This is a genomic window from Bacillus stratosphericus (genome assembly GCF_020524495.1).
Lineage (GTDB): Bacteria > Bacillota > Bacilli > Bacillales > Bacillaceae > Bacillus > Bacillus stratosphericus_B.
On sequence record NZ_JAIVLB010000011.1, the window covers coordinates 1 to 55,373 of the forward strand.

Consider the following 55,373-nt stretch of genomic DNA (forward strand, 5'->3'; position numbering starts at 1 on the left):
ATTCTTAGCGCCCTTGTTCGGATAGAAGTATACGGCTGCCAGTGCGCTTTGAAGTTGCGTGACGGCAGTGCCGCGAGCGCCTTGACGGATTATGCCCGTAGGTACCGTTAGTTTTTTAGCCGACTTTTTAGGCGTGCTTGTTTTCGCCGGTTTAGTCGCTGTGCCTTTGTTGGTTGCCGTTTTGCTCCCGTTTAGTGCTGCGAGTTCCTTTGCGATAGCCGCTTTCACTGCGCCCCATCTGCCTTCGGCTAACACGCGGTGGGGACAATGTTTTCCGCTCCAATCTTCGTGTTTCTTGACGCGATCAACGCCCCATCCGCGCTCTTTTAGAAGCTGCGCAATAAATTTGATCGCCAATGCTTCCGCCTTTTTATAACGTTCGCCGCCGGATTTTGAATAGCATACCTCAACGCCAATTGACGTTCTGTTTCCGCTGTTTGCGCCGCTTCCGTCTCCACAATGCCATGCGTTTCTGTTTGTTTCGATCCCTTGAATAATTTCTTTATCGTCGACTGCGTAATGGAACGATACTGTTGCGTTGTTATTTCGCATATAACTAATTTCATTTTTAGCAGGCGCATCATTCGCCGTATTATGGAACGTAATATATTTCGCGTTCATTGAATACGGGCATTTAATTGATTTTTTCGCTGAAGATACGAGCATTTTACGTACTTTAATCGTCATATAATCGTCTCCCTTTTCCGTTTTTATTTATTTAAAAAGCGCAATACCTAGCGATAGTAGAAGTCCCACCACCGTAAGCATCACGCCCCATACCCACTTCGTATTTGCGCGCATATCTAAAATATCTGCGCGGTTTTCTTTCGCCAGAGCCAGCGCCTGGTCCGCTTTCTCGTCCGCTTGGTTTGCTTTTGTTTTAACATCGTTGAAATAATCGACCTTGGTATCGATACGAACGAGCCACTCGCGAATATCCGAAATCTTTTCGTTTAATTCGTTGTTGCTCGGCTCCACCATCTATCCGTCTCTCCTTCCAAAATAAAAAGTCGCTTATACCTCGTCGGCTGGCGGCTTATCTGCTTCGTATTTATCTCCCGTTATTTCTTCGTATTGTTCCGGCGTAATTCTTCCGGCTGCCACTACGTCATGGGCACGTTTCCTTGACCAAAGACTCTCATCGTAAAATCCGTTAATAATCGAAAACCAATCAATCGACATTCTACATACCTCCTAACGCGATAAGATAGTAAAGGTCAGCGATTTGTTGTTTCATGACTTCGGTTTCTGTCGGCTGCGGCTTCGGTTGTAAATCTTCTATATATTCCTCCGTCGCCGATTCACTCCACGTTTTCTTTTTCTCGCTATACTTCGGAAGGTAAAGACCCTCTCGCGGCTGAACATCCGTAAAGCCCGCCGGAATCTCTTCTCCTTCGGCGACCTTCGAATCACCACCAAACACGTAAATAAACTTATCATCGTATTGATAAATTGGTTTCAACGGTTCACTCCTCCTTTGCTTTAAACACGCAATTCACCACAATGAACTCTACATTACTTGTGGTATCTTGTATGATAAATCTGCCATCTGGAAGGATAAGCTGCCTACTAAACTGCGGTCCCTTAAATCCTCCGGTACTTGAAGCTATGCCGACATTATAAATAGGGAAAGGCGGCTCACATCCTGCTGGTAACATAAACGCAGGGACTTCACCCAATGTTCCACCTGCGATAGCTCCGGTGACATGTACAATTCCCATTGCATCCTTTGCTACTCGTACTCGGTAATCATTATTGATCTCGGATTTATACAATTTCCATCCGTTAACTAATGTAGGATATTCCCATTTGGTATTAGCGTCGGTATCGGTAAGCACACGTTTCCAGCCTTTGAAAACTCCATCGGTATGAACAGTCCCGAACCAATGTGTATTGTCATAGCTTCGACTCACATGAAGGTTTGATCTTGTACCTGCTCTTTCAACATCAATGTTGAACCATGATGTATCGTTGGTTGTCGGCATGTTTGTAAGATACTGTCCTGCTGCGTAATATCGACCAGGTGGTAAAGATAAGACATCCGTCCCATTCAATACTGTTGGGAGCGGCTTGCGATCACCCGAGTCTTGAGTGATTTTATACAGTTGTCCATTGTTCCATTTATCTTTCTCAGCTGCTGTCGGAAGCTGCGTCCAAGTAATCGATATTTGATCGGAATTGTAGTAGAAATAATACGCATTACCTGCTGTATCGATTGCAAGTCCTGTACCAATGTTAGCTTGACCTACAGATTGAATACCTCGCAATGCGGAATTGTTAGGTGCGGGTGAATCCTCAATACCTGGTTGAGCATAAAAGGTACAAGTTCCTTTGTCTTTAATCGCATCGAATATTGTTGAGCCAACTGGCACATTAATGAGCTGCATGCCATTATCGGCGGTAATCTTATATAACTGCGATTCATTCCATTTTTTCTTTTCTGCTACAGACGCATGCGGATTCGCATCGTCCATATGATCATTAATCTGTTCTAACAGTCCAGAATCATTTTCAAGTAATACTTCGACCATGTCATTGAACAAATTAGCATGGGCTTTGTCATTCACCTCAAAAGGTTTTGGTTCTTTTATTTCCATTTAGTTTTCACTCCTTTGCTTTGAAGCTTGAATCGATCTCTTGTAGCTGCTCTAAAGTAAGCAACCTTCGCTTACACCCTTCTTTTAAATCAGCAATTGAGCAATCACCTAATTTCACTGCTTGTTTGACCAATTCAGGGGTCACCCATTTAAAATATAATGCCATTACCCAATAATTCATGATTCACGCTCTCCTTTATATAAAAGGATCTCATTTTTTAGCGCTTTTAGTTCGTTTGTTAGATGATCACATTGATGTTCAAGCTGTTTTCTCATTAGCTTTTCTTTGGCTACTTCTTGTGCAAGATAATCTAGCAGAAGAGGTGGTTGATACCTTGGATTGATTTGGGATTCCTTACACCATTCTTTCAATTCTTCTGCCGTTGGCTTTGGCACATCTAGATGCCACTCGTTGATATACGAACCGTCTCCGTCATTTCTAAGTTCAAAGTCTTTTTGCGGATCCGCATCGGGGTATTTATACTTAATGGCTTCATATAAAATCATAGAATCCTCCTATACTCTCGAGAAATTTCTGCCGCCTACTTCTGTAATATCAAAATAGTTGTACCAGCCTGAATTATCTGATACATAATGACTAACGTCTCCGTCATATCCTACATACATGTAAATTTCTAAATAATCCCCTTTATTAGCCGGTACATTCGCAGCACCATAAAGTCCCATACTAAAGCTCAACACATCAGAGGGGCTTGTCGGACTTTGTCTTTGATGTGCAATATTTTTATAACTTCTTCCATTTAAATAGATCGATAATTCAAAGTTTGCGTATCGTTGAAAGCTTTCAATATACACACCTGCATTCACTGAATACATTCCGTTTTCAGGGCAGATGAAGCGATTACTTTTGATATCAAAATTGTTATGACTGTCTTTTATCTTTCTATTAAAAAGGATTTTTTGATACTCTCCCTTGGTTAATAACTGCTTCCCAGTTGTACCTATATTAGCATGACAGAACCCAGAGAGTTTATGCCAGTCGGTCCAACCCGATCCAGTCCACCAATGACGGCACCACGTACCTGTGCTATCAAAATAACTGCCTGCTTCGTTTCCAGTCCCATAGTAATATTGAACAAATCGAAAGTTACTATATTTTTCATTTTTCACAAAGCCAAATCTCGTAGGATATCCAGTATCATTCGCTTGTCCAATATCCATGAACGTAATGCCAATTGGATATTCCTCTCCGCTGACTGATGCATCTTGAATGGCTTGATCGCCTGTTAGCTTAAATAAGCTCTCATTGGTGATTCCTTGTATCTGTCAACTGAGCGCATTGTCATTCTCTACAAGTGTGTCGACCATCCGGTTAAATAAGTTGGCATGTGCTTTGTCAGAGGTTTCAAACGGTAAAGGTGTTTTGATGTCCACTTCTTTTCCCCTCCATTAATAAATATCATCAATCTCAAAAACAAATTCGATGTCGCCGTCTTTTTGTTTATCTGTCATGGTGCGGATGGCGGTGAATTTTCCGGCTTCGTCGACAAGGGCTAGTTCATTGATGACTTCTCCTGCTAGTTCTCCTTCTGCGATGGTGCAGGTGTAGCGGATTTTTGCTGGTTCCATGAAGGTAAATGAATCAATATCTTTTTGGATCAGCTCTTTTTTGAGTGTTTGTTCAGTGCCGTCTAGTGAGATCGGTTTCCCATCCTTCGTCCCGCCATTTCCGAACGCCATTTTGACGACTTTTGTGAGTTTTGTTCCTTCTGCTCTTGCCTTTGCCATTTGTTGACGTGCATACAGTGTTGTTACGGTTAATTGATCTGCCATTGTAATCCTCCTTATAGCTCTATTTTTTTAGAAGTTGCTGCTAGCATTTTTGATCCATCAAGCGAAACGGATCCATCGAGAATCCAGTAATGATCCTTGATCAGTAAGCTGCCGCCCTGTTCATTTTGAACATATACTGGCAAGCGAAATGTCATCCTCTTTTTGGTATGATGAGGCAGCTGCTGCTTTGACCGCAACATCAGAGCTGCTCCTTGCTTCGTTTCATTCGCTGCCCCAGTCATGACATAATTCATGCGGTATGTTGTTTCCTTTTCTTGTTGAAACGGCATTCTCATCTTCAACGAATGTCGAAAGCGAGCAGGAACATCCGTTGTGTCTCTTGTCCCGCTGAGGTAGAACGCACCATTTAATACAAATTCACCGTTCAGTAAAATCGGGATATGATCGAAAAAACCCACTCTGCTTCGCAGTGTGAGCCGCTGGTGATGATGATTTTTTTCATAAACATCGGTATGATGAATGGCGGTGAAAGTATAAGCCAAGTGCGCCGGCTTTAATGTTTCAAGTATGTCTACAATATATCTAGTGTTTTGTAGGTCATCTAGGTTCACACGTAAAGCAAAATGATAGCGATTGGATGTCAGACGAATGATGGCACTTGGATTCTTGAGAAATTGATTTACAGATTTCTCTAATGAGAGATACGTGATCGGCGGAATGTTCGACATCATATTGAGTAAGCGTGCCCTGCGTAGTTCAATTGAATCATCTGATTCCCGTTGCACCTTAAACATTCTTTCCCACCTATTCAATCCCCACGTCGCTGTTAAAGGGAAGAACTGATCCGTTACGTCAAAAATGGATTCGTCCAATTGCTCGAACTCTGATGCCTCTGTCTTTATTAAATGATCCACTTCATAAATCTTCGTAAAATATGGCGGCAAGTAGTTTTTCATTTCATTCTGTTTGCTCAATAACCTTCACCTGCCTAAGACGCGGTATCTCAATGTCCTGTAATACTAAGTTTTTCGACTCCCCATTCAATAACACATTTGCATAATCTGACACACTTTCTGAATGGTACAGAATGTCATTTAAGGCGGACATTCGAATCGTACTTTTTTCAAATGCGATTGATTTTAACAGCGCTTTTACCTTTTCTTCTATTTCTTTTTGCGCTCCTTCAAGTGTCCAGTCCATTTGAAGTTCGACTGCGACTTCTATGTCGATATCCAGCCACTTGGCGCTTTCTACGGTTGCTTTTGAACCAATAGGAGCTTGTCCTTCCCCTTCCCCTGGCACAGGATCAATATACTCCTGTACCCTGTTGACAAGAAGATCTGATGCAACATCTAAATTGCCGTCTGTGATGACAATTTTGACCGTTCCCTCTCCATTCCAAAGCGGGAACACTTTCGCTCTGCCAACACCGGTTACTTCCTCTGCCCATTTTTTGTAATGTGCTCTGTTGGCACTGACAGCCTCTCGCCTTGCACGTATGAGATATCGATCATATAAAGAAGCGTCATCTTCTTCCTCTTGCCCTGGAATCACCAATTCTTTCATGATAATCGATTCAAGTCCCGGGATCGTATCAAGTGATAGCAGCGGCTGACCTGTTAATTGACCATTGCCGTCTTTACCAGGTGTCTCGCATTCCAGCGTGCCATCCTTCGAATATTGAAAATATACGTCTTCAATAAAAAAACGTGAGCCTGCTGGGATGTTTACGTTCTCTGGTTGAATGGTTGCTGACCAAACTGCTTTGGTGGCCGGCTTTCTTTCAATCCCTACTTCAGCAGCTCGCCGATCTAAGAATTCTCCCTGTGCTGTATCAGCAAAGACAAGCTCAAATACTTGATCAAGCCAAATATAGGACTGAGCCAGTTCAGCGGCAGCAGGTGCTAAGGCATTCCAAATCACGCTGTTTTCTCTTTTATCCATGTCATCTGGCAGTCTGTCCAGCATTCTTTCCATCAATGCTTCATATGTTTGCTCCTCAAACATGGCCCTCCATCACCTCCTCTATTTCTAATGTGCCCTCATCTGTGACGATGGCTAGTTTGACATGAAACGTGTCATTTTGCTTCGTGACCTCTATCTCTTCAATATGATCAATCCGCTCATCAGCGATCAATGCCTCTTCTAGCAACCTTGGAATCTCCATTTCTTTGTATTCATCCGTTGCTTCTGTGTCCGTCAATAGCTCCTGGATTTCAGTGCCAATGTCGTGGCTGTAGATAGGATGTGCATACCGCTCAGTTCGCAATGTCATATAAATGAATTGCCGGATTGCCTCAATGCCTGAAATGGTTTCGTTTGTCAGCCGGCCATTTTCAAAATCTATGCGATACGTCGTCGAGGTTTCCACCTCTTCGTCTTCTTCCGTTTCCTCAATTTCTTCCTCTGGTGAAAGTGCCACGTCCATCACCTCCCTTACAATTTGTCGATGATGTAGAAGGACTGTCCCCCTGCCATTGCCAACACCATGATGCTGTCTCCCGCTTTTAGTTCATCTTCCTCACCCTTATTCAAGCGCTTCGGCCAAATAAGTAGTTCTTCTGGAATGACCAGCTTACTATTTTCGTTTAATCGGATATTGAGAGGAGAAACCGCCTTGACTTCTCCAATAACCAGATCAATTGGAGAGGCTGCGTCTACTGCATTGACAGCCAGCCGTTTAATTGCTTCACTTAATCTCACGCTTGATCACCCTTTGGCATGGTATTTTTCTCCACGACGTCAATTGTCATGGTATGTTTCATCCCCTTGAATTCATGTTTGTCTTGATCAATCCAGTAGGTTTTTTTCACATTGATTTCAGGGATTTTTAGATAGATTGGAAGACCGCTCTGCAGTTCAGGAATTCCTAGAGCTTGTATACTTTTCACTTCTTGTTTGACGCCTTTCTTTTCTGCTAACCGTACTTTGGCTCTTTTTTGAAGCTGCGGCTGGTTAATTTGACCTGTTACCGTCTCAACATGCTGTAAAATGCCGTATTTATTTTGACCTACTTTATCCTGTTCGATTACCACAATATCTGATTTGCTGCCCTTTTTCTTATTCTTCCCGTGTTCATCTACAGACGTGCGCATCTTTACACGTGTTGCTGTCTCTTCAATGGAGGTGCTGTATTGATAATCGATAAGATTGACGCCTGATTCAATGACCCATACGTCCTCTGGATCCGGCCATGCTCTCAGTCCCATCTTGCCTTTAGCAGAATAAATTTGATAGTTTCTGCCGGTTTGCCGCTTCGTTTCTTTCAATGCTTTCAGAATAATGTCATACAAACTCGTATCATTTTTAAAGACCAGTGATTTCATGACATGTCCAGTATTTGCTACGGAGGTCATTGGAATTTGAAAGTCGGTCCCAATCCGTTTCAAGATTTGATCTGCTCTTTGATTTGAAAAAACATATACATCTTGGTTTTTCACTAAATATTGGAGCATATCGTATGCGGTAAAGGTCAGCTTCCCTTCAACGGGTGTCCGGGAAAAAACAATGCCTCTGAACAGCTCTTTTCCTTTCCATTTAAAAAGAACCGTGTCCCCTTCTGAGACACGGTAGTATGTTTGACTGCCTTGCTTTGTGATAATATTTGCCTGAATAGAGCGAGGGGCTTGATACCTTTGCCCCTGAAGTGTCAAACTCTCAGTGACAAGCTCATACATGGTGCCGCTTCTGATGGCAAAAAGCTCAATCAATGTCAGCCCCCCTATTGTGGTATTTTTAGTTTTTGTCCAGGAAAAATCCAATGTCCCGGCTGTTTAATATTGCGTTTACTTCGTTTAATCATTGCTGCTTTATTGGCATTCCAAATACGCCGCCATTTTGTACTGTCACCATAGAACCTTCCTGAAATGGCCCACAATGTATCGCCCTTTTTAACGGTGTACACTTTTGGTGGTGTTTTTGAGCTTCTTTTCTTTTTGGTTTGTTTCGTTTTTTTCTTTCGCTTGATTTTTCTAGGGGAAGCTGTTTTGTACTCCTTTAATTCGACCGTAAACTCACGATCACCAATGTCATAAGACCCTTCCTTATAGGTGAAGCTTTCAATGCTGCACGTCATGTTGATCTTTGTCCCTGTAACAATCAATCGCACGGACTTTTTCGAACGCATCATTCGTTCAATTTTCGCTATCGCATTCTCTGGTGATGGAATGTTTTTATATTCAGCAATAGGCGAATATTTCTTAGGAAATAATGATGTAAATGACATTTGTTTAGCAGATGGTACATCAATAAAGGTCAGTTCTCCAAATGAAGCAACCTTCACTGTTTCATTTTGTACGTTATTTGTGATCTCGAGTTCAGACGGAAGGACAGGGAATCGCAATTTGTCCTTCCCTTGGGAAATCCACAATTGATACACTGACTTACCCATCAATCACGACTCCCTTCGTTCCTGTATGAAGATCTACTTCCAGTTCGTCTACGAGCATTTGTCTCATTTTTTCGACAAACGATTGTTGATCTTGTCCATTATGGAAATGCTGATCCCCATTGAATTGAATGGTGATTTGTTTCGTACCCGATGATGTAGAACTGCTAGCTGACTGAGCTGAGGTCACTTGCTGCATCTGTGATTCTGGTAAAGAAGCAGCTGCACTTGTTGGATCATATACTTGCATCCCAAGCGCCTTGGCTGCCTGTGTTAATAAATACCTGCCGCGAATACCTCTTTCTTCTGGAATAATCCATTCGCGTTTGTTTCCTTCACCGACTCTAGCTACCTGCTCCTCGGTAATCAGTCCACCATTTGCATAGCCTTTATAAGGGCCCCCTCTTCTCATACTCCGTAATCCCGGCGTATTGAAGACTGTTCCATATCTGCCCTTAATGTAGTTAATGGCTGCTACAGCATTATGAATTGGGTTCCAAATATCATTCATGCCCTTGCCTTTATTTGAGTTAAATGTTGGTCCAATGGTTTGCATTAATCCTTTAGAAGGCGTTCCCTTCTTGGCATTGGAATCCCATAAGTTGATTGCTCTCGGATTTCCATTTGATTCATGTTGCGCGATCGTCATGAGACCAGGGAGCCAGTTCATTGATGTGCCAGTTGCCATTAGAGCTGCCATGAGCCATTGCTGAACACTGAGACCAGAAGCCCCCATCCCGCTGAAGGCTCCAATTAATGAACCAGCTTGATTCTCAGCAAACTTTTTCACATCAACTGAGTCCAGCCCTTTGACGACACCAATTGATGCAAATTTTCCGAGGCTCATCATGACACGTGAAGGAGAATGAATGTCTAATTCTTCTCTAAAGGCTTGTTCCACTTTCTTGGCCATTTCTTTAGCTGCTTGCGTGACTTCGCTTCCTTTTGAGCGCATACCGCTATTGAAGGCTTCGATCATTCCTGAACCCCATCCTGGTGATTCTTGTTTGGCTTGCAGGAATGGTTGTTTGACGTGTTGGTCTACGTATTGGCTTGTGCCAGTAGATGTCATGTTTTGACCTGAAGCAAAGCCAGCAACAGTTTGTGAACCATAAACCGAAGAAGCTGCTTGAATTTGATTAAATGGTTGGTCAATATTGGCTTGTTTCCACTGATTAAGAGAAATTTTATTACTATTCATCCCCTTCTCAAAATCAGAAGTAAATTCTTTTCCATAACTAACGCCACTTTCGGAGTTGTTCATTGATATTGAACCTCTTCCAGATAAAGAAACAGCTGAGGTTACGTCTGTCCTCTGCTTAGCTGAGACATTCGATGAAGCCAGATTACTAGCGCTTTTTGGCACAACATTCATCCCAAGGTGAGTTGCTGCTTGAGCAAGTAACATCTTCCCTCGACCTCTATTGTTTTCCGTTGGAATAACAAACTCCTTGCCCGCTTCCCCTATCCAAGAAAGCATAGGTTTAGTAATATACCCCCCAGTAGCTTTATGACCAACCTGATTTAAACCGGTTTTCTCTTCGCCTTTACCTATGAAAAATTCTATTACTCCGCCGCCTATTTCTTTTGCTTTATCTACTATTCTACCAATAAAACCAAACATTTTTTCCCACGTTTCTGTTAGTTCCTCAGCATGTTTCTTTAATGGCTCAAAGACATTTTTATTGAACCAATCACTCACTGTTTCCCAAACACCTTTGATCGTTTCCCAAACTGATTTAAACGTTTCCCAAACAAATTTTATTGCTGGTTCTGCATATTTTTGATACGGCTGCCATACGTTTTCATCAAACCAAGTAGAGAGTTTTTCCCACGTAGTTTTAATCCAGTTCCATGTATTTTGAAACAAATTCCACACAAAAGTAATGGCTGGCAATGCATATGTTTTAAACGGTGTCCAAACATATTCATTAAACCATTCAGAAAATGCACTCCATGTTTCTTGAATCCAGTTCCACGTTTCAACAAGTTTGTTCCATACCCAGCCAATTGCTTCTATCGCATATTGACCGAATGGGTCCCAAACATTTGTTAAAAACCATTCAGAGAAAACACCCCATGTTTCTTGAATCCAGTTCCACGTTTCAACAAGCTTGTTCCATACCCAGCCAATTGCTTCTATCGCATATTGACCGAATGGGTCCCAAACATTTGTTAAAAACCATTCAGAGAATATACCCCATGTTTCCTGAATCCAGTTCCATGTGTCAACAAGTTTATTCCACACCCAACCAATTGCTTCTATCGCATATTGGCCAAATGGTTCCCAAACATAATCCATGAACCATTTTGATGCTACTGCCCAAACATTTTTGATAATTGTCCATGCAACATCAAATACGCCAACTACAAAATTGATAATCGGGACTGAAAAATTATAAATAGGCAGCCAAACTTTTTCCATGAACCAAGAAGAAAGTTGTCCCCATTTTTCAGTGATCCAATTCCATGTCTCACCGAAGAATGTTGTAATAGGAGTTAATACATTATTATTGATCCATCCTGAAACTTTGTTCCAAGTATCTTTAATCCAATTAACTGCATTTTCAGCACCTTTGACAATGTCATCCCATTTTTTCTTCAAGGTTCCGTCATCAAACATCTTTCCGACCCATTTTCCTAAACCTTCACCTAAAATGCTTCCTAAAATTCCGCCGATTGCTGTTCCAATACCTGGTGCAATCATTGTCCCTATCGCGGCACCACCCATACCACCAGCAATGCCCCCGCCGAATCCTCCTACTTTTTCACCTACATTTTCTTTTGTTGTGCCAATTAATTCTGTTGCACTAAGTAAAGGCCCAAGTATGGGTACTTTTTTTAATAACTTACCTGCACCTTTACCTAAATTTTTAAATGTATCTCCTAAGCCTTTTAGCTTATCAGTATCTTTGAATATCCCAGCGAGACCAGCTATAGCCATAACACCTGGAATTTTTTTGGTTAAACTGCCTAATTTAGTTGGAGATTTTTTATTCTTTTCAACCCTCGTAGTTCCAGTTGGATTATTCGGTTTGTTTTTCGGACCATTTCTATTATCTGTTTGGGTAGTTCCAGTTGGATTTAAACCTTTTGCACAACAAGAACAGCAGCTTATTTTAAATAAACCTTTTCCGTTTTGCGTTTGGTCTGAGTTCTGATTACCCAACTGACCTGGTGAAGTATTATTATTAGACCCATCCGAGTTATTTGAAGGGTTTTTCGGACCAAGGATCAAATCTAATCCTTTGTTAAACCATTTATCTAGATACTCTTCAGGATTGATTTTAATTTTCTCACGAATTCGTCCGATTACTTCTTGCTTGTATTCGTCTATTTTCGTTTCAATCCAAGGTAACGCCTTCTCATCCCAAAATTTCCTAGGGCTTAATTTTTCCTTCAATTTATCTGAGACGTCACCTGCATATTTTTCAATTTCCTTTAGCGCCTTGTTTCCCAAATTCCCCAGCCAGCTTTGTTTGTTTTCATTCTTTTTCATAGCGGCTGCTGCATTTGAATCCTTTTTTGTTTTCTTTTCTTTAACAATCGACTCTGCCTTATCTCGTTTTTTCAACTTACTCTTGGCATTGTCTTGAACAGATACTCTGATTTCGTGTTTAGACATCGTTAAGCTTTTTAGTGTCTTTTTTATTCGTTGAATAGCAGCGGTGGCTTGATCAATTATGTTTACTCTCATATAGTACGTTCTGTTCATGAGCTGAAGGATTGATTTTTTGATCGATGATACTTTACCTGACAATTGGTCATTTAGTTTAAACGTTAGCAGAAGTGGACTTGTTCCTGTTTTTTTCAAGCGATCGATGCTCGACCTAATGAAATCGAGTCCCTTTGCTTGAATGGAAATGACCATATGATTTGGTATCATGTTCAACTGATTTGTTAATGATTTTAGATCACGATAGATTCCCTGATCTAGCCTCATTAATAATACTGAAAACTTTCGAATCGATAAATTGAAGTTTCTTAGCTTCTTTTCATCCATTTCCATGCTAATTTTAATCGGTTTTCTAAATGGTTTGAGCTGCTTCTCAAACGTTTGAAACCGTTTTTGAATGCGTAAAAGCTTCTTCGACACTCGGTCTTCTAATTCAAATCGTGCAGTGAGTTTCGCCAGTTTATTTCCCTCCTTTCTTTGCTTCTTTTTCTAGCATGTCGAGTTTGTAGCTGATGAGTCCAAATAGGAACGCTTTGAATTGTCTTGGTGCTTCGTATAAATCAAGGAGTTCTGATGGGGAATAGTGAAGCTCGTGCATGGCGTAATATAAAAACACGGCTTCTTTATCCCCATCTTTTATTAGTTTTTTGCTGCATCTTCTAAATCTTCAATTTCGTCTTCAAATCCGTTGATTTCGATGGCTTTGTTTAACCAGTTTGCGTATTCACCGCCGACAGACAAAACACGTTTTGCTACTTCAACTGGATCTTGTGTGCTGTAGGCTTCTCTTAATTCCTTTGAACGGAAATCTGGGTAAATAGTAGATTCGATCGCAATCCGTGCATAGAAGCGCTGGCTGTCTAAGTCTTTCACGCGCCCTCTGCCTTTGACATTTTTGAACGTTGTGTTTTCTTTTTCCAGCTCATCAATGCGTTCAGTGGTAATTGCTTTGAAGACAAAAGGGATGACATTTCCTTTTTTATCAACAAAACGCTTGGAAATCGGTACTTTGACTTCTTCCGCTTCTACTGTTTGTCCTGGCATAAAAAATGAAAGATCAAATGTTTGTTTTTCGCTCATGTTTAAAAACTCCCTTTGATTTGTTTTTTGAATGCAAAAAAGCACATCCATTTTTTGAATGTGCTTTCCAATCTTTTCATGTATAATATAAATCGTACAATTGGACGGCTTGCTCAAGGGTGTCTGGCTCATCCCCGATAGGAAGGGGGTGATGCTCATGTCAACATTTCAAGCGCTTATGTTAATGCTTGCATTCGGGTCATTTATCATTACCCTGTTGACGTATATAGACAAAAAATAGACTCCCCTTGAGCTGTGGAAGGTTAAAGGGAAGTCTACCTAAAGAACCTATTCGATAAGCCAGCCCCTTGAAGGGCCTTATTGTACATTGCCAGGATGTTGACGCATCCTGGCTTCTTTTTATTCTATGCAAATTTCTTTGCATGTAAACATAATTTTGTGTTCTCGGAATGCTTTGCGCATTCTCTTTGCATTATAGCATACCCGTGACTAAATGAAAAATCACGTATTGTTTCGTCATTCTTCGTGCTTTTTGTGAGAAATTAGAATGTATCTTTCAATTTCTGAGGCAGATCAAAGTCCTCGAATGTGAAAGGAACTTCCTCTTCAAGCGCCTCTGAATCGACATCCAGTCCAGCAATTTTTGCTGAATCAAAGTTGACATCAAATAATGTTACACGCTCTGTGCCTCGGCCTGATGATTTATCATCAAGCACAGCTTGAAGAGTGAAATAAGGATCTTCCCCTTTTTTCACATAGTTAAGCATGAGTTGTACGAAACGTGACGTGACTTTATAGAACGTTGCCGTTCCTGTTCCGTTTGCTCCTGTTGTTTTATGACCAGTCATTCGGCGGCCCATGACGTTGACTTCGGATTTGTTTTTCTCTACGTTTGCTTCGAAGGTTTTGATAAATGCAAGCTCCTCACCTTCTAAGAAAAGACGACCTTCTTTACCTGAAATAGTATTTTGCGCTTTAAAAGCCATCTTACTTCACCTCCACATTGAAATAGAATTTTTCTGCTGCATCTACTGGTTGAACAGCTAAATCGATGATAAATCCATCACGATCTTCATTGAGACCAATCACGATATCTGTTTCTGAGTTAAAGCCTGTAATGCCACTTCCATCTTGTAGTTGTGTGAGATACTGTGTAATCAGTGTTTTCACAAGCTGAATACCATCATCTGATGCTGGAATGTCATTGCCATTGGCTTTGCGTAATTTAATCAAATTTTTCAATTCAAACGTTAAATCATTGTTGATCGCATCAAGCACACGAATGATTTTGTTTTTCGCCATTTGCTGGTTCTTTTCAGTCGTGAAGCTTGTTAAGGAGTTAATATCTTTTTCTACGCTCACAGTACGGTCTCGCGCATCAAAGGTGAAAAGAAACTCCCCTTGTGATAATCGGTATTCTACTTGATCATTATCAATGCGTTCTAATGTATCTACTGCTCCATCGTATTCAACAAAGGTAAGTGACTGATTGAAGTTCGCTCCTGCACTTGCACCTGCGACCCATGCTGTTGTTAGAGCAGGCGTCAATTCTGTTCCATCTTCTAAAACAACACCACTTGTGACATTGATGATTCCCTCTTGGTCAGCTGCATAATTGGCGACAACCCCTTGCACCTTACGTCCTTGCTTATCGCGTAAACGCTCAATAAATGAGGCAAAGGTTGCTTTTAATTGCTCACTATTATCTACTGGAAGAGCAATCACATCAAAGTATTCTGTTTCTGCTGCTTCTAGGAAAGCTGTGTAATCTGCGACACTTGCCACACCATTTTTACCGCCGCTTAGTGCCTCGCCAGCTGTAATGACTGCTTCACCTTCGCCAGAAAATTGAACATATTTGTTTTTGACAAGATCTTTGACATCCGTGACAACCTGCTTATCGACCATATCTGTTCCAAGATAGGTGATGACGTCACGTTTTGTGCTATCCAGTACATTTTCTGCGACTTGTATGGTAATCTCATTTCCTTTTATGCCGCCATAATTTGCTGTAACCACAAAATTTTCTGCGATTTCGGCTTTGGCCGTCTCTCCTTCATTTAAGCGATAAAGTAAGACCGTTTGCGCTTTTTTCTTCGCTTCACGGAAAAGAAGGAGTGACTTATCATCAATGTTGAGCCCGACTTTCTTATTTAAGTCTTCCATATTGGAAACCGAAATAAAGGTTTTTGGTTCTCCCCAGCTCATCACAAGAGGAAGTGCCACTGTACCTCGATCTCCTAAAGTAATTCTCTGCTCTGCTGTTGTTTTAAAATTAAAGTAAATGCCAGGACGCTTTTTCTCTGTACCTGGTGTAAAAGTGCCTCCGTTCATCCTTTAAACCTCCTTGGACAAAAAAGCATCAATATGCTTCTTTGCTTCTGTTTTTGTAATTGGTTGATGCTTGATATAAAAAAGAGCACCTTCAAGAATTTCTGGTTTTACCCCAAAAAGATCCTTACTGTGCTCTTTTAAGGCTTCAAATGAAAAGCCAAATTCTTTTTCTTCGCCAGCTGTTTGATCGAGCTGTACTTTTTTAGTCTTGCTCACGTTTGATCACCCCATCTGAAAAGTTGATATCTTCTAGGCTTGGCTGTTTGTCTCGGTTGTACCAATAGCAGCTATCCCACGTCAGGACAATCGCTGCTACACCTTGATCTATGATTCTTGTTTCCACTCTTTTTATGCGGACATAATCATCAAGCACCTCTCCCTGTTCACTGATCATCTGAATGATTTGACGATCAGCAAGCAATGCATCGGCGACAGTTTCTGCTGCATCATGTGCTTTCTCAGTATCAATATGAAACACTTTCACTTGTAGCGAATAAGATTTCATAAAGGTAGACACTGTATCTGGACCACTGATGACTGTCACTGGCGGCACATAAACGGATGGAACTTGAAAGCGCTCTGGCAAAAGACGATCATACATTGTCACAGGAAAGTGTGTGTATATATAATGCATGATTGCCCCGACTTCTTGATTCATTCCATCACCTCCCAAAATGTCGATCGATCCAGCTTTGAAGCTTTCGATCAAGCGAATGTTCAAACATTTGTTCATAGAGCATGACAGCATGATCCCAGTAACCATTTCCATCAATCCATTGAGATGCCAGCATCATCCCTGTACTTGCATTCGGATCATATTCAAAGCGGCCGCCAGTCCACCTGCCAGGCACCCATCTTCGCTCTCCACTTGAAGAAACGGCATGTCCATCATTGACGTAAGAGGCATATTCAAGCTGCGTTCCAACTTCAAGCGTGAGACCGCCTCGTGTGATAAGAAAATAATTCTCCTTGTCACCTTTTTGAAAGGAGCTTAGAAGCCGGCTTGTATCTACAGCTTTTTCCTTGATTAATTCATCCTGAATCATGTCTAAAAGCTGTAAGCCCAACTCCTGTAACCAATCTTGATACTCCGCCTTTAAGCCACCACTCGCCTTCTTGAGCTGGGAAAGCAGCCGGTCAAGTCCATCAATTTTCATAGATTTTCCTTTCTGACAGCCATCACTTCAATGTGATGATTTTTCACCATTTTAGGGTGCTGTAACTTAAGCGAGACCCCGTTCCATACCATTTTGTCATGCAGGCGAATATCACTTGCTAAAGGAAAATGGACAAGATAGGACTGATAAATCACTGTATTCGGTTCTTCTTGCATGAGTGACTGGTTTTTTTCGATAACATAGCAAGCCAGACCTCTCAAGCTTGGAGTATCAGGATAAGAGAGTGTCATTTGCCAATCCTCTGCTGGAATACCAAATTTCCCGCAGACAGCCTCCTCGTTTTCCAGGTGAAAAAGATCACAGTTATCCGTTAATAGAGAATGATAGCTCATAATGATCTCACCTTTAAATTGGCACTGCCGCCAGTTAGCGATGGTTCAATGTAATCAACTAGCAGGGCATACACATGTGGTCTGCCTTTTAGATGATTTGCTGCCTTCGCATATGAATAATCGCCCATTTTTTCTGATGTAAATCCTTTCATCATGGATTCATCATCATTCAGCATGGCGAAATACTGGGCCATTTTTAATATGGCGATTCTTGCTTTTTCGGGGAGGGGCTGATATTTTTCGTTCGTAAAATCGTGACCTACAATCTGAAATACCGCAGCTTCTGCTTCGATAATATCTGCTGTCAGTCTTTCTACAGATCGATTTTTCACACGATCAAATACAGAATAGGCTTGTACTTCCTCAGCAGAAATAATCATGGTCTGCCGTCTCCTACTCTTTCACTTTCATCACTTTTGCTACAGCATCCTCTTCCTCAAATTTGCTGTCGAGCTTCGCTGTTAGGACAATTATAAACTTACGGCTGCGAATATCTTTTTCTACTTCAATGCGAATATTGCGTGAAAAACCTATAATAATATTTTTAGGATGTGTCAGTAAAATATCTGATACGTCTGTTCCCGCTTCGTCATATGGCTGCATATTGGCAAGCCCTTTGACCGGGACTCCAAATGCGGAAGAAAGTCCGCCTTGAATTGCCGCATCTCCGAGGCCTGTTTGACGGTTTGCTACTTGATCCTTCCACTCGACCTCTAGACTTGGAGATGTGTAGAAACGGAAATCCTGAGGAACACGTAAATATTTTGATGGCATCGCTTTATAGGCTTGCTTGAACATCTGGCGGCTAATTTCCGCTCCATTTGCATCAAAAACATGAGATACCGCCTGTTTTCTTACGCCATCTATTTGAGCTAAAAACGGATCTGATGATGTCGTATCACCATTAACGATCAGCTCTTCAATATCTACCGCCGCTCGTTCCGCCAGCATTTGCATAATGGTCTGCTGAATTCCGTCTTTTTCAATATTGTTTTCAATGCTGTCGTAGGTCATATGGATCTCTGCAATGACCTCTTTCGCATTTAGCTGGACAGTGCTTGTCGAAGGGACAACGCGGTCTTTTGCATCAAGCGCTTTTCCTTCTTCTGCTGGGCGCAAAATACGCTGGCCAAAGCCGATTTTTTCGATTTTTTGTGAATCACTTTCCATCGGAATGATGCGTGCATCATTTAAAACGGTTGGTGTGTTTTGCATCATTCTAATGAATGTATTAGATTGGGTTGCGTTCATGAGACCGCCGGTTTTTAGACTGGCAAGTGTCATTTCAGCCTTGCGAATCAACTCTTGATTTCTCACACTTTTTCCTCCTTATTTAGGCTTATAGTAAGCCATCCCAAATGGGCTTTGTACTGTCATTTTGTGTATCGTGGATTGTTTGTTTTGAAATGCCCCGCGCTTTTTCAAGCATGTGAATCCGCTCTGAAATAGGCAAAATTTGCTGCTCCAGCACTTGCTGAATCCCTAATTTTTCTCTGCTGGCTGATTTCTCTAATAAAGAGAGCTGATCACGAATCGGCGCAACCACTTGCTCCAACACTTTTTGGACAGGCTCTTCCCCTAGTAGATCTGTTTCCTGTTTTTCCGCTTGCTGTAGAACATTTTCAATGGCCATTTTTGCTTTTTCGAGCTCGCGTACTTGATCCATCGTCAGTACGGCATCTTGTTTTAGAACGGATGCTGGTCTTTCGCCAATCGTTTGAAGGACATTATTTGTCTTCAAAACGTCCTGCATAATTGGAATCAATTGTTCAAGCGCAGCTCTTACGCTAGACTCATCACCATCACTCGACTGTAATGTTTCCAGGAGATGGTCTAAAACACTCCAAAATTGTTGTGACATGTTTGCACCTTCCTCTTTCAAAAAGAAATTTTTCAGCAAAGAAAAAAGCCCTCTCTCATTCGTCTCTTGAGGTGAGAGCTGATCGTGTTCTTCTATTTCAACGATGTCCGCCGTCCCAGCCATTGAGTAGCCAGTAATGTGGCCTTGCTGAATTTGATCCCAAATATCTTGTGAAGCCTTTGTCACAAGTACCCAAGATCCTTTTTGAATCAGTTCCCCTCCTACTTCAAAATCCGCTGGGGCAATGTATGATTCAACGACTTCGCCAACACCATCTTGAAAATTATGCTGCTTGTCAATGTGACGGGCATCCTTCATAAAGCCATGTGCCGCCCTTTCAATTTCCTTGGCGGACATAAAATCTTGGTGTGCATCGGGTGTATTCGGTTCATACACGACACCATACACAAGACGATGAGCATCTTCTGCCTTTGTCAGGACATTAACTTCCTTTTGAAAGTCAGGCTGCCGTTTTGCCTTTATCAAAAAGAATTTCTTTTGGTTTGCTGCCCTGTCCACATAGGAAACATGCGTAATTTTTGCGTTTTTTAATTCTCTTGGCATATGTTCACCCCCTTTCAAAAAAGCTCAAGAACTTCTGTTTATTCCTCCAGCTGTTTCAGCTCAGTTTGAGACGGTTCATCAGCTGCTTTCATTCGGCTTTCTAAAGGTCGATGATAGAGTTCCTCCGGCCATTCCTCTAACGTTTTTCCAAGAATGCGTCCCGCCAGATCTCGTAAATCGTTTGGAGACACTGCCCCAGCCTGAATAAAAGGCGTAAGGACCTTCGCAATCTCTAATGGATCTCTAAAGTCAGGACCATTTAATAGCAAGCGGACATGCCATATATCAAGATCCGGCAGGAAAAGGGTATTCAGTTTCCCTGTAATGAGATGCCGCTCGGGCTGAAATACCTGCTCCTCTGTTATTTTACGCGCAGTATCTGCCGTGGCTTTGTTATAATCTTGAGACTCACCTGTGTAAATAGGCGGCAGGCGAAAAGCGGAACGGATTTTGTTTCTAGTCTTTTCATCGTATTCTAAAAAGAGCGCATCCTCTTGCAAGATCTCCGCTAAGGATTTAAAGTTCACTTTAACATTTGATACATCTTCTTCGCCTGTTAATCCTTTTTCAGTTGGGAGACCTTCTACTTCAAGCAATAAAAACTTATGCGCATGATCAGTGCCTTCAATATCGTCCATATAATCCTGAAGCTGCTGATAAGAAGCCTCTGACAGCATTCCATTTTCGACAACGATGGCACCAGGTACATGCCTTCCCTGCTTAAAATAAAGATAGTTCAGCTCTTCTGCCTTACGTGCTCCGTACATATTAACAATATTGCCAATCCATCGGGGAATCCCATACGTTCCACTGCCGATTTTAAAATGAATCACTTCTGTTGCTCTCAGCGGCTCTGGCGTGGTGTCATCATATTTGCCTGTTTCACAATTTAAAATGCGCGGATCACCATACTCCTTGAAAAAGACTTTCTTTTCATTCATGATCTGCACATATTGACGGAATCGTTTCTTTCGATTCATCGTCTTCAATTCGCCATTTTCTGTGTGTTTGAAATCGATGTCGACTGGCTCACTAAGCTTGCAAATCCGAATATGGAGCGCATCCAAATACTCAATGCCTGCCGGCTTTCCTTGCCCATCCCGCAGCACCTCTAAAAAGCCATTCCCCGTTTTCTCTCGGTCTTCGAGTACATAGCCAAGAATCACGTCGGCAGACTCGTCATAGTTCATGTATTTCGTAAACTCTTCAAGTCTTGTCCATTCCTTCTCTGCGATCTTCTTTTTTCCCGGTTTCACACCTTCTGCATTAAAGTCAAAGGCGTATTCTACTCCAAAACCAAAGCCTAAAATGTTTGTTTTATAGGCATCAATGCATTGCTGAAGAATGGTCGAATATTCTGCCATGCTTTTTAATTCATTGATATGATAGGGCGGGGGAACAATGTTATCTTTTTCGTAGGAAAATTCATCTTCATACATTTGTTTTGTGTGATCAGACATGTTTGCCTTCATAATCGTTGCTTTCAATTGTTTCATTGTATGGACCTCCTCTCTCTGTTTGGACGGACACGGTTCGAAGCGGTATATTTCAAATCCGTCACCTCATAATCATCCAGCGCATACCAAATGGCTGATAATGTGTGCGGGTCGATTTGAAATTCATCTTCCTCTAAGCGGCCGTCCTTATCTGCCTTATAGGTCAGTGATTGAAGTTCATAGATGGTATAAGGGCAAGCATCGGAACAAATGATTTTCTTAAACCGTTTGATTTTCTTTGTATATTGCAGGCGTGAGCCCTGAAACTTATGCGCTGCCACCATTTGAAATCCGCGCTGCCGAAAATAGTGAATGGTTTTAGGCTCTGCTGCGTCTGCCTTAATGAGTTCCTTTGATTCTACAAACTCTTTTAGGTCAACGGCTGTTTCATTATCTGTTTTTCCGCGGTCGTAATATTCCCAATAAATATATAAGTACTTTTTTTCATGATCGACGGCTAATCGAATTAACGCATTATAGGATTCAACAAATCCAAAATCCATGCCCGCTCGTTTCAGCGGTCTGTCAATCTGCTGAATCGCTTCTAATACGTCAGCATGATCTCTCACATAAAATTGAGGAAAAACCTTTGTGCCATTGATTCCGAAATATCCCTTCCTCGCAATTCGATAAAGGTCTGGGTCGTATTCTTTCAGCTCATCCAGCTGCTTCACATAGCTTTTAGGAAGAAATAAGTTATCTTCTGCTGTTGAGTGGTGATAGTACGTATCCTTGATGACAATGGTTCGCTTTTTGTATAAGGTCTCGTCATCAAGAACAAATCGCTTCAGCTGCTCATCTCGAAAGAAATGTCTGTACGTCCAATTATCCTGACCAACAGGGTTGGTCGATAACATCATATAAAGAGATAATGTCGGGTGCCTCAGCCTTCCAAGCAGTTCTTTAAAACCTTCATAAGAAACCTCAGAACACTCCTCAATCCAAATGATCGAAATATTGTTGATCGACTTCAGCTTCTCAGGCTTGTCCAGCCCTTTAAATAAGATGCTGCTGCCGTTTCGAAAGGTGAGTGCAAGCGGCGAACTGCGGCATTTCACAACATGATCGATGCCAAGGTCGCTGACGATTTCTTGCAATAGAGAAAATGTCGACTCTCGGTGCGTATCATACACCTCTCGAATGACAAGTGCTGTCCGCTTTTCCTCCAGCAGCTTTAAGATCAGTTTCAGCGCAATATGATAGCTTTTGGAGGAGCCATAGCCGCCTACTAAAAATTGAAACTTTTGATCCCAATCGAATAGAAAGTGTTCAAAGTGAGGGTTGACTTCTTTTTCAATCAACGGCGTCATGAGTTGTCCTCTTTTCGCTTAATCATGATGTGAAGGTCTTCCTCTTTTTCCTCACGCACTGCTTTTTTTGTTTTTTCGATCGTCAGTTCAATTTGCTTCAGCCTTAATCTTCGTTCGTCTTTCGCATGAGCGAGCTCTTCAAACTGTTTAATAAGACGTCTGAGCTCTCCCATTGCACGAGATTGGGCATTTAAAAAAGTGGCATGCCGGTCCCATGAAAATTGAAACGAAAATTCTTCTGACGTGATTTCTGGTTCTGGATGAATACCTTCTATTGTTTCTTCCTCTAATGAAGAAGGTATGTACGTCGCCTTTTTCAGCTCTTTGATCATGTCATCTCGATCTGCTACATGCATGATTCGCTGCGCCCGAATAATGGCTGCGTATTGAATTTGAATTTGATCCCAGATTAAATCAAGTGATGTGCGCCCGCCCATTTTCTCCATGATTTCAATCGTTTCATCCGAAAGAAATTGATTGAAAATCGAGTGCGCCTGCTTTGACGATTTTTTTTGTCTTTGCCAACCGTATCGCCTTTTCCATGATTTGACGGTATGGATCGAGACGTTGTAATGATCAGCTAGTTGCTGGTACGTCATCCCTTTCATATAATCCTGCTTTGCTTGCATCCGTTTATCTTTCATTTACATTCACCTGCCGCCTCCTTTTAGTTCGAATGATTCCCTAAAAAGGAATCCATTTGTGTAGGGCTACGGTCTTTCTATCTGTAGGTGGCAAATGTAAGACAAGCTCTGAATGATTCATTTTCTAAAGAAAAAACGCCTATTCAGCAGCTTTGAATAGGCGTTCTTGTACTTTTTTGGACATTTTGGTCCGAGCTCTTTCCATATGTTTTTGGACAGTTCCTTTCTTTACATCTAGCATAATCGCAATCTCGCTAAATGAAAGTCCCTGCGTTGTGTGCATAAAGAATACATCCTTCTCTCGATCTGTTAAAACGGACAAAGCCTCGTCAACTCGTCTTTTGTCCCGCTCACTTACCTCTCTTTCTTTCTCTTGAATAAGGGTGTATTCATGTGATAAGGCCTCTAATACTTCTGGATTTGCAAGGATGGTACGCTGATAAACAGAACGTCTGTCTAATCCCCTGCGTGCGCCTGGCTCTCTGCCGATTTGAAGCCAGTCCACAACGTATTCTAAATCGCTTACCATACTGGCGATCATTTTTTTATCATGCTTATCTTGATCTGACAGCTGCTTGTCTTCTTTTTCTCTATATGGTTCATATCGTTTTCTAGCGTCCTTTAATGCTCGTTTGTATTCGATGAGTAAGTCTTGCATGTGTGCGCTCTCCCTTTTTTAGAAAATAAAAAACGGACACCAATCAGCCCCTTTAAGTAGGGTCTTGATCAGTGTCCGCAGGCTTTCCGTCTTGGACTTATTATGTTGTGATTTAGTCATCAGGCTAGCTGATTTTAAAACCAATCTCGTGATCCACTCTTGCAAAATGCCCCTTTGCTGTTTGAATAATGGTTTTTCCATGCTCAGGTACATCCATCATATAGGCCGTTCCTACATTTCCATCTAACACAATGATTTGAATCTTTCCTTTTTCCATTTCACCGACAAATGTCTGGTTTTTTTGAATCATTAGTTGTTTTGGCTCGTTCATATGCTTGTCTCCTTTTTTGGTGATGACCTCATGCTGTCACCGACAGTATTTAAAATGACTTCCACTCTTGGGCGCATGCTATAAAACTGAGAAACTCTTAAATCCACAATCTGTAGAGGTGCTTCATCGGTAATGGTGCAAAGTGCTTCTAGAATGTGTTGTAACTTGACTGGAGGATGCTTATGTTGCGATCTCCCGTCATCCTTCGCCCACTGCCTGATGTCTTGTTCGTTTTTACTCGCTTTGAGCAAACATTTCATGAATGTAATGACCTTCTTCAATCGGTTCATGTGGTTCTGATCTCCTTCTTCTTTTTTCATCAGCGGCTTGCGCTACCATGAGGGTCATATATGTGTTCTTCTCTTTTGCTGTCGGGAAAACAAATATCGGTTCCCTTTGATAAAAGTTAATCCAGCCTCCAGCTTGTACTAAGCAAAGCTGCGCTTCTTTTCCGCAATCAAACTTCAACTGATGTCTCATCATCAGATCCCTCCTCACTGTCGCCGTCTTCTACTTGATAACCATATCGCTTGATCTCATAAGGCCAGTAACTTTTTGGATATCCAAAATCATTGATTTGTGTCACCATCGGATGTTCAATATTCATTCTGTTTGTCTCCCCTTTTTTAAGAGCGGTCTTCTTTTAAAGAATTACTCTTTTTGTGTAACTTTTGGCCAAAAAAACTCTTGAACACTGATATTTAACAAATCTGCAATCTACTTTGCTATGTCTAGCTGGGCTTCGTTCGGCCCATTTCTTCATAGTCACTCGTGTACTTATATGCAAGTTTTTTCACCATATAAGTTTTTGTTTTTCCTTGTAAGATTCATTCTTCTGGTGAATTTTCAAGTTTCATCTTTCCTATTACTCGATATGTGTAAGTTATGTTCATTATAATAATATACACGAAACGAGTAAGTCAATCATATTTTTATTCTTTTTGTGTATTTATTTATCTTTTCCGTGTAATTCATGATAAAATTTACACATAATATGAAAAAAGGTGTTTCCAATGGATAATTTGACTGGAAAGATTTTAACTGAATTAAGAGAGAAGCATGGATGGAGTAAGTCAACCGTTGCTAAAAAACTTGGGTTAAAGGCGATGTCTACCTATGCGAACTGGGAATATGGATTGAGAAAGCCCGATGGTGAAATGATTGTAAAAATCGCAGAGTTATACGGGGTCTCAACAGATTACCTCCTCACAGGTAAAAACAAAGGCGTCACTGATGACGATCTTGCAGACGATCCTGATTTGCAAATTGCGTTTAAAGCTGCCTCCGACTTTTCCGAAGAAGCCCGAAGACAAACCATCGATTTTATTAACTACATTAGAGAGAAAGAGAAACAAAAAGGCCGTCAGTTAAAACAGCCAGACAGCGAATAAGGAAAACTGGCTAAGTGCCTGCTCTTTCATGATCTTTTTCAAAAGCATCACATTGCTGGGTATAAGCCCAGCTTTTTTATGCCTCTTTTCCCCCTAAAATGAGAATGACATATAAACAAAAAATCATGTGTTTTTTGATCTCCTTGCATCTCTTTCGTTAATATGTGACAATTTTAACCATAAATACTTTTTTTCACTTATTCTTATTGACATATAATTCTATTATTATTAATATATGTATATACTAAAAAAAGGAGTGTTCACAATGAAAAATTTAATGAAAGCCTGTACATTGTCTTTAGCTGCTTTAGGTGCTCTTACATTCTTCCAATCTGAAGGTGCTCATGCAGCTGCACAGCCTAAAGAATCAGTTATCGCAAAAGCTCCTATTATGAACAAAGTGATCACTGTGAACCGTACGCTTTCTGTAGGTTCTTCAATCGCTGTCTCTCTTCCAGCAAATCAAATTTCTGTATCTGGGTCAACGTATGCCATTCAATTAGATCAAACTGCTCCAAACTTCACTTGGATTCGTGCCGTACAACGCGGTTCTGTGACTGTTTCTTACTATAATTCGCAGGGTGAGCTTGTCATAAATTATATTACTGTTCGTTAATATCCATCTTTACATATCAAAAGGCGATGAACATGAAGTCATCGCCTTTTGGTGTTTTTGCTAATGAATTGATTACCATGCAAGAGGTTTAGACATTCTTGAAGCAGACGACGGGGAATTGTTACTATTCTGCACGCACCTATTAAGTAAGATTTCATTTTTTTCAAAAAAAAGTAAAGTTAAATATGATCTTTAATGTCAAAAGGGGGTATTGTCCGGTTGAGAGATATACAATGCTGACCAAAAACCATTGTTAAAATGGCGTTTGCGCTCAGAGCACTTGATGCAGATTCGATCCCAGTCTACTTTCTTCATGCAATCGAAGGAAACCTCTTGAACATCAAGAACGAACACACCCGATAAAAGCGTTAAAGGTGTTGGCACTGAGCGATTCATTAATCTAACAAAAGAAATTCGGGTATCTGGGGAAGAGAGTTTAATTTACGGACGCTGCAGCCGCTAGCCCTTTATGCGGCAAACTCTATTTTTGTAGTCGATTATTTAACAACAAAATGTCAACAAGTCCAAGCCGATCATCACCTCATTGAAGATGTAGGTTTTGAAATAGAGGAATGTGCACTATAGCAAAAAGTCTGCCGATGGCTCGGCAGACTTTTGACATGAGATTAGAATCTTTTACTGAATTTGACAGTACCGCTACCTTCTTCACGGTCAAATCTTCCAATAAATATCCAGTTAATATAGCCGACGTCACCATTGTTGACAAACGTGCCATCTTCAATATCAAAGTAATACCATCATAGACGACATTGTTCAGTCCACTAAAGTCATGGTATTGACTTAAGTTTTGTACAACAACATGATGGTTTTGACCTGCTTCAGAATAGAGGGACAGAACCATTGAAGTAGCGATCACAGTACTGACGAAAAATTCACTTTTTCCCTCATTACTTCTAACTCCTCCTTAAATCTACTACCCTTTCTTTTGTCTCTTAAACACTAATTTATGAAAAAACTTTATTTCCTACAAATTAAGAGGGGTTTTACTGTTTAAAAAAGGCATAACAACAAAGAAACTCTCTTTCAAAAGAGTATTTTACATAAACAGGATAAATAAAATCAGACCTAGGATGATTCGGTATATCGCAAAAGGCACAAGTTTGATTTTATTGATCAGTTTTAGGAAGAATCGAACAACAAAGAGAGCCACAATAAACGCACTCACAAAGCCGACGATAAAGAATGGAAGCATATCTGTCGTTAAGTATTGGGCATTTTTTACAAGTGTTAAGGAACTTGCCCCTGCCATTATCGGCATGGCCATGATAAACGTAAAGTCAGCCGCAGCTCGGTGATTAAGACCTAGAATAACACCACCTGCAATAGTAGAACCTGAGCGGGAGAAGCCAGGCCATAATGCCAAACATTGAAACAGCCCGATATAAAGTGCCTGTCTGTACGTCATGTTATCCACAGAGCTTGTTTCTGATTTATGTTTATTGATCCAGTCAGCGACAAGCATCAGCACTGCCCCTAAAATCAATCCGACAGCAACCGTTTTGACATCAAACAAATATTTATCAATATAATCTTCAAATAAGAATCCTAAAATGACGGCTGGGACGAGTCCAACAGCAATTTGAGCAATGGTCAGCTTATGTCCGCTGCGCTTTTGTTCTTCTGTGATATTTTTCTTTAAGCCTAACAAGTTCAAAATACGATCTTTAAACACGATCATTACCGCTAGAATAGAGCCTAATTGGATCACGACTTTAAATGTATTTGCCGCTTCTGGCGTAATAATTTCCTTCGATTTTAACCAAAGATCATCAACAATGATCATGTGTCCTGTAGACGAGACAGGTGCATACTCTGTTAACCCTTCGACAATTCCTAAAATCAGTGCCACGAATAAATCCCATAGATTCATGATATTCTTTCCTTTCAATTCTGATCTTTTGAACATGTCAAACATCTATGTCCACATAAAGACAAGCTTCCTTTTTCGAAAGCTCGTCTTTATGATACTATATTTTTTTAAAAAAAGATTATGACATCAAACCTTCTCTTCTTTATACAAATTGGATCGCATTTTGAACCAATTAAACAAGTGGGTCGTGATGACTTTCAAAACGGCATACGTCGGAATAGCGACAATGACACCAACCAAGCTGAACAATTTAGCCGCTGTTAAAAGAACAAAAATGATGGTAATCGGGTGAATTTGAAGATTTTTCCCCATGACTTGCGGCGAAATAAATTTCCCCTCAATCAACTGAACAACTGTCCAAACAATAATCAGTTTCAACAGCATCACTGGTGACGTGACAAGCGCAATCACAATTGCTGGTGTAATGGCAATTGTTGGACCAAGGTAAGGCACTACACTTGTACATGCCGCAATAATGGCTAGCAGCAAGGCATAGTCTAACCCGATAATCATATATCCAATTAAAAGAAGAAAACCGATACAGAAGCTGACTATAATCTGTCCACGAATATATGAGCTCAGGCGATGGTTCATTTCGTGAAGCACGATATGTGTATGATCTCTTAGCTTATAAGGAATAAATTTCAAAAAATAGTCTGGCAATTTTTTGCCGTCTTTTAATAGATAAAACAGAATAAAAGGAACTGTGATGATCGAGATGATAATTTCTGTCAGTGCACCTAGGAAAGTCCCTACACCGGTAAAGGTGCTTTCCAAAATCTTCGTCGCTTGACTTGACGCTTTACTGACCAATTCCGATACGTTAAAGTTCATCGTATTCTGCACTTGATTAATAAAGTTGCTCCCTGTTAATTGTCTAATCTGATCTTCTACCGTATCGACATATTTCGGAAAGTTATGAAACAGGCTCATGGTTTGTGCCTGTAAAAAAGGAATAATGGCCACAATGGTTATTGTAATAATCCCAATAATGACAATATATAAAAGCAAAATCGAATAGATCCGCTTAACTCTAAATCTCTCTAACAAGTTGACAATCGGATTTAATAAATAATACACAACCCCCGTTAAAATAATCGGTAAGGCAATGGTTTTGATGAGTACAATGAGCGGTGTGAAGATAAAAGATGCTTTCGTGAAAACAAGGATGTTCAACCCTATTAATAGCAGGATGAGTAAAAAGAGAACAAACTTGTTATCAAGAAAAAATTTTCTAAATTGACTGCTCCACATTTGCATAGAATTCATATCGTTCCTCCAAACACGGGCTATTATATTAATAAATTGTACACTACTTGATCATGATATGGTGATCATTGTTTTAGCTTTTTTTCCAAACCATATCATCAGAATCGGCTGTACAATCAGCCTTATCCATAGCACTGCTTGTTCTGTGCTCTCTTGACCTGAAAATGGAATCCCTTCTCTCCCTTCTTTCTGAGTATTACCCGAATGAAGGAAGAAACTACCCGCTTTTCGTACATTTAAATACTTTATGTAAGACGCATCAGCCTAGATAAAGGTTTCATCCGCTTTTCAATAAAAACAATATTCCTTCATCCAAACGCTTTCAAAGCATGTATAATCAGAGAAAGCAGAAGAAGGGATTGACATGATTCGATTTGCTGTCATCGGAACGAACTGGATTACAGATCGATTCTTACAGGCCGGAGAGGGAATTTCAGATTTTACTTGTACAGCCTTCTATTCTCGATCCACTGAAAAGGGACAGGCATTTGTCGAAAAATACGGAATTGAAACGGTCTTACAAACTTACATTAAATAGAATATAGTGACGCGTTTGATTCAGTATATACCATAGTTCTAAATCTTCAAATCATCACTGACAAACGCAATGACCTTTTTATCTGATAATCGCATAACATCTCTCCTTTTCTTCCGATTACCTCTATTGTACGAGATCATCTCTTAAAAAGAAAAGCGGTTCCCCTTGAGGAGAACCACTTTCACAATTATTGATTGATCTTGAATTTTTTAATTAAATCACGCAGCTCTTCAGCCATTTGGGAAAGAGTCGTAGAAGAGGAACTAATCTCTTCCATTGATGCATGCTGCTCTTCAGCAGATGCCGCTATATCTTGAATACTTGCTGAACTCTCTCTAGACACATCTGCAATTTCATTTACTGCTTTAGAAATTTGCTCTGATCCTTTTGAAAGCTCGCATACCGTTGTATTCATTTCATTCATTCTCGTTGCGATTTCCGCTGTTTGATGGTTAATTTGTGAGAAGCTTTCTTTCGTTTGATCTGTAATAGAAAGACCATTTTTCACTTCTTCATTCACAGATTTGAACATGCTTTGAGACATTTCAATTTCAGATACAATTTCTTTCACGAGCTTTTCAATCTCTTTTGCTGAATCCGATGATTGAACTGCAAGTTTACGTACTTCCTCTGCTACAACCGAGAAGCCTCTACCTGACTCGCCTGCACGTGCTGCTTCGATGGCTGCATTTAGTGCAAGTAAATTCGTTTGATCAGCAATGCCGTTAATAACGCCTAAGATGTTTGTGATATCTTTTGATTTATGTTCTAGTCCGTTGATCACACCTTCAGCCTCTTTCACTGAATGATCAATTGTTTTCATTTGACCAACTGTTTGCTCTACAAGCTGTCCACCTGTTTCTGCTACTGTTTTTGATTGAGCAGATGAAACTGTGATGACATCAGAGGTTTGAGCGACTTCATTTAGACCTTCGTTCATTTGTTTCAAATGCTTTGCGCTTTGCTCGACCATTTCACGTTGATTTTCGTTACCGTTCGAGAATGTTTCAATGGATGATGTAATATGTTCTGTTGCTTTTGTTGTTTGACCTGCACTTGCCGTCAGTTCTTCAGACGATGACGCCACGTTCTCAACAGATGTCTGTACAGCTTGAATGACATCTCTCAGTGACTCACTCATTTCATTAAAGCTTGTGCCGAGCTGGCCAATTTCATCTTTTGACCGGACATCAATTTTTTCTGTTAAATCTCCCTCGCTGATCTTCTTCGAAGAGGAGACAAGCATAAAAAGTGGTTTTGTAATTGAACGAATGATAAAGAAGATGAGAATACCGCCAATGATGAGGGTGCCAACCAAAATAATAGCGGCCATGTTATAGACAGGCTGTGCGGCAGCTTTTACTTCACTTACAAACATCGTACCGACAATCTTCCAGCCAGTCGCCTTGTTTGTAGTAAACTCCATTTGTTTTTCTTTTCCTTCAAACATATAACTCATGGATCCTTGATCTTGTGAATAGAGCTTTTCTAACCATTCACCAGATAATTTTGTGCCAGCTTTTTTCGTTGGATGGGCAACATAGGTACGATCGAGACTTCCAATAAATGCATAGCCTTTTTTACCAATGTTAATACTATTTGATTCTTTCACTAGATTCGCAATATCTAGGTTCATCGCGATAACACCAGAGCCGTCCTCAAGCTTCTTAGAAATGGTTACAACAAGAGTACTGGTTGAGGCGGTTGGATACGGAGCTGAAACAGACAGTTCACCGTTTTTGTCCCAGCCATCTTTATACCAATCTCGTTCAGTTGCGACATAGTCAGCCGGCATTTTTTTATTAGGATATCTTGAAAACACTTTGCCATCATTTGAAGCGACAAAGATACCTTCTATGTCATCATTCATACTCATGAATTGCTCAAAGCGGCCTTGAATTTCAGTTGTTCCCTTTTGCTTGAGCTTTTTCTCCGTGATCCATTGACTAAAGAAAGCGGCTGCGTCTGTTTTCACTTTCACAACCTTCGTAACATTTTTATCTAGCTGCTCAACGTTTTCCTTTGCACTTTGCAAGATTTGATCATTTAAGGAAGTGCTTGCAGCATGATATGAAGAGTATGCCAATACAATAATTGGGCATAACAGAATAAATAAGAAAGAGAATACGAGCTTTTTTGAAATAGAAGGCTTTTTGAAATACTGTATGAATTTCATAAAAAAGAAAACTCCTTTTAGTAAGATAGTATATTTATCGGAAGAACTACTAGGTTGTTTACTTTTTTAACTTATTAAAGTATAACAGCACTGAACATCAAAATGGGTTTTTATTAGACAGCTTTCGAGTTATGAGTTCGATATTGTATCGGACTCATGACTTTTAGTTTTGTCTTTATTCGTGTTAATTGTAGTAATCAATATATTGCTCAAGTCTTTAAGATGCCGAAGAAGCTCTCTATAACTGCGTTATAATAGCAGTTGCCTTTTCGGGACATACTCTGTGTTATTCCACGCTTATTAAGGGGTGTCTATATTGGTCATGCCACACTTGATCGGAATGTATCATCGGTTTCTCTTCCTCATCTAATCGGTTGAATGCCTGATGAAGCATCGTTGAGGCGAGGGAATCAATAGGTCTTGACCGATTGTATAGGTAATGATTTCACCATTAAATAGATCTAATATGGGCTATACTTCCCATGCTCATTTATATAGTCAAGTACGTCTAATTATATATTGATACTTTCTCACCCAATATTGAAGTATACTTTTGTGCACACCAATATGTTTTGCAATTCCTTTGATTTAGTCAAAAGAAAAGCACCTCCAAATGTTAGATTGTGTCTAACATTTGGGGTGCACTTCATCGGCGGAGGCTCTTTTTTGCGTGTCTATTCCACCTTAAATTTGCTAATCAAATCACGTAATTCTTCTGCCATTGAAGAAAGTGTGGCAGAGGATGAGCTGATTTCTTCCATTGATGCCAGTTGTTCCTCTGCTGAAGCGGCAATGTCTTGGATATTTGCTGAGCTTTCACGAGATACCTCTGCGATCTCACGAACAGCCTCTGAAACATGTGCAGAGCCTTTTGAAAGCTGGACAACCGTTTGGTTCATTGTTTGGAGCTGATCTGAAATTTCTTTTGTCATTTCGAAAATATTGTGGAAGCTTACTCTCGTTTGTTCAGTGAAGCTTAAGCCTGATTGGACTTCTCGATTCACCGCAGTGAAGACTTCCTGTGATACATCAATGTCTTGAACGATTTCTTTGATCAAATTCTCTATTTCTTTCGCCGAGTTTGCTGATTGAACAGCAAGTTTTCTCACTTCCTCTGCTACAACGGAGAAACCTCGTCCGGATTCCCCAGCTCTTGCTGCTTCTATCGCTGCATTTAGCGCAAGTAAATTCGTTTGATCGGCGATACCATTGATGACACCGAGAATTTGAGCAATGTCTTTTGATTTACTTTCCAGAGCGCTTATGACATTCTCTGCTTTTTTCACTGATTGATCTATGACATTCATTTGAGAAGCGGTTTTTTCAACAAGCTGTTCTCCTTCTCCTGCGATATCTGTCGATTTGATCGATGAAGCGGTAATCGATTCAGCAGATTCATTCATATGCTGAAGTCCTCTATTCATTTCCTCTAACTCAACTGAGCTGGATTCCACTTTATCATTTTGACTTTCATTTCCGCTGGAGAATTGTTCAATGGCTAATGTAATATGCTCTGTTGCTTTACTTGTTTGTCCTGCACTGGCGGTCAGTTCTTCTGATGAAGAAGCGACATTTTCGACTGAGGTTTGAACGGCACCAATGAGGGATCTTAATGAGTCAATCATCGTATTAAAGTCTTTACCAACTTGTCCAATTTCGTCATCTGATTGGATCTGTAGCTTATCACGCAAATCACCATTACTGACCTTTTTCGAGAAACTGGCAAGATTGGATAATCTCTTTGATATTGAGCGGACGATAAAGAAGATGAGGGTTCCTGCTACAATAAGTGTCACACTGAACACGATAATGGCTGTATGGAATACTGGCTTTGCTGCATCTTTGACTTCTGATACGAGCATCGTTCCACCGATTTTCCACCCTGTTAATTCATTGGTCACATACGCAACCTTTTTATCAGTTCCTTTAATCGTATAACTGCCGCTTCCCTCCTTGTTTTGATAAATAATATTCGCCAAACTTTCATTTACTTGACTCCCTGTTTTTTGGGTTGGATCTGCCAGAACGGTTTTATCCTTCTCCATGATAAAGGCGTAGCCTTTATGCCCAATTTTGATTTCTTTTAATTTTTTATTCAGGCTGTCAATTTCCATATCAAGCCCGATCACACCTGATCCATCTTCCATTTTTCGGGCAATAGTGATCACCATTTTGCCTGTGGATGCTGCTACGTAAGGCTTTGTGATGACTTGCTTGCCATTTTCAGCACTCATTGCCTCTTGATACCATGGACGCTCTCTCGGGTCATAGCCATCAGGCATTTTTTGAACTGGGTATTGCATGAACAATCCCTTTTCAGAACCTGCATAGATAGCAGCTACATCTTTTTCATTAATTTTCCCATATTGCTGCAATTCTTTAATAGTCGCATTTCTATTTTTTTCTTGAAGATTAGAAGCTTTTAGAGAAACTGTAAACAGTGTAACAGCCTCTACATGGTTTCCAATACTTTCATTAATTAATTTATCAAATGTATTGACTTGGCTCATAGCACTGCCCATAATCTGTTTGTCCAGCTCTGTCTTTGATGTAAAAAATGCACTAATTGTCAGTGTTACAGTTGGCAGAATAAGGACTACCAAAAAGGCAATGATTAATTTTTTTGAAATGGATGGTTTTTTGAACCATTGGATCATTTTTCCCATTTTCTCTTTCCCCCTTCTCTAAAGTTATTATCGGATGAAAGATATATTTTTAGAGGCTAGAAATGACGTTTTTAAAAAAATACCCAGTTAATGCCTGGATATTTTTTCATCGATTTAAATTGACTTGTTAGCTCTTTTAGTTCTTCGGCCATATTTGCAAGTGTAACAAAAGGTGATGTAATTTCTTCCATAGATGCCCACTTTTCTTCAGCAGAGGCAGCAATGTCTTGAATACTCGCTTCGCTTTCTCTTGAGACTTGGCGCATTTCCTGCTTCGCTTGTGAAATAAGCTTTGAACCGCTCGATAGGTTAATTGTTAATTGCTGTATCGTTTAACTGGGAGAGCTTTTTCGACATGCCTTCTGCTGCCTTTTTTTAATTGATTCCTTGCCCAAGCATCACGCATACGCTAATAAAAAAGGGGGCGCTTTTCATATGATTATCCTTTCCGGACAGCCAGTGACAAATGATCAGCTGGCATCGTTTCAGCTAGAGGGGCAAAAGCGGATCATTTTGATGCAGCTACAAGCCTCAAATGATACGTTCCGCTATAGGCAAGCATCTGATTTGTTGTTTGAGGTGACCTTACGATCGAACATCATGAATGCGGCAAGAGATTTGCATAAAAGTGGTGTTTCATTTGCCATCTTTCAACGATCTCGTGCAAATGAGGCATTTTGGCGTGTATCAGAGGCAGGGGCACTAGAACTACGCTATCAAGTCGAACCATCTACAGGGATTAAGGACATTTTTGAAAATGGCTCAAAATATGCTTTTGAATGTGCGACTGCGATTGTCATTGTGTTTTATATGGGGGTACTGCAAACGGTAGGAGACGAGAAGTTCAATCGAAGGCTTCGTAGTTTAACTTTGTATGACTGGCATTATGATACACTGTCTATTTATACAGAACGGGGAAATGACTTTATTTATGGGGATTGTTTATATTTCGAAAATCCGGAGTTTAGTTATCAGCAGTCCCAATGGCGTGGGGAAAATGTCATTTACTTAGGAGAAGATCAATATTACGGGCATGGGCTTGGCATTTTAACTGCCGCAGAAATTATCGACAAATTAAACAGCAGAAGGCGGCCAGGTGCTGTTCAGTCCGCTTATTTACTGCCCCAGACTACCCGGATGGATGTCATTTATCTTAGGCAGATGTTTGGTAGCTAAAAAAAGCCTCTTGTCTATTGGTTATGACAAGGGGCTTTTGTATGCCTTGCGTTTATGATAATCTTGCAGCGTGCCAAGCATCGTGTTCGCAAGGATCTCCATTTTTTCTAGTCTTTTCTAGTGACTGGCGGATCGTGCTCGCTCCATTTTACGTAACGAACAAAATAGTAGTGTCGAATGGGCGTAAGGACGGCAGGAGAGTGTGGGAATTCATCAAACCAAAATTCAATTTGTCCTTTTTTACGGTATGAATGTTTTAAGATGTCCATCCTTTCACACCACCCAGTATGATTTTATATGCGTGTCAGTTCGTGCATAATCTCTTCAACGGTTAAAATGGAGTGAATACGGCCAACACCCTGTCCTGCCCAAAGAGCCATTTGATCAGGGTTTCCTGCGGTAGCAGCGGCTTTTCGCATCGGTGTCGTCCATACATGCTGAACTGGATAAGGAAGGACCCTATCTTCATTTTTTCTTTCTTCCTCCATCCATTCGTTCACAATTCCTCTTGCTCTTTTCCCTGAAAAAAGTCTTGTGATCTTGGTTTCACTGCTTTCCGCCTGTAAAATCGCCTTTTTGTATACGTCTGCTGCTGCACTTTCCTGGCTGGCTAAAAATCTTGTGCCTATTTGAACCGCATCCGCTCCAAGCGCTAGAGCGGCTTTCACTCCTGCTCGATCTGTGATCCCGCCTGCAGCAATCAATGGTACTCGGCAGAGCAGCTTGACGTCGGTAATCAGACTAAAAAGTCCCAAGAGGGCATCTCCTTTTGAAGATAAAAAGGTACCACGATGTCCCCCTGCTTCGCTTCCTTGCAGAACAATGGCATCCATTCCTTTCTCCTCTAAAAGCAGTGCCTCCTCTTTTGTTGTGGCGGTTCCAATTAAAAGAATCCCCTTTTGTTTGAAGCGTTGAATGGTTTGTTCATTTGGACAAGCGAAAGTAAAGGAAACGACCGGTACTTCTTCTTCCAGAAGAATGTTGATTTTCTGTTCAAAATCATCCCACAATGCTTCTTCGCTTGGCATACGATCAGCTGACGGATATGCAGGCAGCCGCTTTTCCCAAAACGCTACGTCTTCTTTTTTGGGTTCAGAAATTGGCTCTGGAACAAACACATTGACCTGAAACTGGCGGGGTGTCAGCTGTTTGACCTGCTTCATTTGCTGCCTCATTTTGTCAGGCTGCACATACCCACTTGCCAAGCTGCCAAGTCCCCCGTACTGTGAAACAGTGGCTGCCAGATGCGGTGTCACAGCTCCTCCGGCCATTGGCGCTTGGATGATTCCATGTTCGATTTGAAATAATGTCGTGATATCCCCCATTTATTTCCCCCATTTCTTATTCATTTGATGACACTTGTACAAAAAAATGCCGATGTCTCGGTCCGTCAAACTCACAGAAATAGATTCCTTGCCACGTGCCAAGCACGAGATCACCATCATGGATGAGAACATGCTGAGACGCCCCCATATAACTCGCTTTCATGTGTGCTGCTGTATTTCCTTCCATATGGCGGTCCTTCGGATGTTCCCACAGAAAAATTTCGTCAAGCCGGCGGAGCATATCTCGTTTCACATCTGGGTCTGCATTTTCATTAATCGTGATCCCTGCTGTCGTATGTGGACAGTAGACAATAACAGTCCCGTTCTGAATTCCTGTTTCCTTGATATATTGATGAACCTCGTGTGTGACGTCTATCATGTCATCGCGTCTATCTGTTTGTACATTGATTTTTTTCATATGAGCGACTCCTTTTGTCGTTTCTATAAAACCATACCCTTTTTATGTGAAACAAATCTCTGCCTATCCGAAGAAATCTTTGTCTTACCTAAAGTTTACCAAGCAAAAAAACCTCGTCAAGCGCTACGAGGTTTTTAGGAGAAATGAACCTTTTTGATTTCAATGGTTCGAATATGGTGATCTTCTGCATCTATGATGGTAAATTCACAGCCTTCTGCTTCAATCGTATCTCCAATCTCAAAATCAAATTTATGCGTCATCATCCAGCCGGCAATTGTATCAACATCATCATTCTCAATGGCTAAATCCAATAAATCATTCACCTCATCAATCAAGGCTTTCCCATCCATTACATAGTGGAAATCACCTTTTTTGACGATGTGAGGGGTTTCATCTTGATCATATTCGTCTCGAATTTCGCCCACAATTTCCTCTAATATGTCCTCTACTGTGACAAGTCCGGCTGTTCCTCCATATTCGTCTACTAGCACCGACATATGAATTCGTTCCTTTTGCATCAAAATGAGCAATTCTTGAATAGGAGTGCTTTCAATCACCCGAATGACCGGACGCATTAAGTCTTCAATCGTCACATCTTGATTTAAAAAGCTCGCCTTGAACACATCTTTGCTATTGATGAGACCAATCACATGATCTTTGTCTTCTTTAATGACAGGGTAACGTGTGTACCTTTCGTTCAGCATAAAATGGGTGACATCCTCAAGCGTCTGTTCAATGTCAATAGCTGAGATTTCTGTGCGAGGAATCATGATCTCTCTCGCCACTCGGTTATCAAATACAAATATTTTATTCACATATTTGTATTCAGATTGGTTGATCTCTCCCTTCTCATAGCTTTCAGACAAAATAAGACGCAACTCTTCCTCACTGATCGCCATTTCATGTTCTTTGACAGAATGAAAACCAAATAATTTCACGATTCCTCGCGCAGCGCCATTTAATGCTTTAATGAACGGGTACATGATTTTATAAAAGAAAATGAGTGGTTTTGCAGTCACAAGACTAACGGCCTCTGCCTTTTGAATGGCAATCGTTTTGGGCGCCAGCTCTCCAACGACCACATGCAAAAACGTAATGATCACAAATGCGATGATAAAAGATAAGATGTCTGTCAATGCGGAATGAAGTTCTAATTTTTCGAAAAGCGGATGCAAAAAATGCTCCACCGTCGGTTCTCCTAACCACCCTAAGCCTAATGCCGTGATGGTGATACCGAGCTGACAGGCGGATAGATATTCATCAAGATTCGATGTCAGCTTTTGAACATGGATGGCTCTCTTATCACCGCTTTCGATCAACTGATTGATTTTGGACCCTCTAATTTTCACAATCGCAAATTCAGTGACAACAAAAAATGCTGTCGCAGCAATGAGTAATATGACTAAAAATACGTTTAAAATATACAAAAAAACCCTCACCTAATATTGGTAAGGGCTCACCTCCTCTGGCGTTAATTAATTATTACGGCCATTTAGGAAGATCATTACAAAACGAAGCAATTCAAACAGCGAGACAAGTGCTGCTGCTACATACGTAAGAGCTGCAGCATTTAACACCTTGTTCACGCCTCTTTCTTCACTGCTTCTAATGATTCCTTCTGAAACAATGATATCTTTTGCACGAGAACTTGCATTAAACTCGACAGGCAATGTGACAAGCTGAAAGAACACAGCTGCTGAGAACAAAATGATCCCAAGCCCGATTAAGTTAAGGCTGCCAAGCAATAATCCACCAAGGAAAAGAAGCGGGGCAACACCAGATGCAAAGTTCACAACAGGGAAGATTTTATGTCTCAGGACAAGCGCACCATAGGATTCCTGATGCTGCAAGGCATGTCCAACCTCGTGTGATGCGACTGAAATGGCCGAAATGGAATGGCCATAATACACTGGTTCAGATAAACGAACCACACGCTGCGTCGGGTCGTAATGATCAGTCAAAGTTCCTCTTACCGGTTCAACAGGTATATCGTGTAACCCGTTGCGATCTAAAATATATCGAGCGGTTTCAGCACCTGTTTTCATACTGGATGCTTCAACCTTTGAATACTTTTCAAAATGGTTCTTCACTTTAAATTGTGCCCAAAATGACAATCCCAATGCGACAAATGTTAAAAAATAAAAAAATAGCATGCTCATCAGCTTCCTTTTAATTTTATATATTTATTTACAATTTTAATGGGTTTTATGTAACGTGTACAGCAAAAATCACTAGGTCTTTTTGAGGGGGATGACAGCGCCAATGAAAAAGAAGAACATGCCCAAGCATGCTGTATAAAATGTCACAGTCCCATACAGATCTTGAAAAAAGCGCAACCATGAGAAATCACTCATGAAATGATTCACAGCATTTAAATCAAAGACAAGCAAGATCATAGCTGATGATAAAAAGTGTGCACCGATAAAAAGAAGTACGGTCTTTTGAACGAACGACATTCGAATTCCCTCCTTCTCCTCTCTTATTTTAAGATATGGGATCTGTTTTCATACATGACGAAGATGAAAAAATGTTTTCTCAATCATGCATAGTCTCCTTGAAAGGAAGAGTTCGATGAAATCAAACCGTATTTTTATCGCTTGACTAAGGTGGCCTCTTATCTTCACATTGCTATCCTCATTTGTTTCTTGCTGCTCTTTTTTGGTCAATTAAGCGGCATGAATTCACAGCAGATATGCAAAGTGTCTTAACCTTACTTGTGGCAAAAGGACTAAATCCTTCATTATACTGTTTAATTGAGACCTTGACAGACAGATACGTGAAAAATGCTGAGCGTCCTGGAGCAATCCAAGTCATTCATACGTCTGATGCAACCCCCCCCCCCCCCGCATTAGCTGGTAAAACGTACTTAACAGTGCTCCGCCACTTCTTAGAGCATCATGTGATCATTGTGGGCGTACAAAAAAGAAGGATCCATGATGAATCCTCCCTTTGGAAAATGAGCTTCATCCAGAGGGCGAGCTATTGCGCGTTAAAGCAGTGCGTCTTCTAATTCCTTGACAAGTGAAAAACCAATTTCAGTATAAGCTTTTGACACATCTCCATCCTTCTCTTTTGGTTCTTGGAATTGGTTAAATGATGCCCCGACATTTCCAACCATTGCATAATCATCTAATTTGTCTTGATACACATGCTTTAAGAGAAATGGATGTCCCATTTTTACTACAACGCCTGGCTGATCAAGCTGCCCTTTCTCGGCTGTAAATGGAACTCTGAGAAAGGTATAGCCTTCACGGTTATCAATTTTATAATCAAAGTACCCGTGGTCGTAATCCCAATTGCCATTAATGACATAGCCAAGCGGCTTCATCGTTTCTTCTAGATGGTAAAGCGAAAAGCTTTCACCTGTTAGCCTGGATGGTACATGAATCATGAGGAACCCTCCTTTTTGTAATAGGGTTCGTTAAACATAGGAATTCATACATCTCCTCTCTTGATTTGCACATTGTTTGTAAAAGCGGCATCAATCAAGCTCTTCTCGGATGATGTACGGCTCTCATTAGCGCTCCCTACACCTGACGTACCCTTCACAGCACTCATCGGACATATCCGTCCGATATTGCCAAAGTTGACAATCGCCTGCCCGGAAATGTCATGGATATAAATATGATTTGTTCTCATCGCTTCATCAACCTCCTCCATTGATTATTCTATGTATGGAGATTAGGGAGGCTTGCACTGAAACCATGAGAACAAAAAAAAGGCACACCTTATGAAAGGGGACTGACCCCAAAAGATGTGCTTTTTTTGTTCTTATGATTGTTTTAGACGGCTCTCAAGCTCTGCCTTTTTCTCTTCAAAGCCCGGTTTTCCTAATAAAGCAAACATATTCACTTTATACGCTTCTACTCCAGGCTGATCGAATGGATTGACACCTAGTAAATACCCAGACATCGCACATGCTTTCTCGAAGAAATACACGAGATATCCGAACGTATAAGCATCCATCTCAGGAATCGTGACAATTAGATTCGGTACTTTTCCATCAGTATGGGCAAGCATTGTTCCTTCAAATGCTTTTTTATTCACGAAATCCACCGTTTTCCCTGCTAGATAATTCAAGCCATCAAGGTCTTGTTCTTCTGCTTCGATGACAAGCTCATGTCGAGGCTTGTTTACATTCACGATGGTTTCAAACAAGTCTCTTCTTCCTTCTTGTACATATTGACCAAGTGAATGAAGATCCGTTGAGAAGTTGGCAGATGAAGGATAGATTCCTTTTTCATCTTTCCCTTCACTTTCGCCAAATAACTGCTTCCACCATTCTGCGAAGTATTGTAATCCTGGCTCATAGTTAATCAGCATTTCAATCGTCCGGCCTTTATTGTAAAGAACATTACGAACAACCGCATATTGATAAGCCGCATTTTCTGAGAGTTCAGATGAAGCGAAGTCTTCGCTTGCTTTCGCAGCACCTTCCATCATTTGATCAATGTCTGCACCGCTCACAGCGATTGGCAACAGACCAACTGCTGTTAAAACGGAATAGCGTCCGCCGACATCATCAGGGATGATAAATGATTCATAGCCTTCTTCAGTTGCTAATGTTTTGAGTGCCCCACGTGCCTTGTCAGTTGTCGCATAGATACGTTTTTTCGCTTCTTCAGCACCATATTTTTCGATAAGGAGCTTTTTAAAGATGCGGAACGCAATGGCTGGTTCTGTTGTTGTACCAGATTTTGAAATCACGTTAATGGAGAAATCGGCATCTTCTAGCATATCCATTACATCTGTTAAATAAGAAGAACTGATGTTGTTTCCAATAAAGATGATTTGCGGTGTTTTGCGTTTGCCTTTTGGCAGAGTATTATAGAAAGAATGGTTTAAAAACTCAATTGCTGCACGTGCGCCAAGATAAGAACCACCGATTCCAACAACGAGTAAAACATCAGAATCAGACTTAATTTTTTCAGCACTTTTTTTTATGCGGGCAAATTCTTCATGATCATATTGCTTCGGTAAGTCAATCCAGCCTAAATAATCACTGCCTGCACCCGTTTGCTCATGAATATTATGATGGGCTACCTTCACAAAATCTTTTAAATATGTAAGTTCATGTTCTTGAAAGAAAGGTAACGCTTTCGAGTAGTCAAATTGAATATGTGTCATCGCTTGTAAGCCCTCCATTACGTTAGTTCTGTCCATTTCACTTTATCGGAACTAGCTATTGAAATCAAGTGATTGTCACGGTGCAGCAAAAAGCCGCTTCTCATGAGGAGAAGCGGCAATCCGTATTATGAAGTAGCTTTCAAAATAGACAGAATGTCATCAAGGTATAGTTTCATAAAATTTCCAAATCCCCCATATGCCATTTGTTCTGCCGCGATCATAATCCGCTAACGGCTTGTTCACCTAGTTTAAACCGTTCCACATTATGATCAAGTGTGTAAATAAGATGGTTTCAAGAAGACATAAATCGTATGGTTGACTCAAACCCGCAAGCTCAGTGATTGTAGCTCCAGATTCTTTTAGGATGCTGACAACTTGATCATATAGGCCGTTTCGTTTAATACTGCCTCCATCATATACAAGTAATACGTTTTTTCCATAGTGTTTAAGTTCATCTGAAGGGACTGATACTTCTCCTTTTTACATTATGCGCCTCATTTATTCCAAAAGTCATGTAATTTTTTTAAAATCCATTTTCTTACGCATAGTTTGGCTAAAAATCTGCAAAATATAAATGTATTGATCTGTAGCGAAAGGAGGAATCACGATGAGTGCTATTCAGCGTATTGCCCTCGTGCTCACGATTATCGGTGCTATTAACTGGGGACTAATCGGCTTTTTTCAATTTGACTTAGTAGCAGCGATTTTTGGCGGTCAAGGTTCTGCATTATCACGTATTATCTATGGTCTTGTTGGAATTGCAGGTCTTGTCAACCTTGGTCTATTGTTTAAGCCAAGTGAAGAAGCTGTCCGTGACGAGCCGAATCCAGAAGTTCGCTAAACAAAAAGACATAAAAAAGCTGCCACATGTGGCAGCCCAAAGCACCGTTTGAAGCGGTGCTTTTTTTATTTCTTAATTAAGTCTGTACGGTTAGATTGCTCAATCCACTCTTCAAGTTTATCTTTAAGTGTATTGAAACCTTGTGGTGCAGCAGCTTCTTCTTTCACTTGCTGTGGTCTTTGTTTCTTTGGTTTGCTTTCTTTTCTTTCAGGTGCTTCTTGTGTTGCACGAATAGAAAGGCTGATTTTACCAGCTTTCTCATCAACAGAAAGAACTTTTACTTGTACTTCGTCGCCAATTGAAAGGTGCTCGTTGATGTCTTTTACAAAGCCATGTGTTACTTCAGATATATGCACAAGTCCTTGAGTTTCTTCATCTAATGCAACAAACGCACCATACGCTTGTAATCCTGTTACTTTACCAGTGTAAACACTGCCTACTTCAAACTTTGTCGCCATGATAACAACTCCTAAATAAATGTTTTAATATTCGTTTATACGCAATTAAAAACTATATCATAGAACGGACAGTTACGCAAAATATTTTTTAAAAAGGTTTAGATGATAACAAAAGGGGGAATACCTGAAAACAAGAATGCTTTCTAGTATTCCCCCTAATTTGAGAGGCATGAGTCCAGATGGATTGATGCCTTTTTTTATTTTAAGATGACAGGTGCTTCTTCTTTCACTTGTCTATCCTGCAAGAAACGCTGGATTCTTGAAAGTGATTCCTGAAGATGATCAAGTGACGAAGCATATGAACAGCGAATATGACCTTCACCACTTGGACCGAATACATTTCCAGGGACAACCGCTACTTTTTCGCTTAGCAGCAGCTCCTCAGCAAATTGTTCTGAGGTCATACCGGTACTTTTGATGGATGGGAAGGCGTAAAATGCTCCGTTTGGCTGATGACATGTCAAACCAAGTTCATTGAGAGAGCCGACAAACAAATTACGGCGTCTTCTGTAGCTTTTTTTCATTTTCCCTACATCTTCAAGTCCATTTTTTAATGCTTCTTTTGCCGCATATTGTGCCATAGCCGGAGCACACATCATAGAATATTGATGTATTTTCAGCATGGCATCACACAGTTCAGGTGGTGCTGCCACATACCCTAAGCGCCATCCTGTCATGGCAAACCCTTTTGAAAAGCCTGAAATCAAGATCGTTCTTTCCTTCATATCTTGAATCGCCGCAACGCTTGTGAAAGCTTCATCGTACGTCAGCTCTGCGTAAATTTCATCAGTGATGATTAAAAGGTCATGCTCTTTTGCAAACTGGGCAATATCTTCGAGCTCTTCCTTTGAATATACAGACCCTGTTGGGTTTGACGGAGAGCATAGCAAGATGGCTTTTGTCTTCGGCGTGAGCTTCTTGCGAAGATCAGCAGAATCCGCTTTGAAATCTTTTTCAGCCGATGTACTTAAATAAACAGGCACCCCGCCTGCAAGTGTCGTCAAAGCCCCATATGCTACAAAACAAGGCTCTGGAATGATCACTTCATCGCCACTGTTTAAAATCGCACGAAAGGCCAAATCAAGGGCCTGGCTTCCGCCAACTGTAATGATCAGTTCATCTTCTGAACTGTAATCAATGTGAAATCGCTTATATAAATAGTGACTCAGTTCTTTTCGCAAAGATAACAGACCTGCATTCGCCGTATAAGAGGTAAGTCCTTGTTCTAATGACATAATGCTTGCTTCTCTGACATTCCAAGCTGTCACGAAATCGGGTTCGCCAACACCAAGGGAGATGACCCCTTTCATTGTGGCTGCCAAATCAAAGAATTTCCGAATACCTGACGGCTGGATACTTTGTACCGTGTCAGATAAATAAGACTTTTTCATTTAAGGAGACACCACGATTCTTTTGTCATCGTCCCCTGTTTCAAACACTTTCCCATCATGTTTATATCTTTTCAAAATGAAGTGGGTAGTTGTTGAAACAACGGAATCAAGCGTTGATAATTTTTCAGATACGAAGCGAGCAATATCAGACATAGATCTCCCTCGGATCACAACAGATAAATCATATACACCTGACATTAAATACACGGACTCAACTTCCTGAAACCTGTAAATTCGTTTAGCAATATCATCAAAGCCAACGCCTCTTTTCGGTGTCACTTTCACATCAATCATCGCTGTGACTCCTTCATGACCATCGACTTTACGCCAGTCAATCATCGTGGAATAATCAATAATGACTTTTTGATCTTCAAGTTTTTGAATAATGGCTTGGGCTTCTTCCATTGTCACGCCAGCCATTTTCGCAATTGTATTTAAATCGGCACGGCTGTTTTCATCTAAAATCTCTAATATTTCAGTTTCTTTTTCTGTTAGTTTCATTTGATTTCACACCTCTGAATGTAAAAGCTAGTTTTAAAAAATCTTCTGAACATTATAGCACGTTTTTCCCAATATGCTAAGCAGGGAAAAGATTCTATTCGTAGCTTAAAATCCACTTTTTAGGGTACAATACAGGCACCTAACAGAGAGTGAGTACTAAGTATCGGAGTGATGAGTGTGGACATTGTTCAGCCAGCTTATATGAAAAGTAAATTCGGTTTAAATATTTATTACGAGCACTATCCAAATAAAGGTAAGAAAACATTGATATTGATTCACGGCCTCTTCTCTTCTACCTTCAGCTATCGAAAGCTCATCCCATTTCTCAAACAGGACTTCAATTTAATCGCAATAGACCTGCCTCCATTTGGGCAGTCCGAGAAATCTAATACCTTTATTTACAGCTATCGCAACATGGGAAAAATTATTATTGAGCTAGCTGGTTACTTGCAAATTCAGCATGCGATCCTAGTTGGTCATTCAATGGGCGGACAGATTGCCTTATACGCTGCATCTGAACGTCCAGATATTTTTGAAAAAGCGGTTCTTTTATGCAGCTCAGGGTATTTAAACAAATCCAAAAGATCTCTTGTTTACAGCACGTATATTCCTTATTTTTATTTATTTCTAAAAAGAAGGCTCTTCAAGCAAGGCATTATGAACAATTTAACCGCTGTTGTCCATGATCAATCCATCATTAATCAAGAGATGGTGGAAGGATACTTAAAGCCTTTTTCTGATGATAAAATCTTCAGAGGTCTTTTGCGTTTAGTGCGGCATCGGGAAGGTGATTTGACGTCAGATGTGCTGAAGAAAATGGAGACACCTGTGCTACTCATTTGGGGCGAGGAAGATCGGATTGTTCCTATTCAAGTTGGCGAAAGACTGCACAAAGATTTACCGCATTCGACTTTACATGCATTAAAAAAAACCGGGCACCTCATCCCTGAGGAAAATCCTATCTTTGTGTCTGATCAAATTGGAAATTTCAGCCTGTCTTAGCGTGAGCAAGCGCGGCTGTCTCTTATGACAAAAAGCCGATTCGCTATATCTTGACAGCTCTCTATCGGAAGAAGCTGCTCAAATGAGTGATGGTAAATGGCTTGAATCTTTTTTGCTAAAGATACCGGGTCCTCTGCGTCGTATAATGCATGAATGACGTCAGCAGGCTCCGTTTCATAAAAGTCCTCTCCATAATGAAAAGGGTCGCATTCCTTCATGAATTGAATCATCACTTCTATAGCTTGACTATCTTTCATCGGTATCACCGCTTATAATAAATTTTGTGATGTTTATTTTAGCACAACCAACTAAGGATTAAAAACGACTAGAGGTGGGTTTCATGAATTTCAACGAACAGATCATACGTAAAGGTTCAAAATCAGTCAAATGGGATCAAGCAGAGTCTTTGTTCCTCACTACAGATGCTTTGCCGATGTGGGTAGCGGATATGGATTTTAAAGCGCCCCAGGTCGTCCTTGATGCATTAAAAGAGCGATTAGAACATGGCGTATTTGGCTATGCATTTCAAGATCAGGATACGCAGCAGGCAGTGGCTGGCTGGCTCAAAAGAAGACATGGATGGATGATTGAGACAGAGGCTATTACCTTCACACCAGGTATCGTGACAGCACTTAGCTTTGCTGTCCAAGCTTTTACAGAACCGAATGATGAAGTGGTCATTCAGTCACCAGTGTACACGCCTTTTTATCAAATGATTGAGAGAAATGGACGTCTTGTTTCAACCAATCCGCTAATAATAGAAAACAACCGTTACATGATGGATTTTGATGATTTAGAGAAAAAACTAAGCAGACCACAAGCGAAGCTGATGTTCCTTTGTCATCCGCACAATCCTTCTGGGAGAGCTTGGTCAAACGAAGAAGTAAAACGAGTAGGAGATCTATGTGTGCAGCATGGTGTAACAGTCATTTCAGATGAGATTCATTCTGATCTGATGCTTGACGGGAAGCCGCATGTGCCTTTCGCTAGTCTTTCTGACGACATAGCAAGCATTACGGTCACCTGTATTGCACCGAGTAAAACATTTAATTTAGCTGGGCTTCAGGCATCTGCCATTATCATTTCTGATGAAGAAAAAAGAACTCTTTTCACCAATGAATTACAAAGAAACGGGCTTTCCAAACTAAACGCATTTGCGATTCCTGCGATGGAAGCAGCGTATCGTCATGGAGATGAGTGGCTTGATTCACTTGTTCTTTATCTCGAAAACAATATGAAAATGGCAATGGACTATATTGACGAACATCTTCCGGATATGCGCTATATGAAACCAGATGCTTCTTATTTATTGTGGCTCGACACTCGCGATTATGAATTCAGTCAAGCAGAATTGAAACGAAATTTGCTAAAAAAAGGGAAAGTCATATTAGAGCTTGGACACGTGTACGGGCATGAAGGAGACGGCTTTATTCGGATCAATCTCGGTTGTCCTGCTTCAACGGTGAAGGAAGGTCTGAAACGCCTTCATCAAGCTTTCACTCTATCAGCCGAATAATACCAATTCTTTAAAAAGAACATCCTAGCGGGTGTTCTTTTTAAAGAAAAAACCCTCCTTTTCTCATATCTACTTTGTACATGAAATGATATAATGAGAGGAATTACAATTATTTACGAGGAGAGCATTTAAATGGAAATGTTCAAGGATTTTCTGCTCCATTTATCTTTTATTCTATTTCCAATTTTTTTATATCATGCGCTATGGCTAAGCCGGTCCCCTGCTCATTCCCCTAAAACGAATAAACTGCTCATCACAATATTTGCATCCATTTCTTCAGCACTATGTATTATGTATCCAGTTGATTCGATTTTAGATTTGCAGACTGGGCTTCAATCGATTCCCCTTGTCCTTGCCATTTTATACGGAGGATACACAGTTGGAATCGTGGCAATCTTAATAAGCTCAATTGTGAAATTCGTGATGTATGGCTCTTTCTTATGGGTTGGACTCATCGTTGTACCGATTTACTTTTTCATTCCTTTCCTGTTTTACCGGAAATGGCGTCAATATTCTAAGTTGAAAAAGCTAATATACGGGGTACTCATCGGTCTATCGAAAGGAACCTTTATTTACATTGGACTGCTTATGGTCAGCTTAATCGAGTATAGCCCAGCATTTATTATGCAGCAAAAGTTCATTGAGTTATTTTTCTCAACACTTTACTACATATTTTTTCTTGAGCTAAGTATCTATTCCATTGAATTCGTTAAAGAAAATGCGCAAATGAGGACACAGCTCGTCCAATCCGAAAAGCTGACCATCGTGAGTGAACTCGCTGCAAGCGTCGCCCATGAAGTCCGCAATCCGCTTACAGTCGTGAGAGGGTTTATTCAATTGCTCTTTTCGAGTGAAAATAAGAAAGAGCCGTCGACCAATGAAGATTACAAACATCTCGTTCTTTCGGAGTTAGACCGCGCGCAGGACATTATCACGAGTTATCTTGATATTGCGAAACAAAACTATTATCAAATCGGACCTCTCAATCTATCCAAATTGCTCGAGGAATGTGCATCATTGATGACATCCTATGCTAATTTTAAATCGGTCACGATTCATCAATCCATTGAACCAGACCTATCCATTCAAGGTGATGAAACGAAGATCAAACAAGTCATGATTAATTTAATCAAAAATGCGATTGAAGCAGCACCCGAACACGAAGGAAAAATTGAACTTTTTGCTTCAAAAGAAAATCATAAAATATGCCTTTATTTCGTCGATAACGGTGTAGGGATGACAGAAACCCAAATGAAAAAGCTTGGGGAACCTTATTACACCTTGAAAAATAAAGGAACTGGACTTGGGCTGACAGTGACTTTTTCCATCATTGAAAATCACCATGGAACCATTCGTTTCAAAAGCGCGCTGCAGTCTGGTACAACGGTCACCGTGAAGTTTCCTGAAGATACAAGAAGAAAATAATCAATCCATTTTTTTTGTCCTATTTTCATCTTTCTGCTCCTGCTTCTTAGAAGCACGAACGATTAGACGAAAACAAATAAATGCAGCAATAAAGAAAAGCAATGTGGTAATTGCCGCTGGGATGTACTCCCTTTTATCTTCAGGAAAATACAGTAGAAAGAGTGCGATGAACGACAGCATTCGCCATTCCCCCTTTTGCTCGTTTACTTCACTATATTGGCTAAAAGAAATGAAATACCTTCCTGCGAGAAGGAAATGGAGGAATTTCACATGACAGACATTCAAATTGGACAAGTTGTGAAAGGATTTTATAAAACAGGTGTTTACGTTGGGGAAGTGACAGCAGTGAAACCATCGGCCTATCTCGTTCAAGTAAAAGCCGTTCTGACACATCCCACTCAAGGCGACTTGCATCATCCAAAAGAAGCAGACGTGCCTTTTTTCCAAGAAAGACGGGCTTTGGCCTATCGTGAACAGACGAATATCCCTCATCATATGGTAAAGCCTTATGATAGCGGTATACCAGATTATCAAGTATCACTAAAAGAAGCCGTAGAAAAATTAAAACAAACGCTCCGTGCGGATGATTCCAAATGGGCTGAAAAATCCAGAGTGTGCCTATCTTCTCTTGAAAAGGATTATTTTCCAGAAGACACCTGCTAATCTGTCGATTCAAAAAAGTGTGAGAAATCGATGAGTTCACCAATTTTGGTTGTTTGAGGATTCTCTATATAGGCTCTGTCTTTTTCAAAAAGGGTTAAAAGCTGATAAGTGGTCATGGCATCATCTAGTGCTTTATGATGCTTACCAGCTCCTTCACTGCCGTACTCCCTCGCCGCTTTTCGAAGCCCTGTAAATGTTCTGTCACCAAAAAAGATTTTATATTCAAAAGCGAGATCCCGCAGCTTCCCCTTAAAAGGAAAGGCAATATGATTGAGCATACAGTTTTGCTTTAGCACCTTCATGTCCATATTTCCCCAAGTGATAATCTCACAGTCTTCTTCCCCATCAAGTGACATCAGCGTTTCAATAAATGCCTCAAACGATATCCCGCTCTCTACATCCTGCTGCGTAATTCCGAGAAACGATTTACAGCGCTTCGTCAGCTTCGGGAACTTTTTCGGTTTAATGTAACTTGAGAAGGTATCAATGACGGTTTCACTCGTTGCCTTCACTACACCAGCCTCAATGATTTCAGGGAAAAAATTTTGAGGATGATATTTTCCATCAGGCATTGTAAATTCAAAATCAACCACAAGCAGCGTCTTCTGTTCCACTCGTCTCACCCCACTTTCTCATCTATTTTTCATCCTGATACCATTATATTAAGACCGACTTTGAAATCACTTCATTTTTGTGAAAATAATGCAGATTCACTATGCCCAAACCTATTCATCAGATGAAAGATCGTTTATTTTCCTTTATAATTAGGAACACGAAATAAATAAAGAAGGTGGTCTCTATCACAAACAGGAAGAAAAACTTGTACATCATGTGGTTTGTGAACTTTTTTGTATCTGCCAGCATTACAATGATCGTCCCTTTCTTATCACTATACATAGAATCTCTTGATAGCAGCTATTCAAATGAATTTGTCCAAAGATGGAGCGGCTATGTCTTTGGGGTGACGTTTTTAACGGCCTTTCTGATTTCTCCTATTTGGGGACGGATTGGGGACCGGCATGGCTATAAAAAGATTTTGCTCATTAACGGCATTGGCATTGCGACAAGTATTCTATTAATGGGGCTTGTTCAAACCGTTTATCAGCTATTTGCATTGCGGCTCTTTATGGGGCTTGTGACAGGCTTCATCTCTACTTCAATGGCACTCATCTCTGCTCAAACTGAGAAGGCAACCGCTGGAAAAACCCTTGGAACGATGCAGATGAGTAATGTCGCTGGAGGATTGTTCGGTCCATTAATGGGAGGCTTCATGGCAGACAGCGTCGGCTTCATTTATACGTTTTTCTTAACAGCCGCTGTCATTTATGTGTCGGCTATCGTGATTATCTTCGGTGTAAAAGAACAGCCCATCCGATCAAAAGAAGCAAAGCGCGTCTCTTACTCACGGAAGGATGTACTCGTTCATATTTTCAAACAGCCTTTGCTTGTGGTCACGATGCTTTTAACGTTTATTACGCAAGTGGGCAACTTTAGTATTCAGCCACTTTTGGCTTTGTACATTCATGATTTACACGGCCCCGTCAATCTCGCCTTTTATGCGGGTCTGGCGTTTTCCGCAACAGGACTTGGGAATTTGCTTTTTACGCGAAAATGGGGAGATCTTGGAGATCGAATCGGGCATGATAAGGTGCTGCTGGCTCTTCTCATCCTTTCCTCCATTTTATTCATCCCGCAAGCGCTGGCAGCTTCCTATGGCATGTTAGTCATTTTCCGTTTTCTTTATGGGATGGCACTAGGCGGGATTATTCCATGTACGACGGCGTATATTCGCATCAAAGCTCCTGCTTCTATGCAAGGAGAAGTACTCGGTTACAATGTCAGCTTCCGTTTTCTCGGAAATGTCGTCGGTCCAGTCATTGGCGGGATTGTGGCGAGTCATTACGGGATTCCAACTGTCTTTTATGTCACCGCCGGGATTTTCCTTTTCGGGGCATTATTTTTATGGGCGGTTCGCTCACATTCAAAGGCAAAAGAAAGGAGTATCTGATGATAGGCTTCACGCCCATTCTTTTCTAAAAATAACCTTCTCGTATCCGCAAAAGAATGGTACGATATGGCTAGAAATCTGAAGAAAGTGAGTGACCTCATGTTTCGTGCAATCATTGGTTGGTTATTACTTGTTGCCCTCATCCCGATATTTGTTCTGACTTTTTATCTATCCAAGGAAGAAGCCGCAAGCGTAAAACCTGTTAACGAAGTGCTTGATCAAAAAATCAAGCTGGAAAAGATAGATTTTTCCCAAAACAGTTATATGTATGATCGAGATGGTTCTCTTATCTCCGAGATCGTTTCAAACGATGAGAATCGTGTTTTTGTAAAATACGACAACATTCCTGATCCTGTGAAGGAGCTGTTCCTCCGCTCAGAGGATCACAACTTTTATGACCATAAAGGCATTGACTTTATGGGGGTTGTTCGTGCTCTTGCCGCAAATGTTAAAAACCACGGCATTAGTCAAGGAGCGAGTACCATCACACAGCAGTTATCTCGCAATTTATATTTAAGCCATGAACGTTCGTTCAGCCGAAAGTTTACAGAGCTACTCTATTCCTATGAACTAGAGCGGAAATTCACAAAAGATGAAATTCTCGAAAGCTATTTAAATACGATTTATTTCAGTAACGGTGTTTACGGTGTGGGTTCTGCGGCTCATTACTATTTTGATAAGCCGCTTAGTTCTTTGTCACTGGCACAGATGGCATTTATTTCTGCTATTCCAAACAATCCATCACTGTATGACCCATTGAAACAATTCAAGCATACAAAGAAACGCCAAGAACGGCTGCTCGGTATTTTGGAAAAAGATGGTGTTATCACCAAGAAGCAATACACAAAGGCCGTCAAAGAAAAAATCAGCTTGTCCTTAAGTGAAAAGAAAAACCTTTACCCTGATTATGTGACATATGCCAATGAGGAATTTACCGATCTTGTGTCTGATCAGGAAGGCTTTACAAAACGATTGAAGAAGGCCAAAACAGCAGGGGCGGAAAAAGCCATTCAAAAGGAATTAACTGAAAAGGTCAGTTCCTTGCTCCAGGATGGTGTGAAGATTTATACAGCACTTGATCCTACCTTACAGCAAAAAGCCGTCTATCAACTAAATGCTCAATTGCCTTACCAAGGTGTGGAAGGCGGATCAGCGGTCATTAACCATGAAATCCATCAAATTGTCGCTCTTGCTGGCGGGAAAAACTATAAAAAGTTTGATTTCAACTATGCCTATCAAGCGAAAAGGCAGCCTGGATCTGCCATTAAACCACTTTTAGATTATGGTCCTTATATTGATCAAACCGGTGCAACGGCTTCGAGTACCATTAGTGCCGAAAAGTTTTGCAGCAGCGGATACTGTCCACAAAACTATAACCATAAAACCTATGGAACAGTGACACTTGAAACAGCCTTTAAGAATTCTTACAATACCCCTGCGATCCGAATGCTGGATACTGTAGGTGTCAAAAAAGGGTTTAGCTACTTGGAAAAGTTCTCATTCGAACATATTGTAGCAGATGATTATCGCCTTCCTTCTGCACTTGGAGGATTTACGAAAGGCTTCTCACCGCTAGAAATGACAGATGCGTATACCGTCTTTGGCAATCAAGGTTCCTACACGCAAAGTCATTCGATCACAAAGGTCACAGACTTAAACGGCAAAACCCTTTACAAGTGGAAGGAATCGCCGAAGCAAGTGTATTCTCAACGTACAAATGAAACCATGCGTAAACTGCTTGCCTCCGTTGTGAAAAGTGGAACAGGGAAAAAAGCGAATTTCAATTCTCCTTACATCGGCGGTAAAACTGGAACATCCAATGACTACAAAGACATTTGGTTTGTTGGATTAACCGATCAATACACAATGGGTGTATGGGTCGGAAGAGATAAAGGCACGGTTGAATCCATTTATAGCTCAAGCCCGCACTTACGTATTTGGAAAAATACAATGCAATACGCCAGATAAACAGGAGGTTTGATTGCCATGCATTCAACACATCCACCCCATTTAATTTTATTTGATGGTGTCTGCAACGTGTGCAGTGGTGCTGTTCAATTTGTAATCAAACGTGATCCGAATGAACGGATGATGTTTGCTTCTTTACAATCAAATACAGGGCAGCAATTTCTAAAAGACAACAGTTTGCCATTATATGAGTTCAATTCATTCATTTATATTGAAGAGGGCACATTCTATACGAAATCGACAGGCATTTTAAAAGCTGCACGTCATTTAAAAGGAATATACAGGTGGAGCTATTTGCTCCTTGCTATTCCGCGTCCTATCCGCGACTGGCTTTATGAGCTGATTGCGAAAAACCGCTACAAATGGTTTGGTCAAAAAACATCCTGTATAATGCCTACACCCAATATCAAAAAACGATTTCTTCCATAAAAAAAGCATCCTCCATTCATCGGGGGATGCTTTCTTTCGTCTGATTATGAAGGCAGACTTGCCATAACACTGTTATAAAGCTTAATAAATAAGTACAAAATGCCGATCAAAAACGTGGCCCAAAACAGCAAAATAAACATCATAAACCCAATTAAATTCAGCATGGATAGCGATTGATGAATGCGAACCACCACCAAAATAAAATAGACAAGATTTGCTAACACAAAGAGTCCTACAAGCAGGATAAGCTGCTGCGTCAAAAGAAAAGCAAGCAAGCTGGCAAACAAATAAACAACGGATGCAATCCGAATTTTCTTTAAGTTTCCCCCTTCAGGGTCCTTTGCGAAAAAGAGTAAAGCCAACTCTAAGACCGTATCAGCAATAAGTTTTAATGCAGATAATATCATAAAATAA

General features: G+C 40.6%; 66 protein-coding genes and 9 pseudogenes (1 of these 75 running past the window's edge). 15 read left to right on the forward strand and 60 right to left on the reverse strand.

The annotated features are described in order from the left end of the window. The 18 genes and pseudogenes from LC033_RS06095 to LC033_RS06180 all read right to left on the reverse strand — a co-directional run. A partial coding sequence (locus LC033_RS06095; RefSeq protein ID WP_226567354.1) for a peptidoglycan recognition protein family protein occupies nucleotides 1-687 on the reverse strand: 687 nt, incomplete at its 3' end. A 27-nt stretch (nucleotides 688-714) separates the two neighbouring features. Further along, a complete protein-coding gene (locus LC033_RS06100) occupies nucleotides 715-981 on the reverse strand; it encodes a hemolysin XhlA family protein (protein ID WP_226567355.1) in 267 nt (88 codons plus the stop codon). 33 nt (nucleotides 982-1,014) lie between these two features. Continuing rightward, nucleotides 1,015-1,182, reverse strand: coding sequence for an XkdX family protein (locus tag LC033_RS06105; protein WP_226567356.1), 168 nt, complete (start codon nucleotides 1,180-1,182; stop codon nucleotides 1,015-1,017). 1 nt (nucleotide 1,183) lies between these two features. Continuing rightward, entirely contained in the window at nucleotides 1,184-1,462 is a 279-nt protein-coding gene (locus LC033_RS06110) for a YomQ N-terminal domain-containing protein (RefSeq protein ID WP_226567357.1), read from the reverse strand. A 4-nt stretch (nucleotides 1,463-1,466) separates the two neighbouring features. Beyond that, entirely contained in the window at nucleotides 1,467-2,531 is a 1,065-nt protein-coding gene (locus LC033_RS06115; RefSeq protein ID WP_226567358.1) for an XkdV family phage structural protein, read from the reverse strand. Between the two features lie 73 nt (nucleotides 2,532-2,604). Continuing rightward, complete coding sequence (locus tag LC033_RS06120; protein ID WP_226567359.1) at nucleotides 2,605-2,778, reverse strand: XkdX family protein; 174 nt, start codon at nucleotides 2,776-2,778, stop codon at nucleotides 2,605-2,607. Beyond that, nucleotides 2,775-3,104 carry an XkdW family protein gene (locus tag LC033_RS06125; RefSeq protein WP_226567360.1) on the reverse strand — a complete coding sequence of 110 codons (330 nt, stop codon included), beginning with the start codon at nucleotides 3,102-3,104 and terminating at the stop codon, nucleotides 2,775-2,777. Before LC033_RS06125 ends, LC033_RS06120 begins: the two co-directional genes overlap by 4 nt. 9 nt (nucleotides 3,105-3,113) lie before the next feature. Beyond that, a pseudogene (locus LC033_RS06130) lies at nucleotides 3,114-3,992 on the reverse strand (hypothetical protein). A gap of 15 nt (nucleotides 3,993-4,007) precedes the next feature. Continuing rightward, the gene (locus tag LC033_RS06135) at nucleotides 4,008-4,391 is read right to left on the reverse strand and encodes a phage tail-collar fiber domain-containing protein (RefSeq protein ID WP_226567361.1); all 384 of its coding nucleotides are present in this window, start codon (nucleotides 4,389-4,391) and stop codon (nucleotides 4,008-4,010) included. 11 nt (nucleotides 4,392-4,402) lie between these two features. Then, nucleotides 4,403-5,326 carry a YmfQ family protein gene (locus LC033_RS06140; protein WP_226567362.1) on the reverse strand — a complete coding sequence of 308 codons (924 nt, stop codon included), beginning with the start codon at nucleotides 5,324-5,326 and terminating at the stop codon, nucleotides 4,403-4,405. Beyond that, the gene (locus LC033_RS06145) at nucleotides 5,310-6,359 is read right to left on the reverse strand and encodes a baseplate J/gp47 family protein (RefSeq protein ID WP_226567363.1); all 1,050 of its coding nucleotides are present in this window, start codon (nucleotides 6,357-6,359) and stop codon (nucleotides 5,310-5,312) included. The genes LC033_RS06140 and LC033_RS06145 overlap by 17 nt, the downstream gene beginning before the upstream one ends. Continuing rightward, on the reverse strand, nucleotides 6,352-6,774 hold the full coding sequence (locus tag LC033_RS06150) for a DUF2634 domain-containing protein (RefSeq protein ID WP_226567364.1): 423 nt from the start codon (nucleotides 6,772-6,774) through the stop codon (nucleotides 6,352-6,354). Before LC033_RS06150 ends, LC033_RS06145 begins: the two co-directional genes overlap by 8 nt. A gap of 14 nt (nucleotides 6,775-6,788) precedes the next feature. Continuing rightward, nucleotides 6,789-7,055 (reverse strand): DUF2577 family protein, encoded by a 267-nt coding sequence (locus LC033_RS06155; protein ID WP_226567365.1) that lies wholly within the window; start codon nucleotides 7,053-7,055, stop codon nucleotides 6,789-6,791. Beyond that, entirely contained in the window at nucleotides 7,052-8,062 is a 1,011-nt protein-coding gene (locus LC033_RS06160) for an XkdQ/YqbQ family protein (RefSeq protein WP_226567366.1), read from the reverse strand. The genes LC033_RS06155 and LC033_RS06160 overlap by 4 nt, the downstream gene beginning before the upstream one ends. Before the next feature lie 11 nt (nucleotides 8,063-8,073). Further along, on the reverse strand, nucleotides 8,074-8,742 hold the full coding sequence (locus LC033_RS06165; protein ID WP_226567367.1) for a LysM peptidoglycan-binding domain-containing protein: 669 nt from the start codon (nucleotides 8,740-8,742) through the stop codon (nucleotides 8,074-8,076). Then, a complete protein-coding gene (locus tag LC033_RS06170) occupies nucleotides 8,735-12,874 on the reverse strand; it encodes a transglycosylase SLT domain-containing protein (protein WP_264188664.1) in 4,140 nt (1,379 codons plus the stop codon). Before LC033_RS06170 ends, LC033_RS06165 begins: the two co-directional genes overlap by 8 nt. 1 nt (nucleotide 12,875) lies before the next feature. Beyond that, nucleotides 12,876-13,013, reverse strand: a complete 138-nt coding sequence (locus LC033_RS06175; protein WP_008344097.1) for a hypothetical protein — start codon at nucleotides 13,011-13,013, stop codon at nucleotides 12,876-12,878. Between the two features lie 41 nt (nucleotides 13,014-13,054). After that, nucleotides 13,055-13,495 carry a phage tail assembly chaperone gene (locus LC033_RS06180; RefSeq protein ID WP_008344099.1) on the reverse strand — a complete coding sequence of 147 codons (441 nt, stop codon included), beginning with the start codon at nucleotides 13,493-13,495 and terminating at the stop codon, nucleotides 13,055-13,057. Nucleotides 13,496-13,646: 151 nt separating this feature from the next. Here LC033_RS06180 and LC033_RS06185 point away from each other — a divergent pair, with 151 nt between their 5' ends. Beyond that, nucleotides 13,647-13,736 carry a putative holin-like toxin gene (locus LC033_RS06185; protein WP_080772987.1) on the forward strand — a complete coding sequence of 30 codons (90 nt, stop codon included), beginning with the start codon at nucleotides 13,647-13,649 and terminating at the stop codon, nucleotides 13,734-13,736. A gap of 262 nt (nucleotides 13,737-13,998) precedes the next feature. Here LC033_RS06185 and LC033_RS06190 read toward each other — a convergent pair whose 3' ends face one another. The 17 genes from LC033_RS06190 to LC033_RS06270 form a co-directional block, all read right to left on the reverse strand. Beyond that, nucleotides 13,999-14,442: a phage tail tube protein gene (locus LC033_RS06190; RefSeq protein ID WP_226567369.1), complete on the reverse strand. Its 444-nt coding sequence runs from the start codon at nucleotides 14,440-14,442 to the stop codon at nucleotides 13,999-14,001. Nucleotide 14,443: 1 nt separating this feature from the next. Further along, nucleotides 14,444-15,790: a phage tail sheath family protein gene (locus tag LC033_RS06195; RefSeq protein ID WP_226567370.1), complete on the reverse strand. Its 1,347-nt coding sequence runs from the start codon at nucleotides 15,788-15,790 to the stop codon at nucleotides 14,444-14,446. A gap of 3 nt (nucleotides 15,791-15,793) precedes the next feature. Then, nucleotides 15,794-16,006, reverse strand: coding sequence for a YqzN/YkzM domain-containing protein (locus tag LC033_RS06200; protein ID WP_226567371.1), 213 nt, complete (start codon nucleotides 16,004-16,006; stop codon nucleotides 15,794-15,796). Further along, nucleotides 15,993-16,448, reverse strand: coding sequence for a phage tail terminator family protein (locus tag LC033_RS06205; RefSeq protein ID WP_226567372.1), 456 nt, complete (start codon nucleotides 16,446-16,448; stop codon nucleotides 15,993-15,995). Before LC033_RS06205 ends, LC033_RS06200 begins: the two co-directional genes overlap by 14 nt. A 4-nt stretch (nucleotides 16,449-16,452) precedes the next feature. Next, nucleotides 16,453-16,947 (reverse strand): HK97 gp10 family phage protein, encoded by a 495-nt coding sequence (locus tag LC033_RS06210; RefSeq protein WP_226567373.1) that lies wholly within the window; start codon nucleotides 16,945-16,947, stop codon nucleotides 16,453-16,455. Continuing rightward, the gene (locus LC033_RS06215; RefSeq protein ID WP_226567374.1) at nucleotides 16,944-17,300 is read right to left on the reverse strand and encodes a YqbH/XkdH family protein; all 357 of its coding nucleotides are present in this window, start codon (nucleotides 17,298-17,300) and stop codon (nucleotides 16,944-16,946) included. Before LC033_RS06215 ends, LC033_RS06210 begins: the two co-directional genes overlap by 4 nt. Further along, nucleotides 17,297-17,680, reverse strand: coding sequence for a protein YqbG (gene yqbG / locus LC033_RS06220; protein WP_226567375.1), 384 nt, complete (start codon nucleotides 17,678-17,680; stop codon nucleotides 17,297-17,299). The genes LC033_RS06215 and yqbG overlap by 4 nt, the downstream gene beginning before the upstream one ends. A gap of 13 nt (nucleotides 17,681-17,693) precedes the next feature. Further along, complete coding sequence (locus LC033_RS06225) at nucleotides 17,694-18,617, reverse strand: phage major capsid protein (RefSeq protein WP_226567376.1); 924 nt, start codon at nucleotides 18,615-18,617, stop codon at nucleotides 17,694-17,696. 22 nt (nucleotides 18,618-18,639) lie between these two features. Further along, entirely contained in the window at nucleotides 18,640-19,725 is a 1,086-nt protein-coding gene (locus LC033_RS06230) for an XkdF-like putative serine protease domain-containing protein (RefSeq protein WP_226567377.1), read from the reverse strand. A gap of 38 nt (nucleotides 19,726-19,763) precedes the next feature. Next, complete coding sequence (locus LC033_RS06235) at nucleotides 19,764-21,221, reverse strand: phage portal protein (RefSeq protein WP_226567378.1); 1,458 nt, start codon at nucleotides 21,219-21,221, stop codon at nucleotides 19,764-19,766. Further along, a complete protein-coding gene (locus tag LC033_RS06240) occupies nucleotides 21,218-22,531 on the reverse strand; it encodes a PBSX family phage terminase large subunit (protein WP_264188660.1) in 1,314 nt (437 codons plus the stop codon). The genes LC033_RS06235 and LC033_RS06240 overlap by 4 nt, the downstream gene beginning before the upstream one ends. Next, nucleotides 22,528-23,175, reverse strand: coding sequence for a phage terminase small subunit (gene terS / locus LC033_RS06245; RefSeq protein WP_226567379.1), 648 nt, complete (start codon nucleotides 23,173-23,175; stop codon nucleotides 22,528-22,530). Before terS ends, LC033_RS06240 begins: the two co-directional genes overlap by 4 nt. 139 nt (nucleotides 23,176-23,314) lie before the next feature. Further along, nucleotides 23,315-23,833 (reverse strand): sigma-70 family RNA polymerase sigma factor, encoded by a 519-nt coding sequence (locus tag LC033_RS06250; protein WP_226567380.1) that lies wholly within the window; start codon nucleotides 23,831-23,833, stop codon nucleotides 23,315-23,317. A gap of 124 nt (nucleotides 23,834-23,957) precedes the next feature. Next, the gene (locus LC033_RS06255) at nucleotides 23,958-24,143 is read right to left on the reverse strand and encodes an XtrA/YqaO family protein (protein WP_376776417.1); all 186 of its coding nucleotides are present in this window, start codon (nucleotides 24,141-24,143) and stop codon (nucleotides 23,958-23,960) included. 17 nt (nucleotides 24,144-24,160) lie between these two features. After that, the gene (locus LC033_RS06260; protein WP_226567382.1) at nucleotides 24,161-24,424 is read right to left on the reverse strand and encodes a hypothetical protein; all 264 of its coding nucleotides are present in this window, start codon (nucleotides 24,422-24,424) and stop codon (nucleotides 24,161-24,163) included. Continuing rightward, a complete protein-coding gene (locus tag LC033_RS06265; protein WP_226567383.1) occupies nucleotides 24,399-24,647 on the reverse strand; it encodes a YjzJ family protein in 249 nt (82 codons plus the stop codon). The genes LC033_RS06260 and LC033_RS06265 overlap by 26 nt, the downstream gene beginning before the upstream one ends. Continuing rightward, complete coding sequence (locus LC033_RS06270; RefSeq protein WP_226567384.1) at nucleotides 24,622-24,771, reverse strand: hypothetical protein; 150 nt, start codon at nucleotides 24,769-24,771, stop codon at nucleotides 24,622-24,624. Before LC033_RS06270 ends, LC033_RS06265 begins: the two co-directional genes overlap by 26 nt. A 406-nt stretch (nucleotides 24,772-25,177) precedes the next feature. Between LC033_RS06270 and LC033_RS06275 the strand changes: the two genes are divergently transcribed. The 3 genes and pseudogenes from LC033_RS06275 to LC033_RS06285 form a co-directional block, all read left to right on the forward strand. Beyond that, nucleotides 25,178-25,555 (forward strand): helix-turn-helix domain-containing protein, encoded by a 378-nt coding sequence (locus LC033_RS06275; RefSeq protein WP_226567385.1) that lies wholly within the window; start codon nucleotides 25,178-25,180, stop codon nucleotides 25,553-25,555. Between the two features lie 265 nt (nucleotides 25,556-25,820). Beyond that, on the forward strand, nucleotides 25,821-26,171 hold the full coding sequence (locus tag LC033_RS06280; protein ID WP_226567386.1) for a hypothetical protein: 351 nt from the start codon (nucleotides 25,821-25,823) through the stop codon (nucleotides 26,169-26,171). A 249-nt stretch (nucleotides 26,172-26,420) separates the two neighbouring features. Further along, nucleotides 26,421-26,756, forward strand: a pseudogene (locus LC033_RS06285) (biotin synthase BioB); the annotation flags it as partial. A gap of 472 nt (nucleotides 26,757-27,228) precedes the next feature. Here the strand turns inward: LC033_RS06285 and LC033_RS06290 are convergent. Then, the gene (locus tag LC033_RS06290; protein ID WP_226567387.1) at nucleotides 27,229-28,062 is read right to left on the reverse strand and encodes an undecaprenyl-diphosphate phosphatase; all 834 of its coding nucleotides are present in this window, start codon (nucleotides 28,060-28,062) and stop codon (nucleotides 27,229-27,231) included. A 126-nt stretch (nucleotides 28,063-28,188) separates the two neighbouring features. After that, on the reverse strand, nucleotides 28,189-29,331 hold the full coding sequence (locus LC033_RS06295) for an AI-2E family transporter (RefSeq protein ID WP_226567388.1): 1,143 nt from the start codon (nucleotides 29,329-29,331) through the stop codon (nucleotides 28,189-28,191). Between the two features lie 364 nt (nucleotides 29,332-29,695). On the opposite strand from LC033_RS06295, the pseudogene LC033_RS06300 reads away from it, so the two are divergent. Then, a pseudogene (locus LC033_RS06300) lies at nucleotides 29,696-29,862 on the forward strand (Gfo/Idh/MocA family oxidoreductase); the annotation flags it as partial. Between the two features lie 194 nt (nucleotides 29,863-30,056). Here the strand turns inward: LC033_RS06300 and LC033_RS17585 are convergent. From LC033_RS17585 to LC033_RS17240, 6 genes and pseudogenes are all read right to left on the reverse strand, one after another. Further along, complete coding sequence (locus LC033_RS17585; protein WP_376776418.1) at nucleotides 30,057-31,010, reverse strand: methyl-accepting chemotaxis protein; 954 nt, start codon at nucleotides 31,008-31,010, stop codon at nucleotides 30,057-30,059. Next, nucleotides 31,002-32,045, reverse strand: a pseudogene (locus LC033_RS17590) (cache domain-containing protein); the annotation flags it as partial. The pseudogene LC033_RS17590 and the gene LC033_RS17585, both read right to left, overlap by 9 nt. A gap of 113 nt (nucleotides 32,046-32,158) precedes the next feature. Continuing rightward, nucleotides 32,159-32,516: pseudogene (locus LC033_RS06310) on the reverse strand (DDE-type integrase/transposase/recombinase); the annotation flags it as partial. A 203-nt stretch (nucleotides 32,517-32,719) separates the two neighbouring features. After that, a complete protein-coding gene (locus LC033_RS17230; RefSeq protein ID WP_376776419.1) occupies nucleotides 32,720-33,670 on the reverse strand; it encodes a methyl-accepting chemotaxis protein in 951 nt (316 codons plus the stop codon). Next, nucleotides 33,665-34,711 (reverse strand): annotated as a pseudogene (locus LC033_RS17235) (HAMP domain-containing protein); the annotation flags it as partial. The pseudogene LC033_RS17235 and the gene LC033_RS17230, both read right to left, overlap by 6 nt. A 71-nt stretch (nucleotides 34,712-34,782) precedes the next feature. Beyond that, nucleotides 34,783-34,968, reverse strand: a pseudogene (locus tag LC033_RS17240) (hypothetical protein); the annotation flags it as partial. A 178-nt stretch (nucleotides 34,969-35,146) separates the two neighbouring features. Between LC033_RS17240 and LC033_RS06325 the strand changes: the two are divergent. Then, a complete protein-coding gene (locus tag LC033_RS06325) occupies nucleotides 35,147-35,887 on the forward strand; it encodes a protein-glutamine gamma-glutamyltransferase (RefSeq protein ID WP_226567392.1) in 741 nt (246 codons plus the stop codon). Between the two features lie 21 nt (nucleotides 35,888-35,908). Here LC033_RS06325 and LC033_RS06330 read toward each other — a convergent pair. From LC033_RS06330 to LC033_RS06355, 6 genes and pseudogenes are all read right to left on the reverse strand, one after another. Beyond that, a pseudogene (locus tag LC033_RS06330) lies at nucleotides 35,909-36,156 on the reverse strand (protein YuzH). Between the two features lie 24 nt (nucleotides 36,157-36,180). Next, nucleotides 36,181-37,212 (reverse strand): nitronate monooxygenase, encoded by a 1,032-nt coding sequence (locus LC033_RS06335; RefSeq protein WP_226567393.1) that lies wholly within the window; start codon nucleotides 37,210-37,212, stop codon nucleotides 36,181-36,183. A 16-nt stretch (nucleotides 37,213-37,228) separates the two neighbouring features. Next, complete coding sequence (locus LC033_RS06340; RefSeq protein ID WP_226567394.1) at nucleotides 37,229-37,630, reverse strand: secondary thiamine-phosphate synthase enzyme YjbQ; 402 nt, start codon at nucleotides 37,628-37,630, stop codon at nucleotides 37,229-37,231. A 134-nt stretch (nucleotides 37,631-37,764) separates the two neighbouring features. Then, entirely contained in the window at nucleotides 37,765-39,057 is a 1,293-nt protein-coding gene (locus LC033_RS06345; protein WP_226567395.1) for a hemolysin family protein, read from the reverse strand. Between the two features lie 48 nt (nucleotides 39,058-39,105). After that, complete coding sequence (locus LC033_RS06350) at nucleotides 39,106-39,783, reverse strand: zinc metallopeptidase (protein WP_226567396.1); 678 nt, start codon at nucleotides 39,781-39,783, stop codon at nucleotides 39,106-39,108. 78 nt (nucleotides 39,784-39,861) lie between these two features. Continuing rightward, entirely contained in the window at nucleotides 39,862-40,086 is a 225-nt protein-coding gene (locus LC033_RS06355; protein WP_226567397.1) for a YuzI family membrane protein, read from the reverse strand. Nucleotides 40,087-40,322: 236 nt separating this feature from the next. On the opposite strand from LC033_RS06355, the gene LC033_RS06360 reads away from it, so the two are divergent. Next, entirely contained in the window at nucleotides 40,323-40,640 is a 318-nt protein-coding gene (locus LC033_RS06360) for a hypothetical protein (protein WP_226567398.1), read from the forward strand. Here the strand turns inward: LC033_RS06360 and LC033_RS06365 are convergent. The 4 genes and pseudogenes from LC033_RS06365 to LC033_RS06380 all read right to left on the reverse strand — a co-directional run. Beyond that, a complete protein-coding gene (locus LC033_RS06365; RefSeq protein WP_226567399.1) occupies nucleotides 40,620-41,021 on the reverse strand; it encodes a YugN-like family protein in 402 nt (133 codons plus the stop codon). The genes LC033_RS06360 and LC033_RS06365 overlap by 21 nt on opposite strands. A 44-nt stretch (nucleotides 41,022-41,065) precedes the next feature. Next, nucleotides 41,066-41,269, reverse strand: a complete 204-nt coding sequence (locus LC033_RS06370) for a hypothetical protein (RefSeq protein ID WP_226567400.1) — start codon at nucleotides 41,267-41,269, stop codon at nucleotides 41,066-41,068. Between the two features lie 132 nt (nucleotides 41,270-41,401). After that, nucleotides 41,402-42,757, reverse strand: a complete 1,356-nt coding sequence (locus LC033_RS06375) for a glucose-6-phosphate isomerase (protein WP_226567401.1) — start codon at nucleotides 42,755-42,757, stop codon at nucleotides 41,402-41,404. Nucleotides 42,758-43,078: 321 nt separating this feature from the next. Continuing rightward, nucleotides 43,079-43,237, reverse strand: a pseudogene (locus LC033_RS06380) (NADH-dependent alcohol dehydrogenase); the annotation flags it as partial. Nucleotides 43,238-43,364: 127 nt separating this feature from the next. On the opposite strand from LC033_RS06380, the gene LC033_RS06385 reads away from it, so the two are divergent. Further along, entirely contained in the window at nucleotides 43,365-43,598 is a 234-nt protein-coding gene (locus LC033_RS06385; RefSeq protein ID WP_226567402.1) for a DUF378 domain-containing protein, read from the forward strand. A 65-nt stretch (nucleotides 43,599-43,663) separates the two neighbouring features. Here LC033_RS06385 and yugI read toward each other — a convergent pair whose 3' ends face one another. From yugI to LC033_RS06400, 3 genes are all read right to left on the reverse strand, one after another. Continuing rightward, entirely contained in the window at nucleotides 43,664-44,056 is a 393-nt protein-coding gene (gene yugI, locus LC033_RS06390; RefSeq protein ID WP_226567403.1) for a S1 domain-containing post-transcriptional regulator GSP13, read from the reverse strand. 197 nt (nucleotides 44,057-44,253) lie between these two features. After that, entirely contained in the window at nucleotides 44,254-45,447 is a 1,194-nt protein-coding gene (locus LC033_RS06395; RefSeq protein WP_226567404.1) for an aminotransferase, read from the reverse strand. Further along, nucleotides 45,448-45,948: an Lrp/AsnC family transcriptional regulator gene (locus LC033_RS06400; protein WP_226567405.1), complete on the reverse strand. Its 501-nt coding sequence runs from the start codon at nucleotides 45,946-45,948 to the stop codon at nucleotides 45,448-45,450. 177 nt (nucleotides 45,949-46,125) lie between these two features. On the opposite strand from LC033_RS06400, the gene LC033_RS06405 reads away from it, so the two are divergent. After that, nucleotides 46,126-46,950: an alpha/beta fold hydrolase gene (locus LC033_RS06405; protein ID WP_376776414.1), complete on the forward strand. Its 825-nt coding sequence runs from the start codon at nucleotides 46,126-46,128 to the stop codon at nucleotides 46,948-46,950. Here LC033_RS06405 and LC033_RS06410 read toward each other — a convergent pair. Next, nucleotides 46,947-47,207 (reverse strand): DUF1871 family protein, encoded by a 261-nt coding sequence (locus LC033_RS06410; RefSeq protein WP_226567407.1) that lies wholly within the window; start codon nucleotides 47,205-47,207, stop codon nucleotides 46,947-46,949. The genes LC033_RS06405 and LC033_RS06410 overlap by 4 nt on opposite strands. An 83-nt stretch (nucleotides 47,208-47,290) precedes the next feature. Here LC033_RS06410 and LC033_RS06415 point away from each other — a divergent pair, with 83 nt between their 5' ends. Further along, nucleotides 47,291-48,466 carry a MalY/PatB family protein gene (locus LC033_RS06415; protein WP_226567408.1) on the forward strand — a complete coding sequence of 392 codons (1,176 nt, stop codon included), beginning with the start codon at nucleotides 47,291-47,293 and terminating at the stop codon, nucleotides 48,464-48,466. A 132-nt stretch (nucleotides 48,467-48,598) separates the two neighbouring features. Continuing rightward, a complete protein-coding gene (locus LC033_RS06420) occupies nucleotides 48,599-49,891 on the forward strand; it encodes an ATP-binding protein (protein WP_226567409.1) in 1,293 nt (430 codons plus the stop codon). Here the strand turns inward: LC033_RS06420 and LC033_RS06425 are convergent, their stop codons facing one another. Continuing rightward, nucleotides 49,892-50,071, reverse strand: a complete 180-nt coding sequence (locus LC033_RS06425) for a hypothetical protein (RefSeq protein ID WP_226567410.1) — start codon at nucleotides 50,069-50,071, stop codon at nucleotides 49,892-49,894. 90 nt (nucleotides 50,072-50,161) lie between these two features. Here LC033_RS06425 and kapB point away from each other — a divergent pair, with 90 nt between their 5' ends. Next, the gene (kapB, locus tag LC033_RS06430; RefSeq protein WP_226567411.1) at nucleotides 50,162-50,554 is read left to right on the forward strand and encodes a kinase-associated lipoprotein KapB; all 393 of its coding nucleotides are present in this window, start codon (nucleotides 50,162-50,164) and stop codon (nucleotides 50,552-50,554) included. Here kapB and kapD read toward each other — a convergent pair. Next, a complete protein-coding gene (gene kapD / locus LC033_RS06435) occupies nucleotides 50,551-51,168 on the reverse strand; it encodes a 3'-5' exonuclease KapD (protein WP_226567412.1) in 618 nt (205 codons plus the stop codon). The two genes, kapB and kapD, sit on opposite strands and share 4 nt — an antisense overlap. A gap of 215 nt (nucleotides 51,169-51,383) precedes the next feature. On the opposite strand from kapD, the gene LC033_RS06440 reads away from it, so the two are divergent. The 3 genes from LC033_RS06440 to LC033_RS06450 all read left to right on the forward strand — a co-directional run bounded on the left by LC033_RS06440 (nucleotide 51,384) and on the right by LC033_RS06450 (nucleotide 54,959). After that, nucleotides 51,384-52,562 (forward strand): MFS transporter, encoded by a 1,179-nt coding sequence (locus tag LC033_RS06440; RefSeq protein WP_264188667.1) that lies wholly within the window; start codon nucleotides 51,384-51,386, stop codon nucleotides 52,560-52,562. A 66-nt stretch (nucleotides 52,563-52,628) separates the two neighbouring features. Then, nucleotides 52,629-54,530, forward strand: coding sequence for a transglycosylase domain-containing protein (locus LC033_RS06445; protein WP_226567413.1), 1,902 nt, complete (start codon nucleotides 52,629-52,631; stop codon nucleotides 54,528-54,530). Between the two features lie 18 nt (nucleotides 54,531-54,548). After that, complete coding sequence (locus tag LC033_RS06450) at nucleotides 54,549-54,959, forward strand: thiol-disulfide oxidoreductase DCC family protein (protein WP_226567414.1); 411 nt, start codon at nucleotides 54,549-54,551, stop codon at nucleotides 54,957-54,959. A gap of 44 nt (nucleotides 54,960-55,003) precedes the next feature. On the opposite strand, the gene LC033_RS06455 is transcribed toward LC033_RS06450, so the two are convergent. Further along, on the reverse strand, nucleotides 55,004-55,373 hold the 3' portion of the coding sequence (locus LC033_RS06455) for a DUF5366 family protein (RefSeq protein ID WP_226567415.1). The gene runs 188 nt beyond the window's last position; the window shows 370 of its 558 coding nt (coding positions 189-558); its start codon lies beyond the right edge, outside the window — the gene reads right to left on this strand; the stop codon is at nucleotides 55,004-55,006.

Bases quoted from the DNA above. Each gene is read 5' to 3' on its own strand.
- LC033_RS06440 (WP_264188667.1), top strand. From the start codon at position 51,384: ATGTGGTTTGTGAACTTTTTTGTATCTGCCAGCATTACAATGATCGTC.
- LC033_RS06195 (WP_226567370.1), bottom strand. From the start codon at position 15,790: ATGAACGGAGGCACTTTTACACCAGGTACAGAGAAAAAGCGTCCTGGC.
- LC033_RS17585 (WP_376776418.1), bottom strand. From the start codon at position 31,010: ATGAGTGAGTCACTGAGAGATGTCATTCAAGCTGTACAGACATCTGTT.
- LC033_RS06375 (WP_226567401.1), bottom strand. From the start codon at position 42,757: ATGACACATATTCAATTTGACTACTCGAAAGCGTTACCTTTCTTTCAA.
- LC033_RS06120 (WP_226567359.1), bottom strand. From the start codon at position 2,778: ATGAATTATTGGGTAATGGCATTATATTTTAAATGGGTGACCCCTGAA.
- LC033_RS06115 (WP_226567358.1), bottom strand. From the start codon at position 2,531: ATGGTCGAAGTATTACTTGAAAATGATTCTGGACTGTTAGAACAGATT.
- LC033_RS06400 (WP_226567405.1), bottom strand. From the start codon at position 45,948: ATGAAACTAACAGAAAAAGAAACTGAAATATTAGAGATTTTAGATGAA.
- LC033_RS06125 (WP_226567360.1), bottom strand. From the start codon at position 3,104: ATGATTTTATATGAAGCCATTAAGTATAAATACCCCGATGCGGATCCG.
- LC033_RS06100 (WP_226567355.1), bottom strand. From the start codon at position 981: ATGGTGGAGCCGAGCAACAACGAATTAAACGAAAAGATTTCGGATATT.
- kapB (WP_226567411.1), top strand. From the start codon at position 50,162: ATGACAGACATTCAAATTGGACAAGTTGTGAAAGGATTTTATAAAACA.
- LC033_RS06290 (WP_226567387.1), bottom strand. From the start codon at position 28,062: ATGAATCTATGGGATTTATTCGTGGCACTGATTTTAGGAATTGTCGAA.
- LC033_RS06255 (WP_376776417.1), bottom strand. From the start codon at position 24,143: ATGATTCAAAAAAACCAGACATTTGTCGGTGAAATGGAAAAAGGAAAG.
- LC033_RS06215 (WP_226567374.1), bottom strand. From the start codon at position 17,300: ATGAGCTATCATTCTCTATTAACGGATAACTGTGATCTTTTTCACCTG.
- LC033_RS06335 (WP_226567393.1), bottom strand. From the start codon at position 37,212: ATGGGGGATATCACGACATTATTTCAAATCGAACATGGAATCATCCAA.
- LC033_RS06420 (WP_226567409.1), top strand. From the start codon at position 48,599: ATGGAAATGTTCAAGGATTTTCTGCTCCATTTATCTTTTATTCTATTT.
- LC033_RS06145 (WP_226567363.1), bottom strand. From the start codon at position 6,359: ATGTTTGAGGAGCAAACATATGAAGCATTGATGGAAAGAATGCTGGAC.
- LC033_RS06450 (WP_226567414.1), top strand. From the start codon at position 54,549: ATGCATTCAACACATCCACCCCATTTAATTTTATTTGATGGTGTCTGC.
- LC033_RS06180 (WP_008344099.1), bottom strand. From the start codon at position 13,495: ATGAGCGAAAAACAAACATTTGATCTTTCATTTTTTATGCCAGGACAA.
- LC033_RS06445 (WP_226567413.1), top strand. From the start codon at position 52,629: ATGGCTAGAAATCTGAAGAAAGTGAGTGACCTCATGTTTCGTGCAATC.
- LC033_RS06385 (WP_226567402.1), top strand. From the start codon at position 43,365: ATGAGTGCTATTCAGCGTATTGCCCTCGTGCTCACGATTATCGGTGCT.
- LC033_RS06105 (WP_226567356.1), bottom strand. From the start codon at position 1,182: ATGTCGATTGATTGGTTTTCGATTATTAACGGATTTTACGATGAGAGT.
- LC033_RS06250 (WP_226567380.1), bottom strand. From the start codon at position 23,833: ATGCAAGACTTACTCATCGAATACAAACGAGCATTAAAGGACGCTAGA.
- LC033_RS06340 (WP_226567394.1), bottom strand. From the start codon at position 37,630: ATGAAAAAAATCAATGTACAAACAGATAGACGCGATGACATGATAGAC.
- LC033_RS06165 (WP_226567367.1), bottom strand. From the start codon at position 8,742: ATGGGTAAGTCAGTGTATCAATTGTGGATTTCCCAAGGGAAGGACAAA.
- LC033_RS06185 (WP_080772987.1), top strand. From the start codon at position 13,647: ATGCTCATGTCAACATTTCAAGCGCTTATGTTAATGCTTGCATTCGGG.
- LC033_RS06415 (WP_226567408.1), top strand. From the start codon at position 47,291: ATGAATTTCAACGAACAGATCATACGTAAAGGTTCAAAATCAGTCAAA.
- LC033_RS06240 (WP_264188660.1), bottom strand. From the start codon at position 22,531: ATGACGCCGTTGATTGAAAAAGAAGTCAACCCTCACTTTGAACACTTT.
- LC033_RS06210 (WP_226567373.1), bottom strand. From the start codon at position 16,947: ATGAAAATTGATGGACTTGACCGGCTGCTTTCCCAGCTCAAGAAGGCG.
- LC033_RS06270 (WP_226567384.1), bottom strand. From the start codon at position 24,771: ATGAATATTGAACATCCGATGGTGACACAAATCAATGATTTTGGATAT.
- LC033_RS06350 (WP_226567396.1), bottom strand. From the start codon at position 39,783: ATGCTATTTTTTTATTTTTTAACATTTGTCGCATTGGGATTGTCATTT.
- LC033_RS06265 (WP_226567383.1), bottom strand. From the start codon at position 24,647: ATGATGAGACATCAGTTGAAGTTTGATTGCGGAAAAGAAGCGCAGCTT.
- yqbG (WP_226567375.1), bottom strand. From the start codon at position 17,680: ATGATTATTTCTGCTGAGGAAGTACAAGCCTATTCTGTATTTGATCGT.
- terS (WP_226567379.1), bottom strand. From the start codon at position 23,175: ATGAAAGATAAACGGATGCAAGCAAAGCAGGATTATATGAAAGGGATG.
- LC033_RS06230 (WP_226567377.1), bottom strand. From the start codon at position 19,725: ATGCCAAGAGAATTAAAAAACGCAAAAATTACGCATGTTTCCTATGTG.
- LC033_RS17230 (WP_376776419.1), bottom strand. From the start codon at position 33,670: ATGATTGACTCATTAAGATCCCTCATTGGTGCCGTTCAAACCTCAGTC.
- LC033_RS06360 (WP_226567398.1), top strand. From the start codon at position 40,323: ATGCAAAGTGTCTTAACCTTACTTGTGGCAAAAGGACTAAATCCTTCA.
- LC033_RS06280 (WP_226567386.1), top strand. From the start codon at position 25,821: ATGAAAAATTTAATGAAAGCCTGTACATTGTCTTTAGCTGCTTTAGGT.
- LC033_RS06370 (WP_226567400.1), bottom strand. From the start codon at position 41,269: ATGAGAACAAATCATATTTATATCCATGACATTTCCGGGCAGGCGATT.
- LC033_RS06295 (WP_226567388.1), bottom strand. From the start codon at position 29,331: ATGAATTCTATGCAAATGTGGAGCAGTCAATTTAGAAAATTTTTTCTT.
- LC033_RS06275 (WP_226567385.1), top strand. From the start codon at position 25,178: ATGGATAATTTGACTGGAAAGATTTTAACTGAATTAAGAGAGAAGCAT.
- LC033_RS06135 (WP_226567361.1), bottom strand. From the start codon at position 4,391: ATGGCAGATCAATTAACCGTAACAACACTGTATGCACGTCAACAAATG.
- LC033_RS06205 (WP_226567372.1), bottom strand. From the start codon at position 16,448: ATGAATCAAGAAGTCGGGGCAATCATGCATTATATATACACACACTTT.
- LC033_RS06355 (WP_226567397.1), bottom strand. From the start codon at position 40,086: ATGTCGTTCGTTCAAAAGACCGTACTTCTTTTTATCGGTGCACACTTT.
- yugI (WP_226567403.1), bottom strand. From the start codon at position 44,056: ATGGCGACAAAGTTTGAAGTAGGCAGTGTTTACACTGGTAAAGTAACA.
- LC033_RS06235 (WP_226567378.1), bottom strand. From the start codon at position 21,221: ATGAAACAATTGAAAGCAACGATTATGAAGGCAAACATGTCTGATCAC.
- LC033_RS06425 (WP_226567410.1), bottom strand. From the start codon at position 50,071: ATGCTGTCGTTCATCGCACTCTTTCTACTGTATTTTCCTGAAGATAAA.
- LC033_RS06175 (WP_008344097.1), bottom strand. From the start codon at position 13,013: ATGCACGAGCTTCACTATTCCCCATCAGAACTCCTTGATTTATACGAA.
- LC033_RS06365 (WP_226567399.1), bottom strand. From the start codon at position 41,021: ATGATTCATGTACCATCCAGGCTAACAGGTGAAAGCTTTTCGCTTTAC.
- LC033_RS06190 (WP_226567369.1), bottom strand. From the start codon at position 14,442: ATGGCTTTTAAAGCGCAAAATACTATTTCAGGTAAAGAAGGTCGTCTT.
- LC033_RS06395 (WP_226567404.1), bottom strand. From the start codon at position 45,447: ATGAAAAAGTCTTATTTATCTGACACGGTACAAAGTATCCAGCCGTCA.
- LC033_RS06260 (WP_226567382.1), bottom strand. From the start codon at position 24,424: ATGAAATGTTTGCTCAAAGCGAGTAAAAACGAACAAGACATCAGGCAG.
- LC033_RS06410 (WP_226567407.1), bottom strand. From the start codon at position 47,207: ATGAAAGATAGTCAAGCTATAGAAGTGATGATTCAATTCATGAAGGAA.
- LC033_RS06325 (WP_226567392.1), top strand. From the start codon at position 35,147: ATGATTATCCTTTCCGGACAGCCAGTGACAAATGATCAGCTGGCATCG.